We start from the raw sequence: 57671 nt of genomic DNA on the forward strand, positions 1-57671 counted from the left end.
CATTCATTTCCAAATTTGAATACGAATTCAGAGGGGGAGTTTAGGCTCTGCTAGATTCAGAATTGTAGTTTTTATGGGACTTTGAATACCTCTTACTTTTTACTTCTTACTATTTACCTCCTATTTATCACCTCTTACTTTTAACCTCTTCCATATCCCCTATTACTTCTTAATAATATCTTACTTCACAATCAGGATTTGCTTTTTTGAAGTTGTCAACGGCTCTGCTATTTAGGCGAGTATTGAAACAAGATAGCTTCTTCAAATTGCTCAGTCCTTCAATAGGCTTCAGAGAGCGTAGGTTGGTACTAGCTACATCAAGTTCAGCTAGCTTTATCAAGCTTTCCAATCCTTTCAGTGTTTTCAAGTTGGTTCCAGAAATATTTAGAATTTTCAGATTAGAGAGTCGTGAAATCGGATCTAGGTCTTCAATTCCAGAGTTGCTGATATCAAGTTCTTCCAAATTAGTTAGGCTCCTCAATGGAGAGAAATCAACTACAGGCACCTGCGATATTTTCAATTTCTCTAATAGCTTGAGTTCTGCAATCGGCGCAATATTAGCTATAGGAGCATCAAATATGAGCAGTGAACGAAGATTGACAAATGCTGTTAAAGCCTGAATTTCATTTACTGAAACTCGCTCCAGTGTCAGAGATGACTTTTGGGTCAATGCATGAAGCTGTTCTGTAGTTGGGTTTTCTGAAAGTGTAAACTGCTTGTGAAAGATCTCTTTCCACGATCCGTCTAGCGCTTCCCACCAAGAATTCAATTCATCAGTTCTGTAAATTATTGTCAGATTCGACTTATGGTTACTGATTTCAGGAACCTCTTCAGTGAATATTTCTGAATTATTGACGTTCAAATATGTCAAATTAGGAAGATACTTCACATCCAAAATACTTGTAATTGGGCTTCCATCAAGATCTAACCTGATTAAATTCTCATTGGATTTCAATGGTGAGATATCCTTCACTTGTGAGTTTCTACCTGTAATTTCTGTCAAGGTTTTTACTTCGCTGAGGGAAACGATTTCAGTGATAGGATTGTCAGAGAAATCAACCTTTGAAAGTTTCACAAATCTTGTGATAGGATTTAGAGATTCTATTCCTGATCCACTTAAATCCAATTCTTCCAATCCTATGGTGGCAGTAAGTGTTTCTACGCTAGGAGAATCAGAGGTAATGCTTGGGTTTGCTTTCTTCAAACTAGCCTTCCATGCTTCTGACAATCCAGCCCACCAGCTTTCCAGATCTTTCACGTGGTGAATCAACAAGACCTTGGGGTTTGTTCTGATAAAATTATCAGAAGCAATCACAGACAGTTTAGTCTCGTCTGCGAGCACCTTACTCAATTCTGTTTTGCCATTAAGTGCTGAGATATCAGCCACTTCTGTACCAGTGATATCCAGAACTTCCAGATTATTTAGGTCTTTCAAAGGAGAAAGATCCTGAATATTGGTTTCGGTCAAATTTAAATTCTTAAGAGAAACTAAATCTGCCAATTGGCTAAAGTTTACAATGTAATTTTTGCTCAGGTCCAGATCTTCCAATTTGGTAAGGTCCTTGATGTTTTCTGTATTATTGAATCCACTTTGAGCGATGTATAGGCTTTTTAGACTGTCGAATTGATTCAGTATGGCGAAACTCATAATCGGAGTTTCTTCAACCCGGAGGGAGCGTATAGATTTCAAATTCACCAATTCGCTAATATCCCGAATTTTCGTTCTTGAAATATCCAGATGCTTAAGGCGGTCTGAATACTTAATAAACTGGATATCAGAAGTTGGCGTATTTGACACATCTAGGTATTCCAAGAAGGTTACATTGGAAATGGGTCCTAGCTTAGTGATTTTGGTGTTGCTGAGGTTCACATACTTCAGGTTGCGCATCGCTTCCATAGGACTAAGATTCAGCAAGGAATCAGATCCGGAAATATCCAAAGAATCTACTTCGACGAACTTATACAGTTGTTCCAGGTTGATGGAATCGAAAGTGCTTAAAGCAAATCGGTCTCTGAAGTAAGCTTGCCAGTGCGGGTCAAGTACTCCCCACCACTCCGTCAATTCATCATCTCGGCTGACCTTGGTAGTGTATACGCTGGCAATTTTCAATTCCTGCGTTTTACTATTCAAATTAACTTCTACAAAACGAGGTTTTGTATTAGTGATTTTTTCGTTGTTAATACCTACAGCGGTAATGGTTCTATCAAGTGAGGCAGTGAAATACACATCCCCATTTTCCATTTGGTGAGGCTTGATATCTCTTATTTTGAATTTGAAGTTGACATCTTTATAAAAGAATTCAATGTCCTTCAAGTATGCCGTGACATTTTTATTGGTCACAACTTTTCTATCTAACAGAAGGTCATCTTCTACCTGCACTTCTCCATCACGGAAAATCTTCAAGTAGCTTTCGCGAATTACCACATCTTTATCTCTTGGCTGAGTTTCCTTAGAGCCAATGGTATTGAGTAGATATTCCAGGAAGCGAACCTGATCTTCTACTTTGGAGGAATATTCGTCTAATTCAGCCTTGGTATAGCCTTTAATAGTCTGAGCTATTCCAGAGAAGTGGAGACTGAACAACAATAAACCTAGATAAATGGTCTTAGTTCTGATCATAAATATATTTCTGAATAGTATCCTTATCGCCAGGGTTAAGCTTAACAAGGTTTGATATCAACCAGCCTGTATTGAAACCAGGGCGATTAAATTGGTTTACTTCAAAATACCAGCCATCTATTTGGAAGAAGTGAAATTTTACATCTGTTACGGTATCATAACGGAGGTTATTCTGTTTCATTTCGTACAAAAACAGGGTTAGGTAATCTGGTTTAAAACTGCTTTCAGTAAAGGATTCCGGTAATTTTGAGTCCTGGAATGCTCTACGTAGGTTCATAAACCCAAGTTCATGACTTAATGGGTGAAGAAAATCTTTTGAGTCGCCAACTGGTTTATTAAATAAATTCTTGAATGGAGCAAATGAAACCTCCTCTATGACCCATTCATACCCGAGACCTTCGGATTGAATTTTCAAAATTAGCGTTGCAGATTCTCTTTTTCCTTTATAAATAAAGTCTGCCTGCACCTCAGCGTACCAACCTTCGCGATGAAAATTAAGGTATTGAGGATAATTAGCAGAAAGCACAATATCACTAAACTGTTTTTTCAGTTCCGGATTTACTGAGGAGGTCTGATTATCAAAAAGTATTTGTAGAAACCCTCTTCTCAGTGACACACTATGGTAGGCAGAGTCAGTTGGATAATAGCGAACATTACCATCTGTAGGAGATTCCTCTCCATTAAATCTTCTGAAGAATTGGTTTAGTTGTTTGGTAGAGGCAGCGAACTTGCCATCATCTTTAATTGTCCCGGGGCTGCCTATGCCCTGCCCCGAGACAATTGAGATGCTTGCGATTAACATCGCAAAAATAAAGATTACTATTCTCATGCGGCAGTTTCTGTCACTCTCACGTCACCTAGCATGACGTCCCAGAATTCGATGGTTCTACCAGCGATTTGGGTTTGCTTCTTCTCAACGTAGATAGTGATGTCTTTCTTAGTAGTGTCTTTGTAGTTCATTCCAGTCTCAATAGAAGTTCCTTCAAAACGTTGGAACACGGTAACAACACCTACGTATCTTCCGTCAGGCTGTCTTTCCAGGTCAGAGATGTACTGAATATCGTACCAAGTGATGTTTACTCTATCGTAGTTCAAAGCCATCAAACGCTCGAAATAACGTCTTACTTTGTAATAAGCAATTTCGTTAGTGTTAATACTGGACACACCCATTTCAGCACCTGGAGAGAACAATTCTTCTGCACGGTCCATTACACGATTTGCCTCAGAGAATTGAGTCTCTTTGCTACCGATGATGCTGATATACTTACTTAGATCTTTAACTTTCTCAAGTGCAAGCGAATCAATAGCTTGCTTTCTAGCAGGGCTAATTGTTTCAGACTGAGCGAATACACTTACCGATGTAGCAAGGAATAAGCCCAGGAAAAGGATCATTTTATTTTTCATGTGTATATAATTTCTTTGTGATGGTCACATGGAATCTCTCATCAAGGATAATCATCTCTATTCTATGGATGACTATAACTCATGCTCGATTTCAAATGTTATTAATTTCTTTTATGGGGTCCTACGGAATCTCAAATTAAGGATAGTCATCTTTTTCATTGAATATTACTCATGCTGGATAACCTAGGTGATTTTTTCTGATGATCGATTACTTTCTTCTCAGCTCTAGTTCAGAGACTTTGCCATTAGCGTCCATGCGGATATCGCTGATGTAATTAAGATTCTTCTTGGTGTCTTTCAAGTACTCCAAGTATTTCTTAATTGTAGTAGGCTCATCGTAATCCTTGATACCATTTTCCTCGTGAATCACGATCAAAACTGGAGTTTCCTGATTTGAGAACATAGCAAGTGCTTCCTGAATCGTCTGATTTGCCATAGCTGCATTGCTAGCATTAGCTACGCTATTGAAATAATTCTCCAATTTACCAACAGCGACTTCTTCAGCTGAAGAAACAGGTGCAGGAGGAGGAGCTGGTTGTTGTACTTGCTCAACAGGTGCTGGTGGCGCAGGTTGTGCAGCTTTCTTTTTACTCTTACAAGCACCCATAGCCAACATGGCAACGACGGCTATCATAAGCGAGCGGTTAATCGAATTAGTGAATAGTTTTTGCTTCATTTTTGAGATTTGATTAAGTGATAAGGTTTTTTTTTAAATTTTATAGAGTGGGTCAATCCCCACTAGTTGATTTTGATACAAAGTAAATAAAATCATATGATTAAGTCACACATGCTCTTCCAAATCAAAAATGCTTTTTGTTAACAAATTTAAATGCCTTCTGAGCGGTTTATGCACCACGAGAGCGGTCAACCGATGGAATTTTTTAACAGCTATTTTTCAAATATCCATATATCAATAAGTGAACCAATGATTTCTTAAGTGTAACCATCAGGCAAAAAACCTTATCAAACTGCAAAAAATACCCTACATAGGGTATTTTTATTTTGATTTTAAGAACTGAACTTTGATCTATTGTTAAGTTTTAATCAAGGCATAAGCCGAAACAAAAAGGCCCTGAGTATCTCGGGGTCTTTTTATGTCCCATACACTGGCCCTATTTTCCGCAAAACTATCCTTCTTAGCTGGCAATTCTCAGTATATTCCATGAATTTTTTCTTCGGCAGTGCGCGAACAGCGATGCAAAATACCTTCTAGGAAAACGGGGAATTATCCAGCAGACAAGCTGTCAGTACTACGAATTTAAATAGTCTGCGAGCACCCATTCTTTTCTCCATAACAGTGGTTTAAATCCTCACAAATAAACAAAAGCAGAGATACCAAAAGGAATTGATTTGGCCAGCATAGCGATGGAGCGTATTGAACCTATAAAAATGTGAGACATAGGAGGAAAACCACAACTCGGAATTATTCTTTGCATTTTTTCTTTGAGCAGCAACACCCGAAATCTATCTAGATAATCCTGAATAATCTTAAATATGATTATCCGCAATGATGCCAGTCACCTTAGATTCTTTGCTTATCAGGTTGGAAGACCGATGACCAAAGACCGAAGTGGCCTCAATTCTTAAGTTTAATATATCTTACATTGTTTTGACGTCTTACTGGTAGAAAAGCGGATATTCATAATCTAAAATCATAAGAATTGAGAGTAAACCATGATCCTGCCTGCTTAAAACTTTGGAAGGACGTCGCTAAAAAAGCACGCTGTTTTTTAGGCTTACACGGATCATTCAATTCACCTACTATCGGCTACATCTAAGTTCATGAATAGTGGGAATTCCAAGAATCTTATTGTAAATGATATTCTTGAAAAACTCTCCTAAATTTCTAATGCTTTTAATAAATGAGAATAACCTGAAGCTATAACAATAAAAAGGCGAAACTATTAAGTTTCGCCCCCTCATGGCTCCTATTGTGTATTGGTTTTTACCCCAGGATTGGCCGGGGGTTATTCTAGAAATATCAACTCATTCTATCTTATCAATATAAAGACTCCGGCTCTTTCAACGACCTCTCCAGATCTAGTTTTAAATACAGCTTTATATACGTAATTACCATTAATGGCTTGCTTACCTCTAAATGTTCCATCCCAACCTATAGTTTCAAGACTGTTCGCCTCAAAAATAAGTTCTCCCCATGTAGTAAATACATAAAACTCCATGGATGAAATTCCTCTATACTTAGGAATAAAATATTGATTCTTACCTCCATCTGGCGTAAAGGCATTTGGGATAATTATCTGATAATCGTTGAAAATATCTATTACGCGTTGGTATTCAGAAGTACATCCATATTTATCTATAGTAGTCAGCTTAACCACAAACTGTCCCGGTTCAGTGTATTGGTGTGTTGGGTTTATAGAATTACTAGTATTTCCATCGCCAAATTCCCAATTCCAAATAATTACTTCTCCACTTGAGGCATCTACAAAATCAACATCTTCAAAAACCTGAACATCACCATTCACCAAAATATTGGTGTTACTGATTTCAATCTGATAATTAAATAAGGACTGAACTCTAGTTGTAGCGATGATAACTGCAATTTTTTCGATTTGAGTAAAACATGAATTACCCTTAAATGCGGCTTGAACTATATAAGACCCATTCACATTTACAGCCGACAATTGATCTACTCTGAGACTAACTCCCACAGGTGAGGTAACTATATAATCAAAGATATTTGGGTTATAACCTTCAATGAATTGGGTCAAATCCACAGATTGATCAGGATCACAAACGATAGATGGATTAGACACTCTCAATGTTGGTAATGGTGAAACCCTAACTTTAACTTCCTTTACCTCTGGAGGGCAAATACCCTGTCCAGCAACTTGGATAAAATACGAATAAGGGGCATTCCTAGCCGGTAGAGATGTGATACTTAGATTACCTTGATCTGTACTTTCATATTGCGCTCCAAATGAATCTGCTGAGGCATTGAGTAGTACAGGTTTCGTTAATGCCTTATCATAAAACCAATTGAAAATTACATTGGGACTATCTTGACTATATGAAGCTTGTATGACAGCAGTTTCTCCTTCACAGATGGTAACATCATCAGCTGTGATCACAGTGGTTTTCTCTGTTAATTGAACCGCTTTGTCGCTTATCTGACATCCATTACGATCAATCGCTACAACTTGATAAGAGTTAGCCAACAATCCTGAGAAGCTAAATACACCTGTCGGACTTTGAATATCCTGACTTACTTTTACTCCTTGTGAATTATTTAAGCTTATTGTGTAAGGCCCAGTACCTCCACCCAATATTCCTGATATTTCTCCATCAGGAGCATTACATGAAGAAGAAATCACTTTAAAATCATCAAAACCCAATGGTTTTGATGGACCTACAATGGTAATTGTCTGTCCAAAATTAGTTACACATCCTGTCGAATATCTTCCCTGAAGTGTATATGTGCCTGGTACCAACTTGTTGATTAGTCCATTTGGATACTTAGCAAATGCACCTGAGTTAAGACTGAACTCCAAATTAATTAAATCTGCTGAAGTGATCTGAATACTTCCACCGTCACCATAGCAAAGTTCATCCTTGCTTGTCGCCGTAAAAGTTGGGGCGTTCTTTACTGACACCAATACTTTATGTTCATCCCCTTCACAAATACCAGCTCCACTTACAGTAACCCATAGTGTTTGATTATTCCCTGCTGCCATACCAGCCAATTTTATCTCCCCGGAAGAAGTTATTTGAATATCAACTGCACCTCTTGTATCCCCGTTGCTGAGTTTGTTAGCTGGCAATATTGAGCCCCAATACCATGAATAAATTGCATTAACATTTTCAGGAATTACTTTAGGTTGAATAATTGCAATATCACCTACACAAATTGACAAATCATCAGCGATTATTTCAGAGGGTCCATCTACGATCTCTATTGGAGCAGAACCTTTTATCGAACATAAATTTGCATCTAGGATTGAGACTTCATAGGACCCGGAAGCTAAGTTATTAAAGCTAGTTGCTAATGTTGAAACCTTCTTGCTGCTGATTACATTTCCATTTTGAAGTAACTGCACCGTATATTCTGCAGTTCCACCCAACCACTTCACATTAATTTCTCCATTTTGGGATCCACAAGCGTTGTTTTTAAAGGTCAAATCTGTGATCTCTAATAAGGCTGGTTCTTTAATTTCAATAGTGTATTCCTGTGATGAGCATCCAATAGAATTTGACACCACAACCTTGTAAATTCCTTTCTGGAATTTCGTTGATTCAAGTGCGGTTTGAGTGATTGATGGACCATTGTTAATACTGAAAGTGAAATCAGACGAGCCGCCACTCTTTACAAAGATTTTCCCATCCTTTGCTCCAAAACATGAAATGTCAGATTTATCAATTTCAAGAACAGGACTTGCCTTCACTGTAAACTCGAATAGCAATTCCTGTGAAGTACATTCTATAAACAAGTAGTATTTATAAGTCCCTGCTGGTAGTCCCTGAATATCAAGCAACAATCGCGAATCAATTTCTTGCAAAGAATAACTAGCGGATGGAATAACTGGATCTGTACCCGCTGCAATAGGATTTTGTCTATTTGGACCTTTTGACCATACGTAGTTAGTAGTTGCTGCTCCAGATACTGAATTAATTGCTTCTAAGGTGATGGATTCACCCGCACAAAAATCAGCTGGTTTAACAATTGAATACAATGGATCTTTCAGAGCAGTTATTTCAAAATTAAAAACTTCGGAACAACCTAAAGAATCCTTTACAATCAAATAGTATTTACCAGGCGCTAGGTTTTCAGCCGTGTTTAAATTTCCTGTCACCAAAGTACCTGTAGGAGAATCTTTTCTCCACTCGACTTGATAAGCTCCCCATCCTCCTGTGATAGCAATGTTACTTATGATTCCGTTTGGAAGTCCACAAGAAGCATTGATTATCGAAGGATCAGGATTAATACTGATAGGTTTGGCTGGACCTTCTACAATCACTGTTGGTATTATCAGTTGACATGGTAATTGTCCACCAATATCACGAACATAAACTTTATAGCTTCCTGCCTTTAGGTTTTCAAACAGTGGATTACTTTGCCATGTAATATTATCAAGACTAAACTCGTAATTACCACTTCCTCCATTCAAATTTTTAACTGAAATACTTCCGGTAATATCTCCAAAGCATACAATTCCAGTGGCAACTGCTTCTCCCGTAATCCCAGCATTGACAGTTCCAATGGCCTTGACAGATATGGTGCATATCTGCGGATCGCTAAGTTGTAAATAATATGTGTGGTTCCCTGCCGAAAGATTATAAACCGAAAGCTCTCCCGTCGAAGGTGCAATCTGATACATTATTCCGGTTCCTGTAGGATTATAATTGCTCAAAACCTCCTTGGTAAGGGACGCATCTGTGAACCAACGCTTGGTAGGATTCACAGAACCTGAATTGAAATCGGGAGTAAATTTGATTACAGAACCTTCACAAGCCTCTGCTGCCATTTCTTTTGCAGTAATTGGCATAGCAGCTAGGTTTACAAGATCAAAAACGGCCGCAGGGGCTACACAGCCATTCGCATCTTTGGAGGTAATGGTATATTTACCTGGAGTTAATTTATTGACAACATATCTGTTATTTTCCTCAGCATACGAATAAGAAGAAAGGGGCTGACCATTAATTAAAACAGTGTATGCTTTTACTCCTCCAGAAATGATAAATACTAATTCCCCGTTATTTTCACCACAACTAGAATTGAGAAATGAAACCTTTTCAATTTTAAGCTCATCAGGTTGAATAATTTCAATTGTTTGAAGATCTCCACAAGTAGCATTACCATAAAAAGTTTTAATCTGATATGTTCCAGCTGTAAAGATTTGAGCCTCCAATTGATTTAAGGTTATTCTTGGCGCACCATCAATACTGAAAAGTAGTGTGGGATCTGATCCAGCAGAAACTTTAATTTTGCCTGTTTTCTCTCCAAAGCATAGGATGTCAGTTATACTAAATTCTGGGGAAGGAATATCCGTAACCGTTATGTCTGCTCTAGAACTTAAAGCGCAAATCTTATCATCTGTGATTTCAAGGTAATAGGAGTTTATCCCTACTGGCAAATTGTATGCTGTCAATTTCCCAGTGGTAGCATCAATATCAAACATCACACCTGTACCCGAAGGAGAATAGTTAGCTACAATGGCTTTGGTCAAGGCGGCATCAGCATACCAAGTTAATTTTGGCGTTACAGACCCTTTAATCACAAGTTCAGGAATCAGGATTGCTTCCTCACCTTTACAAATAGTAACCGCTAAATTTTTTGATTCTACAGAATTGGAATTATCATCTATCAATATAAAAGCTGAAGGTTGGGAAAGCTTACAGCCATTTGCATCAGTAATTACTATATCGTATTGACCCAGTTTTAATTTCTGAATAGTATACTTTTCATTGACTAGTGTAAAGTCAAAATCCGATAAAGGTAGATTATTTACAGTAATGATATAATCCTTAACACCTCCGCTCACACTGAACTTGATCATTCCATCGTCAAGTCCGCAAGCAGGAGATTTCTGATCAATTTTAGTAAAGATTAATTCTTCAGGTTGGGCAATAGTTAATTTTTCTGTAGTAGAGCAAGAAGTTCCATTCTCGGTTATTACAATGGTATAATCCCCCGCAGCAAATTCCAAAGCTTCCAATGCTGCCTGCTTAATTGTGGCGCCACCATTTACACTGTATAGGTATTTAGAATTTGAATTTGCAGTTACTTTAATTTTTCCGTTCGACTCTCCAAAACATAAAACATCTGATTTTTCTAACACAGGATTTGGAGAAATCGTCACTGTAACATCCGCTCTTGAAATAACCGTGCAGATCGCTTCATCAGTTATTTGCAGGAAGTAATCTTCAGCTCCCAAGCCGAGATTGTGGATGGAAAGCTGACCTGTTGCAGGGTCAATCTCATACATAATCCCAGTACCACCAGCAGTATAATTGGCAGTAACTGCTTGAGTCATGTCTGAATCAAGGAACCATGTAAACGTAGGTGTCACTGAACCTGTAATTGTGATTTCAGGTATGAAAATAGCAACCTCTCCCTCACAGAAAACCTTATCCAGATTTTTGGATTGAAGTGTGTTTGCACTATCGTCCACCAATGTAAACCCTCCTACAACTTTACATCCATTCGCATCTGTAACCCGAATATCGTATTGTCCCAAGGCAAGGTCAGAAACAGTATATACATTGTTATTTTCTGTTACCTGATAACCAGAAAGTGGTTTATTGTTTATTGTGATGTTGTAGTCTTCCGTTCCGCCCGCTATTTCGAATTGAATAGTACCGTCATTGACTCCACATGCAGGACTTTTTTGGTCAATTGCCTTGAAGATTAATTCTTCAGGATGGACAATTTTTACTACTTCAGTTGTAGAGCAGTCATTGCCCGTCTCGGTTATTACAATGGTATAATCCCCCGCAGCAAATTCTAAGGCTTCCAATGCTGCCTGCTTAATTGGGGCGGCACCATTTACGCTATATAAATAGTTAGCGTTTGAATTTGAAGTGACTTTAATTTTTCCGGTAGACTCTCCAAAACATAATATGTCAGTTGTTTCAAGTACTGGGTTTGGAGAAATTGTCACAGTAACATCCGCTCTTGAAGTGACCGTGCAGATCGCTTCATCAGTAATTTGCAGGAAGTAATCTTCATCTCCCAAGCCGAGGTTGTGGATGGAAAGCTGACCTGTTACCGGGTCAATCTCATACATAATCCCAGTACCACCAGCAATATAGTTGGCAGTAACTGGTTGAGTCATGTCTGAATCAAGGAACCAAGTGAATGTAGGTGTCACTGAACCTGTAATTGTGATTTCAGGTATGAAAATGGCAAGCTCTCCCTCGCAGAAAAACTTATCCAGATTTTTGGATTGAAGTGTGTTTGAACTATCGTCCACCAAAGTAAACCCTCCTACAACTTTACATCCATTCGCGTCTGTAACCCGAATATCGTATTGTCCCAAGGCAAGCTCAGAAACTGTAAACACCTGATCAGTTTTAACTGCTTTATAGTCTGCTAGTGGTTTATTGTTTATCGTGATGATGTAGTCTTCCGTTCCGCCCGCTATTTCGAATTGGATAGTACCGTCATTGACTCCACATGCAGGACTTTTCTGGTCAATTGCCTTGAAGATTAATTCTTCAGGTTGCGCAATTTTTACTACTTCAGTTGTAGAGCAGTCATTGCCCGTCTCGGTTATTACAATGGTATAATCCCCCGCAGCAAATTCTAAGGCTTCCAATGCTGCCTGCATAATTGAGGCGGCACCATTTACGCTATATAAATAGTTAGTATTTGAATTTGAAGTGACTTTAATTTTTCCGGTTGACTCTCCGAAACATAAAATGTCTGTTGTTTCAAGATCAGGGTTTGGAGAAATCGTCACTTTAACATCCGCTCTTGAAGTGACCGTGCAGATCGCTTCATCAGTAATTTGCAGGAAGTAATCTTCAGCTCCCAAGCCGAGGTTGTGGATGGAAAGCTGACCTGTTACCGGGTCAATCTCATACATTACTCCTGTTCCACCAGCAGTATAATTGGCAGTTACAGGTTGAGTCATGTCTGAATCAAGGAACCAAGTGAATGTAGGTGTCACTGACCCTGTAATCGTGATTTCAGGCACAAAAATGGCAACCTCTCCCTCACAGAAAACCTTATCCAGATTTTTGGATTGAAGTGTGTTTGAACTATCGTCCACCAATGTAAATCCTCCTACTACCTTACATCCATTCGCATCTGTAACCCGAATATCGTATTGTCCTAAGGCAAGCTCAGAAACAATAAACACATTGTTATTTTCTGTTACCTGATAACCAGAAAGTGGTTTATTGTTTATTGTGATGATGTAATCTTCTGTTCCGCCCGCTATTTCGAACTGAATAGTTCCGTCATTGACTCCACAAGCAGGGCTTTTTTGGTCAATTGCCTTGAAGATTAATTCTTCAGGTTGGGCAATTTTTACTGTCTCAGTTGTAGAGCAATCATTGCCCGTCTCAGTTATTACAATTGTATAATCCCCAGCAGAAAATTCTAAAGCTTCCAATGCTGCCTGCTTAATTGGGGCGGCACCATTTACGCTATATAAATAGTTAGCATTTGAATTTGAAGTGACTTTAATTTTGCCGGTAGACTCTCCGAAACATAAAATGTCTGTTGTTTCAAGAACAGGGTTTGGAGAAATCGTCACTGTAACATCCGCTCTTGAAGTGACCGTGCAGATTGCTTCATCAGTAATTTGCAGGAAGTAGTCTTCAGCTCCCAAGCCGAGATTGTGGATGGAAAGCTGACCTGTTACCGGATCAATCTCATACATTACTCCTGTTCCACCAGCAGTATAATTGGCAGTAACTGGTTGAGTCATGTCTGAATCAAGGAACCAAGTGAATGTAGGTGTCACTGAACCTGTAATCGTGATTTCAGGCACAAAAATGGCAACCTCTCCCTCACAGAAAACCTTATCCAGATTTTTGGATTGAAGTGTGTTGGAATTATCGTCCAATAATGTAAACTCTCCTACAACCTTACAACCATTCGCATCTGTAACCCGAATATCGTATTGTCCTAAGGCAAGCTCAGAAACAGTAAACACCTGATCAGTTTTAACTGCTTTATAGTCTGCTAGTGGTTTATTGTTTATCGTGATGATGTAGTCTTCCGTTCCGCCTACTATTTCGAACTGAATAGTTCCGTCATTGACTCCACAAGCAGGACTTTTTTGGTCAATTGCCTTGAAGATTAATTCTTCAGGTTGGGCAATTTTTACTACTTCAGTTGTAGAGCAATCATTGCCCGTCTCGGTTATTACAATGGTATAATCCCCCGCAGCAAATTCTAAGGCTTCCAATGCTGCCTGCTTAATTGGGGCGGCACCATTTACGCTATATAAATAATTAGAATTTGAATTTGCTGTTACTTTAATTTTTCCGGTTGACTCTCCGAAACATAAAATGTCTGTTGTTTCAAGAACAGGGTTTGGAGAAATCGTCACTGTAACATCCGCTCTTGAAGTGACCGTGCAGATTGCTTCATCAGTAATTTGCAGGAAGTAGTCTTCAGCTCCCAAGCCGAGATTGTGGATGGAAAGCTGACCTGTTACCGGATCAATCTCATACATTATTCCAGTACCTCCAGCAGTATAGTTGGCAGTAACTGGCTGAGTTAATTCTGAATCAAGGTACCATGTAAACGTAGGTGTAACTGAACCTGTAATCGTGATTTCAGGCACAAAAATGGCAACCTCTCCCTCACAGAAAACCTTAGCCAAGTCCTTAGATTCAACTGTATTGGATTTATCTTCCACCAATATAAACTGTCCTACAACTATGCATCCATTTGCATCGGTGATCTGAATATCGTATTGCCCAACTGCAAGATCAGACACAGTAAATACATTGGCATTTTCTGTTACCTGATAACCAGAAAGTGGCTGTTTGTTTATCGTAATACCATAGCCTTTCAATCCACCTCCAATTTCAAACTCAATAATTCCGTCATCAACTCCACATGCCGGATCTACTTTGTCAATTGCTTTGAAGATTAATTCTTCCGGTTGGTCAATAGTTATTTCCTCAGTTGTAGAGCAATCTGTTCCTGTCTCAGTTATCACAATAGAGTAATCCCCCACCGCAAAAGACAAGGCTTCTAATGCTGATTGGTTAATTGTAGCCGCACCATTTACACTGTACAGGTAATTAGCATTTGAATTTGAAGTAACTTTTAGCTTTCCTGTTGAATCTCCGAAGCATACAACATCCGTTTTCTCTATAACTGGATTCGGAGCAGCACTTACCGTTACATCCGCTTTTGAAGTAACCGTGCAAATCGCTTCATCAGTAATTTGCAGGAAGTAATCTTCAGCTCCCAAGCTGAGGTTGTGGATGGAAAGTTGACCTGTAGCCGGATCAATTTCATACATAACTCCAGTTCCACCAGCAGTATAGTTGGCAGTAACTGGTTGAGTCATGTCTGAATCAAGGAACCATGTAAACTTAGGTGTAACTGAACCTGTAATCGTAAGTTCAGGCACAAAAATGGCAACCTCACCTTCACAGATAAACTTATCCAGATCCTTAGATTCAACTGTATTGGATTTATCTTCCACCAATATAAACTGTCCAACAACTATGCATCCATTTGCATCGGTGATCTGAATATCGTATTGCCCAACAGCAAGATCAGAAACAGTAAATACATTGGCATTTTCTGTTACCTGATACCCTGAAAGTGGCTGTTTGTTTATCGTAATGCCATAGGCTTTCAATCCACCTCCAATTTCAAACTCAATAATTCCGTCATCAACTCCACATGCCGGATCTACTTTGTCAATTTCTTTGAAGATTAATTCTTCCGGTTGATCAATAGTTATTTCCTCAGTTGTAGAGCAATCTGTGCCTGTCTCAGTTATTACAATAGAATAATCCCCCACCGCAAATGATAAGGCTTCTAATGCTGATTGGTTAACTGGAGCTGCACCATTTACACTGTAAAGGAAATTAGCATTTGAATTAGCTGTAACTTTTATCTTTCCTGTTGACTCTCCGAAGCATACCACATCCGTTTTCTCTATAACTGGATTCGGAGCAGCGCTCACAACTACTGTTGCAGGTTTTCTTTCCCCCGAACAAACTATCTCAAGATAATAAGTATAGGTTCCTGCTGGAAGCCCCTGAATCTGCAATACACTTTCATCAGAAATAGTATAGGTAATAGCTGGGTTATTAGGATCTATACCCTGTGACAAAAGAATAGAGCCAGCTGCATCTTTATACCATATCAGCTCCGTTTGCGAAGCTCCAGAAACCGTTTGAACTGGAATTAGTGTAACTTCTTCCCCCTCACAGACTGCCACATTAGCAATCTCGAGATCAGGTAGCGGTTGTTGATTCACTACAAAAGGAAAATCTTGAACGCATCCTTTTGAATCTTTTACAACCAAAAAATAATTGCCTGCTGCCAATCCAGTAATTTCAGGAATCTGATTGCCCACTACAGTACCTGTATTGGGATCGTCTTTCTTCCATTCAATAGTATAGTTACCCCAACCACCAGTTACTACCACATTTTGGATGATTCCATTACTCTCATTGCAAGATGCTCCAATAATTGTCTGCTCGCCCTGTAAGGTAATTGGTGCAGGGGGTGCTTTCACTGAGACCAGGTCAGAGGTAACAGTACAGTTTGCTGAAGTAACGGTCACAGTATAATCTCCAGCAGATACACCTTTAAAAATACTTTCAGACTGAGTTGCTCCACCATTCAGGCTATACAAGAAATCTCCATCACCTCCAGTGGCAGAAGCTGTAATGTCCACTAAATCTCCGAAACAAATAATTTCGGTTGCGGTGATCGTCACCGTTAATGGAGGGAGTACGGTAATAGAAACTGCTTCAATAATAGGGCAATACAAGTCGCCTGAAACACGTACATAATATTCTTTGGCTGCTCCGGATGGGAGGCCCGAAATAACTAATTCTTCTCCAGTTATGGTGTAAGAAATATTTCCATTTTTGGGATCTGGCCCGTTGACTAGCTTTGTGGTTCCCAGTGCATCATAAAACCATGTAACAACACGTGGATTTCCACCAGTATTTATCTCAGGTATTAGGGTCACATTTTGACCTTCACATATTTCTTGATCTGCCAACACAATGTTAATAGACTGTTTGGGATCATTTGTGAGAATAAATGGATCAGATATCGTGCATCCATTTGCATCAGTCACTGTAAATAAATATGATCCCGGAGCAAGATCGGATTTGGTGTAAGTGCCTGTAGGAAGGTTTGAAACAGTTTCAATGACCCCACTACCCTTAGTTAGTGTCAGTTTATAAGGAGTCTTTCCTCCTTCAAAATCTATTGAATACGTACCATTAGGCAGATCACAAGATGGAGGCGTAATTACTTGATTTGTTAATACTATAGGATCAGGCTCTGTAATCTCAAATGTGAAAGTAGCTTCACAAGATGCTGAGGAATTCTGAGATGCTATTACAGTAACTGTAAAAATTCCAGCTGAAAAATTAGTGGCTTTAAGTTGGTTACCGGTAATAAAAGTAGTTCCATCGAGACTGTAGGACAAGTAGCTTTGATCTCCGATTATATTTGTAATTCGGCCTGTATTTTCACCATTACAGAGTACATCCTGAATTTCGAATGAAATAGCTGGCATGGGACTCACCGTCACAGGGACAGACACTTTACGCCCGGTACAACCGTCTACCAAAATGAATATTTGTTCGCTAGAAGATGCAGGCAAACCTTCAATCAAAAGACTGAAGTTAATTGGGTCTATTGTATAAGAAACTCCATTAATTGTACCATTTGTAATTGGGGAGCCGCTAACATTATCTTTATACCACTTAAGCTGAGTACTTTCTACAGACTCAACAGGGACACCGGTTGTTGGGTCAACATAGCTGGATTTTTTAGGCTCTAGAAAAACTGATTCTCCTTCACAAACAGGTTGCGGGGACTCAACCTCATAAACTGGTCTTGAGATAATTGGCGCAATGAATTCATTATCATAAATACATTCGTCATAGACAAATTTCTGTGATGCATTATCCCAATTGATAATTGCTTTTAACTTTTGGGAGCCGCTGACTAAATTGTCTGCAACCGAACTATCCAAAACAAGCGTTACTTCTTCACTTTGATCTGGACTAATATCCCCCAAACCTAATTGTGCTAAGGTTTTTACTAGGATAAATACATTATCCACATAAAACGAAATGGGTGTCTCTTTCGGAAGTAAAGCATTACCTGCATTCGTAATGGTAAATATCGATTCGATTTGGGGTCCCGAAGTATAGCAGATGAATCTAGCTTGATCCAACTCAATTTGGGCATCCATCAGAGGGTCTCCGGTGATTTTACACCCAGCATCGTTATATAGTGTCGTTTGTACTAAGAAACTATTAAAGGGTTGCTCATCACCTTCCAAACAACCAAAAGCATTAAACCTGGGAAAGAAAACAGAAGCTACTGTACCATGGTTCAGTTGAGGAACTGGGATGGTAAGATCATCATTCACATTGAAATTGAAGTAAGCATACTGATTCCAAACACTTCTAGAAGGAGCCCATGGATTACCATCAGATCTAAACACTGCAAGCTTAGCATAAGGCTCACCGAAATACCCGTCCTGAATATTCCCGACGAAACCATGTTGATTGGTAACGATTATATCTGCTTCTCCGTCCTGATTGACATCCGCTATTACTGCACCATCACCCGCAGTGGCTGCACCAACGGGAATTGAACTTTTTATAGTAGGACTGGCTCCGGAACCATCTATAATCCTCAGCGTGGATTCATCCCTGTAAACAAGTTCCTGCTTTCCATCCTGATCAAAATCAAACATGGTAATTAAAGTATAGCCAGACCTATCAGCAGTAATTAAAGGACCAGTCCATTTTGACTTCAAGGTAGTAGTCCCGTCATAATAGAACATCCAAAGTCTTAATGGAGATGTTAATCCGATTTCCGGAGTTCCATTTTTATCAATATCCCCAATAAAAGCGAGACCTGTTGCTCTTACATTACCTTTATCGACTCCAGCTCCTGCATCTAAAATAGATTGCCGGGCAATTAATATTCCTGAACCTCCATTTACTGTCCATACATAGACCAATCTGGAATCGGGCACATCAGTCCTGGCAGTAGTGATAATCACATCCAATACACCGTCCCTGTTGATGTCTGCTATGGATGTAAAGCCATCTCGAGCCGCTTGGCCGTTTACATTTGGAGCGTCAATTCTTCTAATTATATTAAAACTCCCGTCCAATTCATAAACAGATTTCCCTGCCACCAATTCCAGATTTCCCCCGGGAATCACATCGGCCGCAACAGATACCCCGATTGAACCGCCTCTCATCGACCCCCCACCCAAACTGGTAAGTTGTACCCCTTGTCCAAAAGCTCCCCCATCAGTTAGCTTTTTACCATTATCCGCTGGTTTTAAACTAAATATCTCATTGTAGATGTATACTTCAGGTATTCCATCGCCATTGAAATCGGCAATTCCTGGGGCAGCTCCAGATTTATATTGAACTCCCGTGGAACCATTAGGAACATTTTTACCATATTCTTCTTTAGAAATCCACACATAGTCATCTGCATCAGTGTTATTTAATCTATATGCAATCAGTCTACTTTTATATTTTGCATATCCAGGAGTAGTCTGAAGATGAGAAGTCGCAACAATAACCAGCGGTTCATTTGAGAGTTGGGGGATTTTAGCAATTAAAAAAGGGTTTGGTCCCTCAAAATGAAGGTCCGGAGTTCTTACAATACCAGTTCGTACAAGTTGGTCAGGGGGACCAGTTTGATAATTGTAAACATTAATATCCCGAGTAATATAAGTAACAGATCCATATTTACCTTCCTCAAGATAGTCCCATTCATACCAGCTGAAACCTAAACGTTCTTTGTTAGTTGGTTTAGCTAAAATCAATATTTCAGGTATACCATCCCCTGTCATGTCTCCAACCATAGGCGTAGCAAAGGTTACCACATCTGGTGCAGACTCTGCCGCTAGCCTAATGTTGAAATTATTAGTAAAATCACTTTCAAAGAAACAATCGGCACTAGGAAGGAAATCGTTCCAGACTCTATTTGGATTAAAAGTGTTCGAGGAATTAGTCTGAGCCGAAATGCTCTGGATTTGAATAAAAAATAAAAAAATGACAAAATGTTTGAGACGAAGGAAATTCATTTTTTGATTCTCAGAATTTTATTCAAAAGTAAGGCAATAATCATCAAAAACACCAATTATAGCTATCCGAAGTCAACATAGATCTGATAAATCACATTTCTTAAGGCTAATTTGCTAGCAAGAAATATGCTAAAACTTCGAAACTGACTGGAATTTTAAATACGTTACTACTATTTATCAATTCAATCCAAGATTATAATGATAATGAAGCAATATGATTAATATTTTGACCTTCTGAAAAAAATAAGGTTAATTCGTCTTGAAATCGCGAATGCATGGAAAAAACAAGTTTTTTGAGCGAGGTTAAACTCATCAATCTGCCCAAAATTGAAGACCCAAGAGGAAACCTATCTTTTTTGGAAGAATTTAGTCACGTCCCTTTCAAAATAAATAGAACCTATTGGATTTTTGATGTTCCAGGTGGACAGGTTAGAGGAGGGCATTCATTTCGACAGCAGGAAGAATTTATTATCGCTATCTCAGGGAGTTTTGATGTCGTGGTAGATGATGGGAAAGAAAAGAAAATCTATTCACTCAATAGATCCTACTATGGGCTTTTTATACCAGCAGGAATCTGGAGGCAAATGGAAAATTTTTCCACAAATTCCGTTGCTGTAGTAGTAAGTTCGACTACTTTTTCCTCTGAAGATTATATTCGTGATTATGAGGAATTTTTAAAATTCAAAAATTCGCAATGAAAAATTCAACAGTTTTTGATTGTTCCATCCTACCTTTGGCCAAAGTTCATAATAGGGCAGGTAATATTACTGTGGTTACTGGTAATGAAACTTTACCATTTCCTATACGGAGAATTTATTACCTCTATGATGTACCTGGGGGCGAAGAAAGAGGTGGACATGCCCACAGAGGCCTTCATCAGTTAATTGTAGCAGTATCAGGTAGTTTTGAAGTAATGCTGGATGATGGCAAAAACAAGAAAATCGTCAGACTAAACAGGCCTGATTATGGACTACTGGTGACACCTGGGATCTGGAGAGAATTGTTTGAATTTTCTTCTGGATCTGTTTGTCTTGTCTTGGCTTCTGAGGTGTACTCCGAAAGTGATTACATTCGAGATTATGATGAATTCAAATTAATTAAAAGTTAAAAATCTAATTTCCTTACCCGTCACTCTTCCATAGTGACGGTTTATATCTAAACCTATGATAAAATTTTTAGACCTTAAGGCTATTAATGATAGCTATGAACCTCAGCTGTCAAATGCTATAAAATCCGTTTTAGATTCAGGTTGGTATCTGCTAGGAAAAGAATTAGAGAACTTTGAATCAGAATATTCCGCATTCCTAGGCTGTAAACATACCATAGGCGTGGCCAACGGTTTGGATGCCTTGAGGTTAATATTTAAGGCATATTTAGAACTGGGTGAAATTCAGGAGGGAGATGAAGTTATTGTTCCGGCCCATACTTTTATTGCCTCCATTTTGGCAATTACAGATAACCGACTTGTACCTGTTTTGGTGGAACCTGATCCTAATAGCTTCAATCTTGATTCATCTAAAATTGAGGCTGCCATCACTCCAAAAACCAAAGCTATACTCGTGGTGCATTTATATGGACAAATTGGGATAAACCAGGAAATGGTGGATTTGTCTAAAAAATATCATTTGAAAATTGTAGAAGACAATGCTCAGGCTATAGGTGCCAAATGGAAAGGGAAAAATACTGGTAATCTGGGAGATGCATCAGGACACAGCTTTTATCCTGGTAAAAATCTTGGGGCTTTAGGTGACGGAGGTGCGGTAACAACCAATAATTTGGAACTGGCTACGGTAATCCGATCTTTGGCCAATTATGGATCCTTAGAAAAATATGTCCATGGCTATCAGGGATTAAATTCAAGGTTGGATGAAATACAGGCAGCTGTATTGAGAGTAAAATTAAGGAAACTAGAGGCAGATAATAATAAAAGAAGATTTATTGCAGCCTATTATTTAGAACATATAAAAAATTCATCAGTAATTCTTCCGTTTTTGCCTCAAGAGGCAAATGCAGCAAATTTTGAAGAGCATGTTTGGCATCTCTTTGTCATTAAATCAAAAAATAGGGATGTCTTACAGAGCTATTTAGAAAAAAATGGGATTCAGACTTTAATTCATTATCCTATACCACCACATAAGCAAGGAGCTTATAAGGACTTCAATGAAATGGGATATCCAATTACTGAAACCCTATCTAAAGAAGTATTAAGTCTTCCTATAAGTCCGGTTATGACTGAAGAAGAATATAAAAAAGTAGTTGCAACAATAAACAGCTATCCAGATTAATGGAATAGCTGTTTTATATTTTCTACTACCTTCTCTATATGTGAATTCTCAAGATTAGAACCACTTGGAAGACATAGGCCTAATCTAAAAATATTTGCAGAAACATCTCCACCAACAAAAGGGAAATTCTGAAATACGGGCTGTAGGTGCATCGGTTTCCATATAGGCCGGCTTTCTATGTTTTCTTCATCAAGAGCAAGTCGGATTTTTTCTCTATCAATAGTATTCTGACTTCCATCTATTAAAACGGTTGTTAACCAACGATTGGAATAATATCCCTCTGGTTCAGGCAAAAATTTGATTTCTGAGATCTCTTTTAAATTTTCCTTATACAAATCATAATTTCTTCTACGAGCCGAAACTCTCAAAGGCAACACTTCCACTTGGCCAATTCCTATTGCAGCAGACACGTTGCTTAATCGATAGTTATAACCTATTTCTTTGTGTTCATAATGAGGGGCATCTTCCCTTGCCTGAGTAGCAAGAAATTTTGCTTTTTGGACGAATTCAGGATTTTTACTAGTTAGCGCTCCGCCCCCACTGGTAGTAATTATTTTATTTCCATTAAATGAGAAAACACCCATCTCTCCAAAACTCCCACAAAATTGATTGTTAAGTGTTGACCCCAACGCTTCAGCTGAATCCTCAATTACTGGAATACCATATTTTCCTGCAATTTTGTTGATTTCAGGCATATTAGCAGGCATTCCATACAAGTGGACAGGGATTATAGCTTTAGGCATTTTAGCTTTTCCAGAGTACGATTCTGAGGCGCCGGTTTTGAACTGCCCTTTTAAGCAATTCTCAATTGCTTCCTCTAAAAATCTAGGGCACATATTCCACGTCTCTTCCTCACTATCTACGAATACGGGTATTGCACCCAGATAACGAATTGGATTAGCGGAAGCTGCAAAAGTAAGAGACTGACAAATCACATAATCACCAGGTCCCACTCCTGATAAAATTAAAGCCAAATGAAGCGCAGCTGTCCCAGAAGTTAGCGCTGCAACTGGTTGATTATTTGCGAAAAGAGACAAACTCTCTTCGAATCTGGAAATATGTGGTCCTACTGGAGCTACCCAATTTGTATCGAAAGCTTCTTTTACATATTTAAATTCATTCTCTCCAAGGTGAGGAGAAGAAAGCCATATTTTTGGCTTTTGATCTTTCATAGATAATTACCTTTGAATTTTTCTACTGTTACTGTTTTAGAAGAAGAGGCTCCTTCTCTTTTGAAAACCTTTAAAATTGTCAACAAAAAAATTTTGAAGTCCAATAAAAAACTGAGATTGTCCACATAGTGTACGTCCATCTCGAATCTTTTCTTCCATTCTAATAAGTTTCTACCATTAACTTGTGATAATCCAGTGATGCCGGGCCTCACCAGATGTCTTCTATGCTGTTCAGTAGAATAAAGATCAAGGTATTCCATTAATAAAGGCCTCGGTCCTATTAAACTCATATTTCCTACTAAAACATTAATAAGCTGTGGGATTTCATCTAAAGATGTTTGTCTTAAAAACTTCCCAAATCCAGTTGTTCTTTGATGATCTGGTAATAACACACCTTTAGAATCCAGATGGTCATTCATTGTTTTAAACTTAATTACTTTGAAAACTGCAGCATTTTTTCCTGGCCGTTCTTGAAAGAAAAATGGCTTACCATCATTTTGAATCCATAGCACTATTGTAATTACTAAAAAAATAGGCAAGGTAATCACCAGACTAACAAATGCCAATATGAGATCCAATAATCTTTTAATAAAAATCCTGTAAATCATGCTTTAATAAAGAGTTTTTCTTCAATAAATTTTAGGTATTTGGCTGATAAGATTTCCCGGTCAAAATTATCTTTTACAAATTCATAGCCATTATTCCCTTCTCTTTCTATCCTTTCCGGATCGTTTAAATAGCTATGGATGACTTCTTTATAGTGTAATAAATTCTCAGGCTCAACGTAAGAACCAGCCTTTGATTCTTCGATCAAATCTCTACTGACACCATCAATAGCCATCAGAACAGGTTTTTTGCATGACATGTAGTCAAAGGTCTTATTTGAATAGATCGTTTTAAACGCATCAACTTTTTTCAAAATACTTGCACCCATATCTGAGGCCAAAATGTATTGAAAGACTTCATTTTTAGGCACTGGATCTAGAAATATTACATTTTCAATCTGACGCCGTTCTTTCTCTTCTATTAAAAATGGCTTTCTCATTCCCGAACCTATTAAAACAAACAGGACATTGGTATCCTTCAATTGCTCTGAAGCATCTAAAACCTGTATTAAATGGTTGGCTACTCCGTGTGCCCCAACATAAAGAATTACAAATTTGTTATCCCAACCTAGCTTTTGTCTAAAGCCATTTGCATCAAATGATCTCGTCAATTCTTCCGAAATTCGAAAATCTGCACCGTTCGGAATAAAAATTATCTTATTTGGATCTACTCCTTTTTCATGAATTAGATTTTTTCTGAATGCAGGAGTAAGCACATTAATCAAATGAGCCTTTTTGTAAATGAACCGCTCAAGGTTATATGCTAGTTTTATTAATAATTTACTTTTTAATACTCCTGTATCAATTGCTGATTCTGGCCATAAGTCACGTACTTCAAAAATTAAAGGAATTCGCTTAATTCTACTTATAAAATATCCGCTTATAGCTATAAATAAAGGTGGTGAAGTAACAAGCACAAAATCATACTTCTCTCTAGCCAAAAATAATCCTGCAAATAGAGATGAAAACATAAATGAAAAATATGCCCACAACCTACCTAAAAAGCTTGAATTATAAGATTCCGAAACGTGAGTACGAATAACGTTAATCTCACCTTGCTTTTTACGTTTGTAAATCTTCCCCTTATAGTCATCGTGTTTTTCATTACCATTGTAATGAATCATACCTGCAATCACAGTCACCTTATTCCCATCTCTAACCCAACTGGCAGCCATTTCATTGAAGCGGGAACCTCCATGATCATTATCTTCCAAAAAATATTGATGTATCAGTAATATATTCATTCGTGTTTGTAAGCGAAAGTTGTTTTGACTTTTCGAGTATTTAATGGAATAGAAAGTCTTTTTATCTCAGAAAACTCCCCATAAAATTCACTGAAAAAACCTTTATCAAATTTTTCATTTTTACTATAATCTACACAATCTGAAACGATTTGAAATTGGTCGAAATCATCAGAATTCCATATTTGATAAGCTTTCACATTATCTGGAACATTTAAAATTTCATCGCTAACAGTCCACTTATTAGATCCTTTAAATTTTACTATTTTTCTTAAGTGGACGCAATTTCCAAAAAGAAATCTGAATGCCGAAATTTTACCTTGAAATTCCCATGATTCTTCTGTTTCAATGATTGAAGCTTGCAAACATTGTGTCCAAAAAAACCAAATAAACCTACTCCCCTTGAGCATTTGACTTTTATGTTCTAAGCTTACGGTATTATGCCCTATTGTTCCTTCAAAATTTTCTTTTAACTCCGCATCACAATTATACTTGTAGGTTCCTGAATCTAAAAGAATATTCTTCCCATTCACCCAAATATCGACATGAAGATTATCTGCTTGTTGAGGTCTGTCTTTGTGACTGCCACACCTGATGAAGGTAAGGCTTTCTTGATCTCTTATTACATAATACCCTCCTACCGTAAATGAATAATCCCCATCTCTCCTTTGCAATGATTCAAAATTGACATCTTTGTTTTCGTGTTTAATTCCCCACCAATTCGATTCTTCCAACGCAATATCCTCATACAAGTAAGAACCAGTCAATAATTTGTGCAATGCATTCAGCTGTGGTCTGTAATCCCGAAAGTGCTGTTCGGAAAGTTGGAAAAAGAGAGCTCCATCATTTGCTCCATAGTTTGGCAGAAAACCACTTTTCTCATCCTGACATGTATACAAAAACTTCAACGACTCATATGCTCTACTGTAAACTGTTGAGCTAAAAGGTTTTTTATGTAATTCAGATAAGGTCAATCCCAATGACAGCAGCTGTACAACCACTCTATGGTAATTTGTGCTAAACTGTAAAAATGTGCCATCCTCATAAATCTGATAAGCTATTTCTTCTTCAAACCACTTTCTTCCCTGAGCAGCCCAAATCTTTGTTTCTGGAATGAATGGGAACAAAAGCTCACTTAAAGTAAGGAATAAGGTTTCAGTGATTGCGTGATTATTCCTGACAGCAATCCGTGAAAAATCAATGTGATGAAATACATGATGCAAAGACCAATAAATGACTGGCTGAACCTTTTTCCAAAAAGCTTCATCAAAATGTGAAGAGTTGCGGTAAAAATTTAAAACGAAAGACCAGTTGAATATACGTAAGGAAATCTCCTGACTACATCTCCAGTTTGGACCGCAGTTAATAGGATTGCTATCAATCCAACTTTCAATTTCATTTTTTACCCACTCGGAATGATCTTCACCAAAACTTTGGTCATACCTGATCACATCATGCAAATAAGTAAATCTTGATTTCTCCCAAACGTATTTTATATCACCTAATTCTGGATCAAAATCAGGTATTTCACTCCAATGTATTTGATTTGAGAAAACCTTTTTCGTCAACGGATGTGTAATCCAGTCATAATTTTCTCCTAAATCCAATTCCTGATGAAAGAAGAATCGAAAATTTCCTCTTTGGATTTTATCAAATCGCGCTTTAAGTGCAAGATCGGGAGTTACGTTGGTTGTAATATCCTCTCGCTGATCGAAAATAAAATCTTTACAGCTTACTTTCCAGTCATTCCATGAAATGAAATATTTTAAAGGAACATCTGTAGGATGTCTCCTTTTAAGAGCTCCTGTCCGTTTTTCAATTTCATGAAAAACCCGATAATAAACATATCGGGGCCCCATATTTTGAATAAACTGTAGGAAAATTGGGATTTTTTTTAATTTTTGAATCATTCCGATACTTGTTCCCATTGTCCAGTTTTCAAGCTCCTTAGGGCAGCTAAAGAAGCTTTACTAACATTAAATAGTTCATCTGATGGAATTGGTGGTTGTCCCCCCTGTTGGATAAATTTAAAGTAGGTTTCAAATTGGTTTTTATGTCCTTTATCTAATTTGGTCTTCAAGTTTTTAAATCCTTTGACTCCAAATCCTGAAGTTTCTCGGTAATTATCCATTATCATGGTTTGTTCATTCCAATAAACCTCGAGTCTTTCTTTACTGTAGGCTTTTGATCCATTTGAAAAATAATTTATCACAGAATTACTTCCATTTTCATGTTTAACCAATAGTGTGGCATTATCAGTGTTTTCCTCAGGATTAAGCCCCATAGCATTCATGCACACTGCTTTGATTTTTGAACCTGTAAGAAAAACTGCCAAATCCAAATAATGGCAAGCTTCGCCTATTATTCTACCACCACCAACTTTCATATCGTGAACCCATACATTTGGCGGAATAAACCCTGCGTTCATAGTAGCAATCAATTGTATAGGAGTACCGGCATTGCCCAATGCTTTTTTCATAGCCATGGTATGCGGTGAAAAACGTCTGTTGAACCCTACCATCAATGATGATTGACTTTGCTCTGAAAATTCCTTTTCAATTTGATCCAACTCTTTTAGCGTAAGCGCTAGTGGTTTTTCTACAAATACATGTTTTCCAGATTTAATTCCTTCACTTACAAATTGTGCGTGGGAATTATGCCTGGTTGTAATGACTAGTGTATCTACTTCTTTATCCTGTAATATGGCATTATAATCTGTAGTAGAATTTTCAATTGCGTGCTTCTTCGCAAGTTGGGTGCCAGACAAGCCACCAGAGGATGCGATGTATTTGGTTCTCACTTCCAAATTCTTAATTGCCGGCAACAGAGTCATTTTAGTAAAATTACCTGCTCCGATTATCCCCATAACTCCTTTCGATATTGGGAATTTGGGAGTGTTGACGGCTAATGTCCTTTGTGACTTTAACTGTTTTTCGCCTGCTTTTTCAGGATAAAGTAAAATACTTGCAATTGACTTAGAGCTTCCTATCTGACCATAAATCTCCAGAAAATTTTCTAAAGGTATTTGTTCTGTAATCAGTTCCTTTACTTTCAATTTCCCTGTTTTAAGGGAAAATAAAATAGACTCAAAATTTCTTTTTTCTGTCCACCGAACGAAAGGCAAAGGGTAATCCATACCTTTTTGTTCATAATCTTCATCATATCTACCTGGCCCGTAAGAGCAAGAAACTTGAAAAGTCAATTCCTTTTCATAAAAATCAGCTCGACTTATATCCAGTCCTATAACCCCAACTAAAATTATTCGCCCCCTTTTTCTAGACATTTTTGCAGCCTGAGAGATCACTTCGTTGGATTTGGTGGAAGCGGTAATTATTACACCATCAGCTCCTATTCCATCAGTGTGTAGCATCACAGTTTGGACAGGATCTCCAGAATCTTTGGGATTGATCGCAATAATTCCAAATGATGCGGCTAGTTGACATTTTGATTCATCTACATCAATTCCTATAACTTGACATCCATTTGCAATCAACATTTGAGCGGTCAACAAACCAATCAAACCGAGCCCTGTCACAACGATGGTTTCACCGAAGCTAGGATTGCAAAGTCTGATTCCCTGAAGTCCAATGGATCCTATGACTGTGAATACAGCCTCTTCATTGCTTACCTCAGCTGGTATTTTGGCTACAAGATTTTTTGGTACAGAAACATATTCAGCATGAGGCCCATTAGATACTACCCTATCTCCTATTTGAAAACCACTTACGCCTTCACCTACTTCTTCTACCACTCCTACATTACAATACCCTAATGGAAGTGGCTGTTCTAACTTACTGAAAACCGTCTCTAAAGTGGGGATCAAACCTTCCGCTTTAATTTTATCCAAAACCATTTTAACCTTATCCGGCTGTTGACGGGCTTTCTGGATTAAATTGGCTTTACCAAATTCCACCAACATTCTTTCTGTGCCCAATGAGACAAGAGAGTGAGTGGTGCGAATCAATAAATTGCCGCGGGAAGAAACTGGAGCTGGAATCTCCTCTAAAATAGTTTCCCCAGTTTTAAATGATTGAATGATTTGTTTCATAATGATTATAATTTCTTTTCAATGGCCATAAGGAATCTCTCAGGGTAAAATCATTCCAGTGTGTGACTTTTTAGTCATGCCTATCTGCCTCAGGCATGCTCGATTACATACTACTTATGGTATTCTGAATTTTGAGTCTTTAACTTATCTTCTATTTCTAAGCAAAGTTTGGTTGATTTTAAAGTTTTTAAATCATCACCCGAACTTCCCTGATGGATTTTCTTCCCTATTTCCTTGTACATTTTTCGTAGATATGCCAGCTTATCAGTTTTATAGGTTCGGATAATTTTCTCATTGGATTCACTTTGATAAAGTAACGAATCCTTAACAAATGCTCTTCTACCCGGAACCGAAAATTCCACATATTCTCTCATCCCAATGCGGTTTGAACCGGTATCTGAAAGGGTGATAATTCCAGATGCACCATTAACCAGCTTAATTTGAATCACTAAATCTTCTTTGGTGAGCTGGTCCACTTGAAAGCCACTCCAATCACAATAATCATTTAAATAAAGAAAATGATCTATCCAATGACAACCATTAGAAATAATCCTACTGCCAGAAACAGGCCAATTATACCAATGATATTTATCCAAAGGGATTTCAAATACGGTAGCTTTAAAATGTATTGGATCTCCGTGCTGAACTTTTAAGTCTTCTCTTAAAAACTCATTGTAAATCTGATACCTCTTTTGAAAACATTGGAAAAATGGAGTTTTCATTTCACCAGCTACCTTTACAAATTGCTGATAATCTTCCCAAGTAGTAGCAATAGGTTTTTCTATAACGGGAATCACACCTTTCTCTAATGCTGAAATGGCTAATTGTGCATGAGTATGATGAAAACCTGCAATTAACCAGACAGGGAATTTAGAGTCTTCATCATCCGAATAGGGAGAGGTAGAAACGCTAGATAATTTAGAATTAATAAATAAAGAAGGGTCAACCTCGTGGACACGCGCCAATTCTACATAAGGCCGAAGATAAGGTAAGGTAATAGTTCTTGCATAATTCCCGTATCCAAACAATACTGCCTCCTTTGCACTTTTGGTTTTTTGAATTTTCTCAAGCTCGAATGATTTTTCAACAGTAAAGACCTGATCTACAGGTGTAAATTCCAAGGACTGTACCTGCTTAATCAGATTACTTAAAACCTCGTGACTTGGCGAAAATCGATCTCCTGAAAAAACTGGAAATACTTGATCAAACGCCTGCAAAAGCTCTTCGTCAAGCAACCCAAAAGGAAAAGTAGCCCATCCATCTTTCCTTATGGAATTTCCAAGAGTGGGAATAATCCAGTTTTTTGAAACTGATATTTTTGATTGATATTTTTGAGATGCGGGGTGGAAAAACCAATATTCTTTTCCATCCAATTCACCTAAGCCCACTACCATCCATTTGTCATTTCTGATTTTTTCAGCAAATGAGCGGGATAGTGACTTTCTGAGGACATCATTAAATTTGTAAACCTGAAAATAATTCCAAAGTTTAGTCAATTTACTTCCGGAATAACTTATCCCACTATTCCCGCTAGGTTTTAAAACTGCATAAGAATTAACCTGAAGCATCACTTCCAAATCCGAGCAATAGGGATCTGGAACATTGGAGATGAGTGTATTTTGAAAACCTACGTTCATTTATTAATTACTTCTAGAAGCTTTAAAATTTCATTTTCAATTTTAAGCTTTGTGGTTGGTAGAGATGTATCTATAGAAGTCTCAATCGCCTCAGCAATTGAATCAATATTCCATGGATCAAATGTATATGAGGGTTCAATTACCTCATGAACGAAAGGCAGATCTGAGGCGATTACCTTCATACCATATTGAGCTGCTTCTATTAATCCCAACCCAAAACTTTCTTGAGTTGATGGAAATAACAAATATCCGCCTTTGGAATAAATTGATTTCAGCTGATCAGAAGTGCACCAACCAAGATTTTTTACTGAAACTCCTTCACTTTGCAATGTTTCAACTTTTTTTATAAGCTCTGGATATTGTGCACTTATCGTCAGATTAAGAGAAATCATCGGATTTTTCAAATATGCTTTTTTAAAGGCTTCCAACAAATTGTTGTGCATCTTATTTGGGTGACCATCACTGATATAATAATATTCGTGAAGAGATCTTTTTTCAGAGTCAGGATAAGAAAATGTGTTGAAAAAAGGAATCACAATGATTTTATCAGGATTGATTTTCCAATGTTTCTCCATCTCCCTTTTCATAAATGGCGTCTGAACGCACCAGAAATCAGTGTTTTTCTTAAGAAATCGAACAATAATTGATTTTACTTTATACCCAATTGCAACTTTAAAAGGAAAATCTGGACCTGTATAGAATAATACAGAGTTATGGAGATAAGTGAAAACTTTAGCTTTTAGTCTGATTGCGGGAGGAACATTTCCAAAACACAAAATTGACGTGAACTTGTTAAAGTTATTTTTATAAAATTCATGCCTTTCGATAAGGCTATTTGGAATGAATTTTACCTGATTTGGAGGCAAAAAATCATATGAATTTTTCACTCGTTGATCAAGTAAAAAAAAAGTATCTGGATGTTTCTCAAAAAGTTGAGGGACCAGATAATCCAAGAGAACTTTTCCTCCGCTATTGTTTATAAATACAGCATCTAGTAAAATCATCTTTACTTATCTAAAGATTTGTACACTGCTTCATACTGACTTGCTATTGAGGATAATGAAAACCTTTCGATATTTTTCAATCCTTTTTCTACAAGCACTTCATAAAATTCTTGATCTTCGACAAGTTTACAGATAGCATCTCTAATTTGCTCTACATCTAGCGGATTTACTAAAAAACTAGATTCATCCCCTCCAATTTCTGGCATAGAACTACAATTAGATGTAATCACTGGTCTCCCAATAGCCTGTGATTCAATAATTGGCATTCCAAAACCTTCGTATTCGGAAGCAAAATACAACATATCGGACTCCTCATATGCTTCTAACAGTTGATCAAAACTCAAATCAACTCTTTGTTCATAATCTATTTTATAAGAACTCAATTTCTCCAAAATCCTTTTATCGAAAAATTTATTTATCAATAGAAGTTTAACGTCCAAACCTTTACAGGCCTCAATCAGCCTTAAAACATTTTTATTGTCCCCACTCCCTACTTGCAGAATAACAGGTTTGGAATTGGATTTTCTATCTTTAAAATGAAACCCTGGTAATAAGGGATTGTGAATTACGATTACTTTATCAGGATCCATATTCACCTCCTGAAGAAGTTCACTTTTAGTATGATCTGATATAACAGTGACTAGGTCAGAAATTTTACACGGATCAGTTAACCAGATTTTTTTATACAATTTCTTCTTAAATCCGGAAAGACTGTATTTATAATATCCAATATCATGAATAGTTAACAAATTTGTCTTGTTTCTAAACCCGTACGCCAAGAAATGAACATCCCCAGTAATGTGATTTATTTTTCCGGAATTTTTATTTGCATATAATACAGAGCTTAACCTTCCAAGATCAGCTGGCAAATTATAATTGTTCACCTCTACCTTCTTACTCAGCTCTCCCCTTATAGCCCCAAAAAGCTGTTCAAATGTATAATTTCCAGGGCGTGGTTCTCTATTAAAATGATGAACAATCATTAAGATTTAATTAAAATTTTCTAGTAATAATTTTGCTCGACAATCAAGGCTATGTTCTTTTTGAGCTCTTATAAATCCCGCATTTCTTATTTGATCTCTTTTGGATTCGTTATTAAGATAGAATAAGATTTTATCAGCAAGGTCTTCGGCAGATTCAAAAAAATCAGCCTCTACCCCTTCCTGGAAATACTTTACAGATTCATGGTTTTTTTCATGAATGAGAAAACCACCTGCCCCAGGTATATGAAAAGTCCTAGAGGTGATCAAATCGCCTGAAGAAGCACCCCCTACCCGCTCAGATAAAATCCCTAGGTTAATCTTGGAACCATTTATAGCTGCTGCATAAAGATCTCCGAAAATACCTTGATCTTGAATTTTAGATTTAAGTATTGATTTGCTGGATTTTTCCCATTGTGTACCCCAAATTTTGAAATTTACAGAGGGCATTTTTTCAACAATTTGAGCTAAAATAGCTTCTTTTTTAGGTGAAAAAGTACCTATAAAACTCACATCACAGAAGAATGACTTTGGTATATTTTCAAATGATACAGGTCGATGAATTTCAGGGTCAAATCCATGAGGTATAAAAACAACTTTTTCTACACCTAATTGTTTTATATAGTCATCTTTACCAAAGGACTTTGTGGTAAATATTTTATCATATAATCTCATTGAATCTTTTAATAAATTTCCATGAGTATGAATACTTACATCTGGGTAAAAATTAAAAATGGGAATATTTTTATTTTTTATAAATTCAAGTGTCTTTGGATAAATAAATGCTCCTTTATATACAAACACATAGTCCGGAGTAATTTTGTTAAACGCATCAATGATCGCCTCATTATAATCATTGATATAAAGCTTCCTAGCTAATTTACTAATGATTTTTGCTTTAAGTGTAACAGGAGAAAGTGGGATATAATAAAATTCATCAACTACTTCTATCAATACACCTTGTCTCGCCATAGCTTTAAATAAGCCTCCTGCATTACTTCCTCGCCAAATCGGCCCTATACAAAGTGTTTTCATTAGTTCTTTTAAAGAAGATATTAAAAATAAACAATACTAAATAGATTGCTAGATAGGTTATAAGAATCTGAAGATCAGCCCCGATTCCAAGAAAGCCAGTAAATAGCAAATACACTCCCAAAAAGGTGCCCAGTAAATTGAATTTATTGTCATAGAAACCACTTGCATTCCAAAGTAATTTTATAAAAACACCAATTAGAAAACAGCCTATTAATAACCCAACCCAGCCAAAATCAAGAAAAAGATTGCCGGGAATAGTCATATTTATTGAGTTATTGTACCAATCTTCTGTTTCGGTTGCAGCACCTATTTCGACAGCAAACCACACGCCTAATGCTATGGCAGGTTTTTCTGGCCAAAAAACCCTAGGAATAAATGCTGCTATAAGTGGTGAAGAAGCTAAGCCCTTGTAGAAGCCGTTAGATTCAGTTAAACCTACAACGGCAGAGACTTGGGCGATATTAGAAGAACGCTCAAAAGGTGATAACTTTTCCTCTTCATCCATCTCATAGACGAACTTATTTGAAGAAGTATCATTGAATTCAGTAAGCCTGCTTATCCCTACGGACAAATTGGATCTTTGTTCACCAAACATCGCAAAAAACGATAAGAACAAGAAAACCAAGAATAAAACAGGAATAAACTTAACTGAGAAAAAAGATTTTAATGAATTTGAACCTATAAAATAACTTAAAATAAAAACCAAAATAGGTAGAATAATTTCCATTCTTAAATAGGAAAACAAAATGGCATTAAAAGCGGTCATTACCGTTAAAATCAAAGCCAAAACATATAAAAATCCAAAATTGTATCTACCTGCAAACTTTCCAAGGATGAAAATACAAATGATAGGTATTACATCAATAATAGTTTGTAAGGAACCTGGAAGGACAAAGAATATCCAAAATGTTTTGAAAGCAAATAAAAGCCCAATTACGAATATTCTATATAAATTTTGCCTGCTCAACTTAACAGCAAAATCTATTTTAGGAAATTTAAAGTTAAAACGTAGTCCATACCCAAAGGCAATGGCCTGATTTCCAAAAGCTAATATTAATGATGAAATTGAAAAAAATTCTTCTATTGCGTAGCTATAGGACATAATCCCATCACCATAAACAAACTCATATATAACCTTAATATTAGCTCCAATAGTAATTAATAAACCTATATAATAGAAGCTAATGAAGGAAAATCGTCTATTTTTATAAAGAGTGGTAGAAATTTCAATTATAAGAAAAAGAATAAGCGAAATAGATGCTCCAAATTCTGGGAGAACCAAAAAAAACACATAATGAATGAGAATCCATATTAAATGACGCATATAAAATAATTCTTATTCACTATTATTCTTGATTTAATTTATGAGTTAGCTGGTAACCGAGCAAAGCAATATTAGCTTAATAGACTTTCGATAAATTTATCTAAAACTAACAGGTAGCAATTTTCAGTTATTTAACTCCTTTATCATTAAACAACACAAGGAGGATTAGATAGTATGGTGAACTTTTTCATTTTTATGTAAGATCTTAAAAACTTCCTTTCAAAAAGGGCTGCCATTCCGTTCCATGTTTTGGTGCAGATAGCTTTTTAGGAGAAATCAGATTTTTTTCGATAACTACCATATATGGATAAAAATGAATGGAATGTATTGCCGATTGAAACTCAGTTACTTTACTGTCAAGAAGAGAATCGGGTCGATTGATACTATTCAGATCATTAACCAAGGATGCAGCATATGAGGCAAATTTATTAAAATTACCATGAACATCTTCGCAGATATATACTCCACCGGGACGCAGGTGACCTAACATCTCTTCTAAAGTAATCCTCTGTTGCTCCGTCGTATGTCCACCATCATCTATGAGAATATCGATCCCTTCAACTTGCTTTTTGAAACTGTTCCAAAATGTCCTATCCCCTTGATCTCCTATAAAGACTGAAACGTTATCAGCTTCATAAGCTCTGCAGGCTTCTTCAATATCCACTCCATATATATGAGCTTTTTCACCAAAATAGGATTTCCACATTTGAAGGCTTCCTCCGCTATAGATCCCTATTTCCAAAATATCTGCTTTTTTGCCGATGTATTTTGAAAGGTGTCGATGATAAATTTCAAAATAATGCTCCCATTTCCACAAGCCAGGACCAGTATGATGATTTCTAAAATAATCCAAAAGCGGATTACTTAGCTCACCTTCGGCTATCTTAGAAGCATCAGAATCCTTAAACTCTTTTGAAAAAAGAAACCCTTCACATATAGAAGGTAAGGTCATCAAAGCCTGCTTAAATACGCGCGGATGTTTCGCCATTGTTTTTAAAACGGTAGCGAAATCATTGAAATTTTGGTTCATATTACTATAATATTACCTCAGAACACTTTATAATTTGCTCTTGGTGATTTTTAAAAGCCAAAGAAAAGGATAATTTATCCAGCATCCCAAAAACTAAAGCCTTAAATCAAATATCTTTTTTAAATAACCACATTTCCTTCTATATCTGAAAATTTCAAATCCCCTACAAATTGAATTATACCTTTTAACTCTCAAGGAAATGCATTGGAAAGATTAGTTTTTTAGGTAATTTTGGCCTGTTGAATTTTCAATTTCGCCCGCAAAAGTCAATGTATTTAATTTTAAGAGTATGCTAGACAGTCCTAAAAGACTTTTTATTAGGGGTTTAAATTCTTTTCTTAATTATAAAAGAGTGACTTTTTTCTTCTTTTTTCTCCATTTCTCTTTATTTCGGATATTCAAGCCCTCAAAAAAAGTTGTTTTATTCAATAAATTGCATCCGATCTATAGTGATTTTTTTTTAAATTTTAAAACTTCGAAAGTTACTTGGTTCTATTTTGATCCAAATTGGCGAAATTCTCTTTTAGGAAAATTTGCCTTGAAAAATTGTCATATACTTCATCTAGATCATTCAGCTTTTAAAGAGGAATATTTAAAATTTGGAAAAAAGACCGTAATAGAATGTGAGGGACTAGCGAAGAATTCTTTATTTGAAGACCCTAGAGTCAGTGCTTTACTATTTGAAAGCAAATATTCAGGACGTGTACAGCTTAATAAGCCTAAATCTTTTTTGGTTTATCCTGCAGTGAAAAATTACAGCACCTTCAAACCGAGTGAAAAAAATAAGTTATTTACTATTATTTCGGTTGGATATGGTTCATATCTGAAGGGTTTTGATGTTTCTTTTGAGGTATTTAAAAGATTAAAAAAAGAGGGTTTCAAGGTTAAGTTGATAATCGCCGGCACGTTAGGGCACAATTTCGAAGATTATCCAGAAGCAGATAGAATTGCCTATCAAAAATCCTGTGATATAATAGATGAGATGCTAGAATATTCAAAAACCAATAATGACCTAATTATAAAGCCATTCCGAAAACATGATATGATAGCAAAATTGTATCCTCAGGCCGATGTATTGCTCCACCCTTGTAGAATGGAAACATTTGGCTTTACTATTCTTGAAGCACTGTCATTTGGGATACCTGTTGTCTCCGTAAAACTTAAAGCAATACCAGAAATGGTAAAACACGGAGTAAATGGTTACCTGATTAACTCTTTTAATTGGGATGGAGTAAGTCCCATAGATGAGGATGCAATGAATACTCCCGAATGGTTTGATATTACCGTGAATGAATCTGTAAAATTTATAAAACAGGTAGATGGATTAAAACGGTTTGAGCTAGATCCACAGTTCACCTATTCAAACCGAATGAAAAATCTTGAAAGTATTTATTTCTCATAATTTAGTCTAGCCAACAAATAGCCAATAAAATAAATTACTGTGTTTTGGTGGCTTTTGTGAATCCAATCATTTCAAATACCAATCATAAAAATCAATAATTAATGCTCTTCAATTCGATTGATTTTGCAATCTTTTTACCAATCGTATTTATCCTTTATTGGTTTGCATCCAAGGGTATTACAAAGTATCAAAACTTTTTAATTCTAGTCTCTAGCTATGTGTTTTATGGTTGGTGGGATTGGAGATTTCTTTTTTTAATATTTTTCTCTTCATTATTGGATTATTTTATAGGTGTTGCCCTATTTAAGCAACAGGATGAACGAAAAAGAAAAGTCCTTTTATGGGTGAGCATATGCGTTAATTTGGGCTTTCTGGGGTTCTTCAAGTATTTTAATTTCTTCATTGAAAATTTCAATACTGCTTTTACTTTCTTTGGAAATCCAATCAGCAATTCCTCCTTGAACATTATCCTTCCTGTGGGGATTAGTTTTTATACGTTTCAGACTTTAAGTTATTCAATCGATGTATATAAAAGAAAAATTAAACCCACTACAGATTTTGTTGCCTTTTCAGCGTTCGTAAGTTTTTTCCCTCAATTAGTTGCTGGACCTATAGAGAGAGCGTCCAATTTACTACCTCAATTTGAGAATAAAAGAACATTTGAATACAGCAAAGCTGTAGATGGATTACGCCAAATACTTTGGGGACTATTCAAAAAAGTAGTCATCGCAGATAATTGTGCAGAATCCGTAAACTATATTTTTAATAATTCTGATAGTCTTTCTGGATCTACACTATTCCTAGGAGGGGTATTATTTGCTTTTCAGATTTATGGGGACTTTTCTGGATATTCAGATATTGCGATAGGAACATCCAGACTCTTTGGATTTAATCTTATGCGAAATTTTGCATTTCCTTATTTCTCTAGAGATATAGCGGAATTTTGGAGAAGATGGCATATATCTTTATCCACATGGTTTAGAGACTATCTCTACATCCCTTTAGGAGGAAGTAAAGGTGGAATGATCAAGAAAATACGAAACACCTTTATAATTTTTGTTGTAAGCGGATTTTGGCATGGAGCCAATTGGACTTTTGTATTTTGGGGTTTTTTAAATGCATTGTATTTTCTTCCTCTTTTGCTTTCCAAAAGAAATAGAGTGAATATGGACATAGTGGCTAAAGGCAGAGTATTACCTTCAATGACTGAGTTTGGTAAAATGGGTTTAACTTTTGGGTTAACAGTATTAGCCTGGATCTTTTTCAGAGCTGATAATATCACCCATGCATTTACTTATTTATCTGATTTGTTCTCTAGTTCCTTTTTTAACATCCCAGAGCATTTTCCTAAAACCACTTTGGGCTTATTAATTATATTCATTATAGTTGAATGGATAGGCAGAGAAGAGGAATTCGCATTGGCATCCATAGGGTTTAATTGGCCTAGAAAATTAAGGCTTGTTTTCTATTATTCGATAATTTTAGCATTATTTGTCTTTTCAGGTGAACAACAACAGTTTATTTATTTTCAATTTTAGTATGAACGCATTCATAAAAAAAGTTTTACTGTTTCTTATAGTGGGAAGTTTTCCTTTATGGTTTTTGCTATTAGGGTATTTTATTTTTGACCCCTTTATGGTTTTACGGAGTTATGATGATTTTTCTTATTCTTATGTTTTACCCAATCGGGATTATATCTCTACAGAAATATATCTTAGGAACTATCCTACCCAACATTACAATTCCTATATATTCGGAAGTTCTAGGACACTAGCCTTTAGACCTGACACTTGGGAAAATAATTTAATTGGAAATAACAACCCATACATATTTGATGCTTCGGGTGAATCTATTTACGGAATCAATAAAAAAATAAAATTTATAGATGATTTAGGCGAAAAAATTGATAATGCTCTGATAATACTATGTGAAGATGTCTCATTTCAGAGGGATGAAAATCACGAAGGGCATTTATACATAAAGCATCCTGAAACATCCGGTGAGAACAAATTAAGTTTTCATATGAATTTTATAAAAGCTTATTATAACCCAACATTTCTTTTAAGCTTTTATGATTATAAACTTACAGGAAATTTCAAACCTTATATGTCGGAGTTTCTTGAGAGCCGAAAAATGGCTTTTGATAAGATCAATAATAAAATGATCATAGAAGATCAGGAAGAAGAACTATTAAGAGATCCGGAATCGTATTTTAAGAATAGGGAATCAATTTTCTATCCTAGGACATCAAATGATAAAATAGACTCTTTGCCGCAAATCAATGCAAAACATCAAAAATTATTGGAAGAAATAGTTGTAATTCTAGAAAAACAAAACACTAACTATTACGTGGTAATAGGACCTTTATATAATCAAGTTAAATTTCATCCTAAAGATCTAGCGCTATTAAAAGAATATTTTGGAGACAGATTATATGATTTTTCCGGAATTAATTCTTTTACAGAAGATAAAACTAATTATTATGAATCCAGTCATTATAGACCTATCGTGGGCGACAGCATAATGAATTACCTATATAAAAAATAAACTTGTCTTGTGACGCTAAAAGTTACATTACGGATTTACTAGTAAAGCTACCTTTAAGCAAAAAATTTTGTCAGAGAATTTTTTTATAACGTTGATTAATTTGGAGGATAGATGGGGAGGTGAATCATTAAAATCAAACCTATCGAAAGGTGAGATTTACATTCCTATTCATTAGAAATTGGAGCAGCAGTTGGATGATCAGGCCGGGGAACTTTACAAGGTATATGGCCATGCCACGGTGCGTGAATCACGACATAAAAACACCTTGCGATACAAGACTTAAAAATCTCACTTCAGAACCATCATCACTGGAGAGTGGAATTACGAGGGTTCATCCGAATTCGCTTTTAGAACACGAGCTCCATACGTTTCTATTTGAACACGCAGAAATAGTATTTCTAAAAACAAGTAGAAATCAGGCCCGTACAGCCCCGCTCATGCGTGGCGGGTGCAAAACCAACGGCTAAGGACTGAATACAAAGATCCAAAACCGCAAAAGTTGGAAAAATATATCGAATTTTGCACAACTTACGTGCTGTTCTGTTCCTCCATGGTTATATAACTCAATATTGCCACTCACATAAGGACAGAAGCATTTTTAAAACTGAAAAAATTACAGTAGACCCATATTTAATTAATCTGGAAATTAAAAAATCTAATTAAAATAATTTCTTTTTCCTTTCAGAAAGCTCTATTTGGATAAGGGATTTCATATCTAATCTCCAACAATCCAATTTCTCCAACATATTCAATCTTCTATACTCTTGTTTTGGTAATTCAAAATTATCCAATTCTTTGGGCAAGGCACCTTTAAAAGGCACTGCTCTTAAATAATCAGAACGCTTAAAGAGACCGATATATCGGGTATCTACTTTCCAAGAAAGCCATTTATGTTTAAACCATTTTTGATAATCAAATTCATGACTATGTCCCCAGGTTGATATCTTTCTAAATACTTCATCATTCGTTAATACCCAACACAAGTGCAAACATAATCCTTCTAGCATAAAGGAATTTTCGGATTCATTAACTAACCTTTTGGAACAGAAGTGGATGCCTGGGTAATTCACATTCACGGCAAAATTAGGACAAGCGGTGACTGTTTGCTTTGACTTCCCGTTATGCTTTCTAGCCTGCATTACAAATCCAGTATTCTTCCAAAATTTCAACCAAGGACAGGTATAAGCAGGATAATTTGGATTTTGCCTTATTCCTTGCAAGTTTTTGTTAAAATCCTCCTCCAAGTAAAATTCATCAGCATCCTGAATAATCAAATAATCAATACCGTCTAATCTTGCCTGTTGAAGAGCTTGCTCTCGCTGGGACTCCTCACTTTCCCATATTCCTTCTAAGAAATGAATTTTGTCTGCAAAGGGGAAAGTGGATATTTTGTCGGAATCAAAATCCGAGATGAAATTTTCTCTTGCATGAGTATTATATTTATTCCAAGGGACGGGGCTGTGACTTAAATAAATTTTATCCACAAGTCCTCCTGTGTTGGCCAACATTCTTTCCAAAGTACTATTTCCGTAAAATGCCAATGTCAAAATACCAAATTTCATTTTGCCTTTTTAAAGATTTGAAAACATAATTTTCTTCTAAATAAAAAATCAGAAAGTTCTGGAGATCTATCTATTTTTTGAAGTCCTCGCTGGTCCATATAGATTCCAATTTCTTTTTCTGAAACTACATAAACTGCGTCCACATCCGGTTCAAATAAATCTATTTGAAAGCAAATTGGATTTGTATTAATATAAAAACCGGGAATCTCTCCCATCAATGCTCTGCATTTTTGAGGAATTAGATACTTGTTGTAAAGTGTAGCCCTTAAAGCACCCAAAATATTTCCTTTCTGTAACAATTCTCGTCCGCTAGACAAATTTCGTGAGACCTGCTGACTAGACATAAACCCATGGTCTAAATAATTAGGAGCTAATACAATGATTTTTCCACCAGGTTTTAACATACGTATGCATTCATCCAGGAATTTCTGCGGAAAAACTGTATGTTCAATAACAAAGACAGAAAAAATCAAATCAAATTGTTCGTCCTTATAAGGATAGGAATAAGGATCATTGATTACTGAAAAATCAGCTTCTTGATACTTTCTTTGATTATTAGCAATAATATTAGGGGAAAAGTCTATTCCAGAATATTTAGGAATTAACTCAGGGAAAATTTTTAATATTGGGCTTTCTCCACAACCTATTTCCAAAATTTTTGGAGATACTTTGGCTAATTCTACTATTTTTTGACAGGGTAAAAAGCTTTCATCTTTCCAACGAAATTCGCCATTTGAGATATCATCATAATAAACCGTATTATTGGTATAATAATCACCCATTTTTTGGGACAGCTCATTAAGTTTTTTGGAGTTCTTAGGTTCGATTGAAGACACCCAATCAATTGTATATTTTTTAATCATAAATCAACATTAAATAACTTGGCCCAACATGCTAAGGAGACTGTTCTCCAAAGTCTTTCCGAAATTTCCAAGCTATCTTTTTTACCTCTATAAAACTCGATATCTTTTGCAATGACATTTGCATCCGCCCAAGTAGGAGAACCAACCATATCATGTACCCAATCTATCTCTATGTGCAACATTTCATGAATTGGAGTGTAAAACCCCAACTTATCCTTTCTATTAATTACTTTATCTGGAAGAAAAGGCTTTCCTGCCTTTCTGATCAGATCTTTAGAAAACCCATTTTTAACAAAACTTTCTGCCGTAAAGGTAGAAACCAATTCTAGAAGTCTGTGGTCAAGAAAAGGCATCCTACCTTCTATTGATCTCGCCATTCCGTTTCTATCATCATAATGAACTAAGTGAGGAATATGTACTCCCAAAATTGATTCCCTCAAACTATCCTCCCAATTATTTGCGAGTGCTAATCTACTCGACATTTCAAATTTTCCAGCTGCCTCTCTTAAGGCATCTGAAAGAAAAAACCTCCGGTTTTCCCTAGAATTCATTCTCATTTTTCTTTCTACTTCAGGGAAAAATGCTCCTAACCCAATCCTTAGCATTTCTTGGAGTTCAAAATTAGATTTGCTTAATTCGGGCAAAGTGTAACTAAAGTTTAATCTACCTAATTCGTGAGAAAATAATTGCTTTATATTATGAGCATAACCCCTGAAAACCTCGTCAGCACCCTGGCCACCTAATACCACTTTTATACCAACCTCTTTAGCCATATCCATTAAAAAACCATGGGCAATAATGGAAGGATCACCAAATGGTTCTTCTTGAATATATATTGTTCTTTCTAAACTCTCTGAGATTCTTACTTGGTTGAGATCTTTAGCATATAAATTCATCTTCGAGCCCCATTTATCAGCAACTTCTTTGACAAAAGGACTTTCATCCCATCTTGATCCGGGAGTTTGAGCAGTGAAAACAGAAATTGGATTGTCTTCAGAGGTGCAGGAAGCTAATATCCCCACCACCAAACTTGAATCTAAACCCCCGCTTAAACTTGCCCCGATAGGTACATCAGAGATTGTTTGCGAATTTACAGCCTCATAAAGGCATTCTTGGAGACTTGTAATTTCCTTTGGTCCAACAGAAATTTTTTCAGACCTAGGTATGACAGGTATCTCCCAATATTTTGATGAAGTTATTTCTCTCTGTCCCTCTTCGATCCATGCATAGCTACCTGGGAGTAATTGATATACTTCTGCAAAAAATGTCTGATTCCCTAAATGTCCATAATTTCCTAAAGCCAGATATTCTGCAACCATCAAATGATTCGCAGCATTAGATTGATTGGCCAAAAGTAAAGGTTTGATTTCGCTCGCTATAGCAATGTCTCCACTTGGATAAAACCTATAATACAAGGGTTTTTGTCCATATCTGTCACGCGATATAAACAATTTTTTTTCTGCTTTATCCCATATAGCTATTGCCCACATACCTACCAGGTGTTGTAGCATATCTATCCCAAATTTCTCAAATAGAGACAAAATTGTTTCGGTATCAGAATGCCCGTGCCAATTTTTATTTGGGAAAAATTTATTCCTCAGTTCTATATGGTTATAAATTTCTCCATTAAATATGATGAGAAACCTGCCATTTTCTGAAATCATCGGTTGGTTACCTGCTTCAGTCAAATCTTGAATAGATAACCTTTGGTGAATCAATCCAACATGATCATCCTGCCAGTTCCCTTTGGAGTCAGGGCCCCTATGATTGAGCAAATGATGCGCTCGCTCAATGAAAGATTCTTTCGTTTGGAGGTTCTGGGTTAAAATGGCCGCAATTCCACACATTTTATTTTTGAATTAGGTTATGTTTCAAATATCTTGATTTGGAAATGAATCCTGAGATAAGAGTATTGATTTTTGATTTAAAAGATATTGGATAGGTCTCATTTTTAACGTTTGACCGCAGTCCCAAATCTATGTAAGATTGAAGACAAACTTTAATACTATAATGCTTTTCAGCCAGTTTCCTTGCCTGAAATGGGGTGTTACTATTTAGATTACTTAATGCATTTTCCAGTTGTTTTTGAGCATATGCAATATCTCCCACTGGATATAGGTATACTATATCATCTGCAGCAGAATCTTCAATCAAATCCTCGACACCACTGACTTGTGAGCTGACTACCATACAACCAGAAGCCAACGCTTCCATAACGGATATGGACATTCCTTCAAAGTTAGAGGTCTGCAACAACACTTTTGTAGATGATAATTTTTCCCTTAAGGTTTCGAAAGAAGACCATCCATGAAAAAACATATTGTTTTCGAGTTTCAAAAAAGAAGTTTGCTCTTTTAAAGATGATAATGGCTCACCATCTCCGTAAATATTCATTTCCCAATCGTCAGTAACTTTTTTTAATTCGAATCCTATTTTAGGAATATCGGAAACTCGCTTAGATTCTTCCTCGATTCTCCCTACCCAAGAAATAATATTTTCTGATTTAGAACCAATACTAAAATTCTCCATAGGGATCCCACATGGGATAACTTCGTGAGGAATAGAATCATTTTCTTGTACTTGCTTATTTTTAATTCTCTTAGAGACAGAAGCAATGGATGATAAGTGACTCTTATACTTTTGAATAAGATCAAAGTATGCTTGATCATCACTGTGAATGACTCCTATAACTTTGTATTTATCAGATAATTGACAACAGGCTCTAAGACAGGCCTCATCATCAGAAGGCACTAAAATAGATCCAGGAGTAACGTGCTTTTGAATGAGATTTCGATAAACAGAAACTCTAAAATCCAATGTGCCTAATTCAAATCCATAATCTACACTAGCGGTGTACACATTCTTTGTAGTATTCAGAAAAGAAACCATACTTGGCCTATTACCGCCAGAGATAAACGGTTTTTCAGGAAACACGGTTATAAATGAAGAATCAGAAATGGTCTTCAATGACTCTACAAAAATATCCTTCAACCAAGATGTAATGCCTCCCCGGTGATAAGGATGGCAAACGAATGCTATCATGAATGACTAATTAAGCTATTACTTAAAAATCGATCAAATGATGTTTGATCCGATACAGGGAACAAGCATTTATCGACACAAAAAAAACGTTCGAAATTATTATTTATGAAACCACTTAGAGCCTCTTCAATTTTATCCTCTGAATCATTAATGACATTAGGATGTCCCCATTCTTCAAAAAGAGACTGAAAAGCACCTGTATCGTTACCAACAATTAATATAGGTTTGTTATAGGCACAAGCCTCATAAAATTTGGAGGGAATAACCTTTCTTCCCGGCTTATTCCATGCAAGAATTAAAATAATATCTGCGGCACTATAACATTCATGCAATTGCTTTTTATCGAGTTGTCCCAACATGGTTAGCGGAATATTCATTTTCGAAAGAATCTGCGCAATCTGTGCTATTCCAGCATATTCCAATTCGATCAACTTGTGAAAGTTAGTCAATGGATTAGCGAGAATTGCTGGATTCATCGCATCAAAATGAATATTACCTGCATAAATTATTTTTGCAGGTGAATTATTAACTGAAGACAAATTACCGAGAGCATGAGGTAATTCAGGAATGCAATGTCTAAAATACACTATCTCTTTTTGTATATGATTTTTATCCTCAGTAGCCCATTCAGGTGAAACATGTATAATTTGATCAGCCTTGGCTAACTTTTTTTTGAGCCAATTCATCCCAACAGTTAAATTGATGTCATCTAGACCTTCTGATAATGAATCTTGTAAATCGACCCACCATGTTGTATTGAGTTTTTTCCGCAAATAACTACCCAACCAGATCGATCCTCGAGGTGTGAAAAATGAAATGATCAAATTGTAATCTCCTTCAAGAAAAGTGTGGATAGTTTTTCTGTTTTTATAAAAACTATACCCAATTATATCACCCCAAATTATCATTATAAAAAAAACATATAATTTGTTTAGAATTTTGTTTTTGTAATATTTGGCAATAGGAATTTCTAAAGTTCTATGATTCCAATCATCAATTTGTACATCATTATTTTTAGTGACTATATATTCAATCTGGAAACCTTCTCTTGAAAAAAAATCTTCATATTGACTTATCCTTCTAACTAATGCAGTGGATTGAACATTGTTATTTTCAGAATTATGATATGCTAGAAATAATACTTTTTTCATTATCTACTATATAAAATATAATAAATTATCATTGATCAAAAAAACTCAGAATTTTATTTTCAAATAAAGTTGGGGATAGATTAAAATTGTTATTCGTTTGACGTCCTTCACCAATAATAAAATCATAATTAAAATTTAATTTCCGAGAAAGATTCTTGTAATGCCATGGGGTCAAATCAGTGCTTGGGAATATTTCCAATAGTTTCAAAGAATGGCCAGATCTGAAAATGATATTAGTCAACCCTGCTCCATGTATACCAATTATTTCTGAAGCCCCTGAAAATAGTTCAATCTGTTCTTTTAAAGACATATTCGAAGGATCTACTAACAAAAAACCATGATTAATCGCTATTCTTTTTATATCCTCGAGATTTAAAATTGCACGACCATGGGTAATTGGTCGGACGATTAACAGTTTTTGATTCTTTTCACATTTACGTAGATAATCAATTGAATTAATTACACTAAAAATCCCATCAGAAACAAAGGTGTCTTTACATACAGTTAAATTTTTTATATGATAAAATTCTCCTGGATTTTGAATAATAATTTTTCTATCTATAAAATCACTTAAATCTAAAAATTGTTGAACAAATTTAATATACGGAAAAAAAAACGGGACTATTATTGGTATGTGTTTTGGAACTTTATGCTTATCAAGAAGAAATAACTGATTTAAGGTATCTATGAAAAAATGATAATAATTTTGCCATGCATATCTTATACTTATTGCCTCATCTAGGAATATATTGGTCTTTTTCCCTATAAAATAATTAAAAATAGAAGGTCTTTTCTTTTTCCCATCCCATGGATCTTCAACCAATGGAAATGAATATTTAAATAATTGAAAATGATTTAGAATAACCCATCCATTTTGCGGCTCTACTGTTACATTTTTTAGATTATAAACATAAGTAGTTAAAATATGACACAGAAACTTATAGTGAGCTGGGTTGTCTTTCTTTATTTCTGAAATATTTAATTCTGGGAAAAAAACATCAAATTGATCCTCATGAATTATTTTTTCAACATTGGTGATTTTCGGACCTTCTTCTACTAGCCTCCAAAATTTATTATCAATATGTGGCGTTACAATTCTGGCATTAAAACGCTGTATTAGGGTGTAATTAGACATCAGAAACTATAATTTTTCTGAGACATTTGAGTATACCACATCTTAAAATTAATAATTCTCCACGTGTCAAATGAGAATTGGATCTTATTGTCTTGGGTGTCTTTAATCAGCTTATGTACATTATCGTCATTCAACAATTCAAAGGGGTTTTCGCTGCTCATAATTTTATCGAAGAACCAATCCTTTCCATCTTCTTTTAACCATCTTTCTTCTGCAGATACAAAACCCATTTTGTCTCTTCTATCCAAAATTGCATCCGGAACGATTCCTCTAAAACTTTTTCTTAAAATATATTTCCTTTCTCCATTTCTCAACACCATACGTTCAGGAAGACCTAATGTAAATTCCATTAACCGGTAATCCATAAAGGGGGTGCGACTTTCAACTGAAAATGCCATGCTGTTTCTGTCCTCATATCGTAATAAGGAAGGTAAAGGAGAAGTATGAATTTGACTTAATAAATGCTGCTGAAGAGATTCTGACTTGAAATTATGACCATTTAATTTACCCTGATTTATCCAGTCAGGATTTTCTTCTTTTCCAGGTCGCCATTTATTCGGAAGTATTTGTTTAACATTTTCTGGTAATGGACTTTGTATTGCACCTAATAAAAAACCAATAGGATAATTACCATTTACTTCCTTGTAGCTTTTAGCCTCATCTACCAATTGACCAAACTTTCCCCCTCGAAAAAGTCCAGTATAAAAAGGAAGATCATTGCCTCCATATCCTGCAAGCTGTTCATCAGCACCTTGTCCATCAATCATAACGGTAAGGCCTGCTTTAGCCGCTCCTTCAAAAACACACCATTGACTGAATTGACTGGTACTTCCGAAAGGATAGTCCATATGCCAAACAAGCTTCCCCAAATCGTGTTTTAACTTTTCAAATGACGGGTAAACTTTATGGCTCTTGGAACCGGTTTTTTCATTTATTATTTCAGCAAAGGCGGTTTCATCATATCTCTTGTCAAGGTTACAACTGGTAACTGTCTCAAGAATTTTATTCTCATTTCCGCTTTCATCTAAAATTTCCCGCATGAGACAGACTATAGTACTGCTATCCAGCCCTCCGCTCAACGCACTTCCTACGGGAACATCACTTCTCAAGCGCAGTTTTGTAGCATCTTTTAGGATAGATCTTAAATTTTCTTCGGCTTGATCCATTGTTCCTTCCCAAGGCTTTGGATCAAAAACATACCATTGTTTATGAGTTACAGAATTATCCGACAGGTTGACGGTTAAAATTTGACCGGGATCTACTTGATAAATTCCTTTTTCAAATGTGTCAGTTTCATGGTCTAAGAACCCATATCTTAAATAATCAAAAGCAATTTGTTCGTTAAGCTTGAATTGATATTCAGGCAAGATTCTGAGTTGCTTGATTTCTGAAGCAAATGCAATATATCCCGAACAGTCAGTATAATAAAGAGGCTTAACTCCAAATCTATCTCTCACCACAAATAGTTTCCCTAAATTGGAATCTAACAGGAGAAATGCAAACATCCCATTAAACCTTTGCAGACATCCTTCGCCCCACTCGTGCCAAGCTTGCAGAATAACTTCTGAATCTGACTGCGTCTTAAAGACCCTGCCCAATTTCAGTAATTCCTCTCTTACTTCTAGGTAATTATATATTTCTCCGTTATAGCAAAGTGATAGATTATTGAAGATCATAGGTTGATGCCCAGCTGGACTTAAGTCCAAAATAGATAATCTCCTATGACCGAAGGCAACCTGATAATTCTTATCTGAAAGAAATTCTAACCCATGGAACAACCTACTTTCTTCGTCGGTATCTTCGTCTGCAAATATTTCAGGTATTTCTCCCTTTTGCCAAAGTAAAAACCCAGAATCATTTGGGCCCCTATGTTTAATTATTTGGGTTGCCTCCTTTAATGGAAGTATAATAGTATTTGTTTTTTTAACTACGCCAAAAATTCCGCACATATTAAATTTTAATTGCCTGTTTAATAATAACAGCCCGATGGCTTCCAAATATTTTACCCAGTACCCTCAACAATAATCCACCTTCTATTTGGAGATTGGGATCAAGGGATTTACTGAATTGTAAAAGTTTCTTCGATTCTAAAGGAAGTGATTTACGATATAGCGTCCATAATTCAAATGTATAAGAAGCCATAGCAGATGCATATTCCTGATTCCAGTTTGCTGATGATTCTAATTCTTTCTTAAAAAATTTACGGAGATTTAAAATTTGAATTATTTTCTCTGGATTTCCTTTTACTATCCCTACCCTATCTGACTGGTGTTCTCTAATTAAAGCGCGAGCACCTGAATTACCAGAAATTTTCAATCCCTTATGAATAGCTCTAAATAATAAATCAACATCTTGATTAATGATAAGCTCTTCCCTAAATCCTTCTATTTTTTTTAAAGAACTTTTTTTCCAAAGAATTGTACCTGGATGAACAAACCAACCTGCTAAAAGATTTTTTAGAATTTCGGATTCCTTGTTCATTTCATACATTGGATAAACCGAATGTCTAGGAATTATAAGTTTTTCTTCAAAATCTTCATCTCCTTCAAAAAAATCCCAAGGTCCATAAACAGCATCTAATTCTTCATTCTGCTGAAGAAATTTCAGTTTGGATTTGAAAAAATTTATCTCTACCAAATCATCTGAATCAATAAAAATCACATAAGATCCAGATGCGTTTTTTAAACCTAGATTTCTTGCAGTTGGAGCTCCTTGGTTGTTCTGTTTAAAATATTTAACTCCAGGAAACTCATTATTCATTAATTCGTCAGTTCCATCTGTAGAACCATCGTCAACAACCAAAATCTCTAAATCGTTTTCTCTACATGCCAAAATAGAAGTTAAGGTCTGAGAGAGTAATTTTTTACGGTTGTAAGTGGGAATTATAACACTAACTGAAATTTCAGAAATCATTCTATTTTTTTTGATTGAACTTTTCCAAAATTTTTCTGGCATTGTCCTGATATGATCCAACCTTCAATACCATTTGCCTTGTTCCACTAGGCTTGTCCAAATCTGAAGAGAAAAGTTTTTGTAAAGCAATTTTCAGATCACTTACACTCCCTGGCTGAACTAAGGACAAATCAGAAGAATTCACGAAAATCTCGGAATGCCCTCCTACGTCTGAGGCAATAACTCTCAAATTAGTGGCTGCAGCCTCGAGTAATGCATTTGCCATACCTTCATTGTAACTAGCCAGAACAAAGGCGTCGCAAGCTCTGTATAAGTCTGCTAAATCATCATGAAAAACCTGACCTACTACGTTCACGAAATTTTCAATTCCCCTCAATGAAGATTCAGTTTTCAAATTTAGCGCATCAGAAGTAGATCGATTTACCGCAACACAAATAAGTTCCCAATTTGAAATCTCATCTTTCACTTCTGCTAAAGCATCCAAAAGCAATAACCACCCCTTTAAAGCAACTGGAGTGGCTACACATAGAATATATTTTTTATCTGCTTTTAGATCAAATTTGTCTCTTAATTGTTGCTTTTCAAGACCGTCAACAACTGGTCTGAATTTATTTAAGTCTACGCCATTATAAACCACATGAACAGGTTGCTGTTCTGAAGGCAACAGTAGCATGTTTGCATCTATGCCCAGTTGCTTGCTATTAGCAAATAACAAATCTGATTTTAAGAAAACAGTTCTAATGTTATCCAATAAACTAGGGTTTTCCTCAGGCCAAGCATGAACATCATCTCCTCTGGCTATTGAGGCCAATTTAATACCAGTTAATTCTTTTACTTTAGTCCCAATAAATGCAAAATCAGTTAAAAAATGTGCGTAAATCCAATCTGCGTCCTTCAACACAGGTGTTTTTTTAATATATCTGGAAAAGGATTTTGCCAAACGATCATAATAATTGTCAGGAAATAATCTATTAGGCATCTTAATAAAGGTGGCTACCGGATGAATCGTAATTCCTTCGACCATTCTGAAACAATTATTATATGCATTATATCCATCATGCCAATAACTATGGTATTTATGGAGACCGCCTGAAGGAAACCAATTATAATCTTGAACAACATGACATTCACAACCTAATTCTTGAAGTGCTTTTACTTGTTGATGAATAAAAATCCCATTCATCGTCGCATTTTTTCGAGGATAATTAGGTGAAAGAATTATAATTTTCAATTTAACTTTTTAAACGAATTTAAGGCTACAAAACAAAATGCCAGCGAAGGATCTAGTCCTTCCTCACTGTGGAATTTTTTATTTATATAGTCTATATCAACAATTTCATATTCTTTAAGAGAGTCTAGCTGCTTTAAGAAAAACTCACGAGTGGCTTCATCTTCAATTAACATTTTCCGAAGAGGAGAATTAAATCCTGTTTTTTCTCTGTAAGCAAGCTCCTTACCAAAATATTTTTCAACCAATATCCTTAAAGGAAGTTTACCCCATTGATCATCCCTTTTAAATTTTTGCGGAACAGAAAAACTAAATTCCACAAAACGATGATCTAAGAAAGGTACTCTAGCTTCTAAGCCTTGATTCATTGTCATCCTATCCACTTTAGTCAACATTTCATCAACCAAACTAGTTTTTAAATCCAAATATAACATTCGGTTTAAAAGTTCTGTCCCAGAATATTCGTTCCATATTTCCCTTACTCTGTTCTTGTAGCGGGATGTATCCACTTGGGATCTTATTGAAGGAAGTAGAAATTCAAGGCATTCTTTTTCAGCCTGTATTTGATAGCGTTCTTGATATAATTCGGGTTCTGAAATTTTTAGATATTTAGAAGCCTCTTTTAAAGACTTTCGACCTAAAGTTTTTCCTAAGCCAGCGAGAAGAAATATTCTGGCTTTTTTTGGTATTCCTTTCAAAACCGGTGGATCATAAAAAGGTAAATGTCTATTATATCCACCCATTAATTCATCTGCTCCATCACCGCTCAGGACTACTTTAACTTGAGTTTTAGCCAAAGAACTTATTCGCGAAAGAGACAAGGAACTACTTATGCCAAAAGGTTGATCAATATTTGAAAAGTGCAGATCAAAGGAATTAAAAAAATCTGTGTCAATGTTGAAAGATTGATGAGATGCCCCAATTTTCAAAGCTGTATTTGCAGCTATAATAGACTCATCTTCGGGTTCGCCTGGAAACGCAGCCGAAAATGAATGGATTCCTTTTTGAATATCTCCAGAATAATGAGTTATTAATGTTGAGTCAATCCCCGCAGATAAGAAAGTTCCGACTGGAACGTCCGCAATCAAGTGGTCTGCTACAATTTCCTTCAATAATGCCTCTGCTGATTCAGACACCTCAATAGATGAAGAAAATTTTAAATTAGGTTGAATTGATAATTCCCAATATTTATGGACAGAAAAATCGCCCTGATTAAATATCCCATAGTGGCCTGGGGCCAATGCTTTTATTTGTGAGTACCAAGTGTTGGGCTCAGGAACGCTACCCAATAAGAAATACTCATAAATGGATGTAGGGTCTGTAGATACCTGAAAAAAATCTGCTTTGACAAGTGGCGCTACCTCTGAGGCGAAACCAAATTGGCCCTCGGCCTGGCTATAATAGAGCGGCTTGATTCCAATTCTGTCTCGGGCAATAAACAATTGTTTCTTTCTATCATCCCAAAGGGAGAAAGAAAACATTCCGATCAACTTATTTAGAACCAAAGCCAAATCCCCATTCATCTCTTCATATAAATGAAGAATTACTTCACTATCAGAGGATGAACAAAATATATGTCCTTTATTTATTAAGTCAGTCCTTATTTGTTGATAGTTATAGATTTCTCCATTACAAATTAGGGCAATGGTTTTATCCTCATTAAATAAAGGTTGGCTTCCTGATTCACTTAAATCAATAATTGATAATCTAGTATGAACTAAAGCTACATATTCATTTTCAAAGACACCAGACCCATCAGGCCCTCTGTGTTTTAATGAATTAACTAAATTATCAATTATGGATTTTGTATTTAACGTCTGAGAGGTTTTTACGAATCCAGCTATTCCACACATTTAAGTAATATTTTTGTTACGGTCGCGTACCATATTCTTTTTTATAAGAATCTGTAGCTTTCTTTAATAGGTAAAAAATTACGTATTTAAAAAATTTAAATTTTAAAGAGTTCTTAGATAAAATATAACGAAGAACTATAATCCAGTTTTGATAGGAATTTTCACCATAAACATACTTCATAGTATGAAGATGATTTTTTTCCACATTAGCTCCTGATGTCGTGTTATAAAATGAAGTTGACAGAACCCGATATAAACAAAGTACATCTACTATTCCTGTACATGAATAGTTATCCAAGAGTCGGAGATTCATTTGAAAATCTTCAAAAGGGATTGATTCATCATAACCGCCAATTGAATTAACACAATCAGTCCTATACAGAACAGAAGGAGCACTAATGAAATAATTATTTATTAGTGCATTCTTAATTCTACCTGAAGGCAAATCTGAATTGTTGATCCACCCATTATGTGAGAAATGGCTGGGTCTACTTAATATTTTACTATTTTCATCTATATAACTAAAATTTCCATAAATAAAAGAAACCGATTCAGGCAAATTTTCAAAAACGTGAACTTGCTTGGAAATCTTATCCGCTAACAAAATATCATCACATGAAATAAATTGATAATACTTTCCATGACTCAAAGTTAAAGCTTTGTTTAAAGCACCACATACTCCAAGGTTTGTTGCTTCTGGAAAAAAAACTACATTCTCCATTCCAGAAGTAGCTACCCATTTTTTTATTTTTTCTTGTGATCCATCTTTTGAAGCATTATCTATAATAATCAGTTGAATATTAGAATGTGTTTGAGTTCTTATACTTTCTAACGTTTCAAGGACATAATCTTTCTGATTATAACACAACGCTACAATGGTAACTAATATGGAATTGTTTTCCATTTTTAAATTAAATATTAGGAAAAAAAATATTTGAACTATTTTTGGAAGTCGATTTCATATGAAATATTTGGCCGAAGTACTCCAGGCAGCGTTTCCGTATTAGATCCCATCGATTCATTAGCGATATCAAATCCAACAACTTCAGACTCTTTAAACAAAACATATCTTTGATTTTCCCCGAAAATTATATTGAACTTATATTGCCCAGCATTTAAAATATAGGGAGACAGATGGCCTTTAACTTTGTAAAGTCCTCTTTTACTATCTCTGTCTTTTGAGATCAAAGCTGCATGATGGAATATTTTCACTTCTTCAGAATTCACCAATTCAAAGGTGACATCTAAATTTATTCCAACCTTTTCATTATAAAAAGTACATTCAAAAGCAACTCCTGAAGAAACTGAAATATAATCGCCAGTTAATGCTTCTACTTTAAATTCAAGGATTTTAATATTAGCATTACCTAGTATATCTTCTGAATCAAGAGAAAAATTAACAAACTGATTAAGGTTAGAATTTTGTTGGTAGAAATTTACTGCATCATGTGTAGTACCTTCAAATGCATACTGTCCGTTATGAAGCACGATGCCTTGAGTACATAGACTTTTCACAGATGCCATATTATGGCTAACAAAAAGAATAGTTCTACCTTCATTTCTACTCACGTCTCCCATTTTTCCGAGACATTTTTTCTGAAATTCAGCATCGCCTACGGCCAATACTTCATCCATTATTAAGATTTCGGAATCTAAATGGGCAGCAACAGCAAAAGCTAGTCTTACATACATACCACTGCTATATCTTTTTACCGGAGTATCGACATATTTAGCAATACCTGCAAAATCAACAATTTCGTCAAATTTCCTTTTAATTTCGGCCTTGGTCATTCCCAATATGGCACCATTTAAAAATATATTTTCTTTGCCAGTCAATTCAGGATGGAACCCTGTTCCAACTTCAAGTAAAGAAGCGACCCTTCCTTTGACATTGATACCACCCTTTGTTGGTAAGGTAACACGTGAAAGAATTTTCAAAAGAGTACTTTTTCCAGCACCATTCCTTCCAATTATCCCTAAAACATCACCTTGAGCGACTTCGAAATTAATATCTTTCAAAGCCCATGCATAATCGCTACCGTCATTAACAGATCTATCATTCTCTGAACCAATTTGAGAAAATGGATCTTCTTTTCCTCTCATTTTGGCCCACCACCTATTGATATCATGACTTATAGTACCGGTACCAATTTCTCCAAGTCTGTATAACTTGGAAACATTTTCAACTTTAATTACAGGACGCATATTCAATTAGACTGTATCGACGAAAGATTTTTCAATTCTATTAAAGGTTATAGCTCCTACGATTAATAGAATCAATGTAAATACACAACTATAAGAGAGCCAAAACCAATCTAAAACTCCTGATCCCAAATAAGCATATTTAAAACTTTCAACAATACTAGTTAGGGGATTAAGCCAAATATACATTTGGTATTTATCAGAAATAGAACTCATTGGATAAATTACTGGAGTTGCATACATAAGTAACTGGACTCCAAAAGCGATTAAAAAAGTAAGATCACGATATTTTGTTGTTAGCGCACTGGATATTAATCCAAAACCAAGACCCAGACCACCCATTAACAATAATAATAATGGAGTTAATAATATATATATGTTAGGATAGACATCTTTTCCTAAAAAATAGTAAACTAATAACGTAATTACAAATAGGCCAAACTGAATTCCAAACTTTAATAAATTGCTAATTACTTTACTTAATGGAAGGACTAATCTTGGAAAATATACCTTACCAAAAATCGGGGCATTCTCAGTAAAAGTTTTTGATGTCTGAATTAAGGTTTCGTTAAAATAATTCCATATCGTAATTCCTGATAAATAAAACAAAATTTGTGGAACGCCGTCAGTGCTAATACCTGCTAGATTACCAAAAATAAACATAAAGGTTATCGTGGTAAGTATCGGCTGAATGAAAAACCAAAGTGGCCCTAGAATAGTTTGCTTATAAACGGTAACAATGTCACGCTTAACAAAAAGCATAAGAAGATCCCGATATTTCCAGACCTGGGAAAACCCAACATTTAAAGGATCATTATTAGCTTCAATTCGAAAATCCCAATCAAGGTTTTCTTTTTTTTCTTCAATCATAACATGTTAATAGTAAATGTCAATAGTTAAAAAATATCTAATAGGTATAGAACATTTTTATTTAAATGTTCTTTAAAAAATTCAAAACAGAAATATTCCCATGGTCTTCGGCATATTCGAGTAAAGACTTTCCTGAATAATCGCAGTGATCTATTTTAGATCCATGTTTTATCAAATATTCCATAGATCGAAAATCATTACTTGTCACAGCTTGAGTCATAGCATACATCAATACGCTAGTACCATTGTTATTAACACTGTTAAGATTAGCTTTTACATCGACTAAAAATTTAACTACATCGATAGAATTGTGATAGGTTGCCACAATTAGAGCATCCCATCCTTGAGAATTCTTTTCTGAAAAAGAAAAGCCTTCTTCATGTCTTTCCTGTATAAAGGCCAAATTGTTGTCTTTCGCGGCATCTAGAATCTCATTCAGTCGATCTGCATATACATAGACATCATAATCAATAGTAGAATAAGTCCTCTTACTATTTGAAATTTGCGCAAATTGACCAGGCTTTACAATAGATCTATTTTCCGATATCACAGAATGACTGACTGTGAAGTCGTCGATTTTAACTAATTGAAAAGGGCGAAAAGAAAAAGCTCTAATTTGATTATGAACTTGATATGCAGATTGTCGAAAATCTATTTTAATATTGGAAAAGTCAAGAGACTTTCTTGAAAAGTAAGTAGATCCTACTGACTCTTGTGGTTTGAACGTGAAGTTATTTGAAAGAATATTTTTAATGCTACTCTTAAA

Annotated in this window: 37 protein-coding genes (1 of these 37 running past the window's edge); 7 read left to right on the forward strand and 30 right to left on the reverse strand. The window is 35.9% G+C overall.

The features are described from left to right. Window positions 1–169: 169 nt before the first annotated feature. The 5 genes from BVH02_RS01835 to BVH02_RS01855 form a co-directional block, all read right to left on the reverse strand. Complete coding sequence (locus BVH02_RS01835; RefSeq protein WP_086498275.1) at window positions 170–2620, reverse strand: leucine-rich repeat domain-containing protein; 2451 nt, start codon at window positions 2618–2620, stop codon at window positions 170–172. Further along, window positions 2607–3449, reverse strand: coding sequence for a hypothetical protein (locus BVH02_RS01840; protein WP_086498276.1), 843 nt, complete (start codon window positions 3447–3449; stop codon window positions 2607–2609). The genes BVH02_RS01835 and BVH02_RS01840 overlap by 14 nt, the downstream gene beginning before the upstream one ends. Beyond that, on the reverse strand, window positions 3446–4024 hold the full coding sequence (locus tag BVH02_RS01845; RefSeq protein WP_086498278.1) for a hypothetical protein: 579 nt from the start codon (window positions 4022–4024) through the stop codon (window positions 3446–3448). The genes BVH02_RS01840 and BVH02_RS01845 overlap by 4 nt, the downstream gene beginning before the upstream one ends. A 208-nt stretch (window positions 4025–4232) precedes the next feature. Continuing rightward, complete coding sequence (locus BVH02_RS01850) at window positions 4233–4700, reverse strand: nucleoid-structuring protein H-NS (protein WP_086498280.1); 468 nt, start codon at window positions 4698–4700, stop codon at window positions 4233–4235. Window positions 4701–6015: 1315 nt separating this feature from the next. After that, a complete protein-coding gene (locus tag BVH02_RS01855) occupies window positions 6016–19776 on the reverse strand; it encodes a PKD domain-containing protein (protein WP_086498282.1) in 13761 nt (4586 codons plus the stop codon). 275 nt (window positions 19777–20051) lie between these two features. Here BVH02_RS01855 and BVH02_RS01860 point away from each other — a divergent pair, with 275 nt between their 5' ends. The 3 genes from BVH02_RS01860 to BVH02_RS01870 are packed head-to-tail and all read left to right on the forward strand — an operon-like array spanning window position 20052 to window position 22061. Then, on the forward strand, window positions 20052–20474 hold the full coding sequence (locus tag BVH02_RS01860; RefSeq protein WP_086498285.1) for a sugar 3,4-ketoisomerase: 423 nt from the start codon (window positions 20052–20054) through the stop codon (window positions 20472–20474). Continuing rightward, the gene (locus tag BVH02_RS01865; RefSeq protein ID WP_086498287.1) at window positions 20471–20884 is read left to right on the forward strand and encodes a sugar 3,4-ketoisomerase; all 414 of its coding nucleotides are present in this window, start codon (window positions 20471–20473) and stop codon (window positions 20882–20884) included. The genes BVH02_RS01860 and BVH02_RS01865 overlap by 4 nt, the downstream gene beginning before the upstream one ends. Window positions 20885–20939: 55 nt before the next feature. Continuing rightward, window positions 20940–22061 carry a DegT/DnrJ/EryC1/StrS family aminotransferase gene (locus BVH02_RS01870; protein ID WP_086498288.1) on the forward strand — a complete coding sequence of 374 codons (1122 nt, stop codon included), beginning with the start codon at window positions 20940–20942 and terminating at the stop codon, window positions 22059–22061. Here BVH02_RS01870 and BVH02_RS01875 read toward each other — a convergent pair. The 10 genes from BVH02_RS01875 to BVH02_RS21610 all read right to left on the reverse strand — a co-directional run bounded on the left by BVH02_RS01875 (window position 22058) and on the right by BVH02_RS21610 (window position 34510). Continuing rightward, a complete protein-coding gene (locus BVH02_RS01875; protein WP_086498290.1) occupies window positions 22058–23233 on the reverse strand; it encodes a DegT/DnrJ/EryC1/StrS family aminotransferase in 1176 nt (391 codons plus the stop codon). The genes BVH02_RS01870 and BVH02_RS01875 overlap by 4 nt on opposite strands. Next, window positions 23230–23841, reverse strand: a complete 612-nt coding sequence (locus tag BVH02_RS01880; protein ID WP_280530877.1) for a sugar transferase — start codon at window positions 23839–23841, stop codon at window positions 23230–23232. The genes BVH02_RS01875 and BVH02_RS01880 overlap by 4 nt, the downstream gene beginning before the upstream one ends. Beyond that, complete coding sequence (locus BVH02_RS01885; RefSeq protein ID WP_086498292.1) at window positions 23838–25082, reverse strand: glycosyltransferase family 4 protein; 1245 nt, start codon at window positions 25080–25082, stop codon at window positions 23838–23840. Before BVH02_RS01885 ends, BVH02_RS01880 begins: the two co-directional genes overlap by 4 nt. Then, entirely contained in the window at window positions 25079–27007 is a 1929-nt protein-coding gene (locus BVH02_RS01890) for a heparinase II/III domain-containing protein (protein ID WP_086498294.1), read from the reverse strand. The genes BVH02_RS01885 and BVH02_RS01890 overlap by 4 nt, the downstream gene beginning before the upstream one ends. Continuing rightward, the gene (locus BVH02_RS01895; RefSeq protein ID WP_086498296.1) at window positions 26986–29127 is read right to left on the reverse strand and encodes a bi-domain-containing oxidoreductase; all 2142 of its coding nucleotides are present in this window, start codon (window positions 29125–29127) and stop codon (window positions 26986–26988) included. Before BVH02_RS01895 ends, BVH02_RS01890 begins: the two co-directional genes overlap by 22 nt. 110 nt (window positions 29128–29237) lie before the next feature. Beyond that, window positions 29238–30764 (reverse strand): Gfo/Idh/MocA family oxidoreductase, encoded by a 1527-nt coding sequence (locus BVH02_RS01900; RefSeq protein ID WP_086498298.1) that lies wholly within the window; start codon window positions 30762–30764, stop codon window positions 29238–29240. Then, window positions 30761–31768, reverse strand: coding sequence for a glycosyltransferase (locus tag BVH02_RS01905; RefSeq protein ID WP_086498300.1), 1008 nt, complete (start codon window positions 31766–31768; stop codon window positions 30761–30763). The genes BVH02_RS01900 and BVH02_RS01905 overlap by 4 nt, the downstream gene beginning before the upstream one ends. Window positions 31769–31770: 2 nt before the next feature. After that, complete coding sequence (locus BVH02_RS01910) at window positions 31771–32751, reverse strand: glycosyltransferase (protein ID WP_086498301.1); 981 nt, start codon at window positions 32749–32751, stop codon at window positions 31771–31773. Between the two features lie 6 nt (window positions 32752–32757). Further along, window positions 32758–33783 carry a CgeB family protein gene (locus tag BVH02_RS01915; RefSeq protein ID WP_086498303.1) on the reverse strand — a complete coding sequence of 342 codons (1026 nt, stop codon included), beginning with the start codon at window positions 33781–33783 and terminating at the stop codon, window positions 32758–32760. Beyond that, on the reverse strand, window positions 33743–34510 hold the full coding sequence (locus BVH02_RS21610) for a hypothetical protein (protein ID WP_205635695.1): 768 nt from the start codon (window positions 34508–34510) through the stop codon (window positions 33743–33745). Before BVH02_RS21610 ends, BVH02_RS01915 begins: the two co-directional genes overlap by 41 nt. A 19-nt stretch (window positions 34511–34529) precedes the next feature. Between BVH02_RS21610 and BVH02_RS21615 the strand changes: the two genes are divergently transcribed. Continuing rightward, window positions 34530–34820, forward strand: a complete 291-nt coding sequence (locus tag BVH02_RS21615; protein WP_205635696.1) for a hypothetical protein — start codon at window positions 34530–34532, stop codon at window positions 34818–34820. Window positions 34821–35312: 492 nt separating this feature from the next. Here BVH02_RS21615 and BVH02_RS01925 read toward each other — a convergent pair whose 3' ends face one another. Further along, window positions 35313–36137 carry a class I SAM-dependent methyltransferase gene (locus tag BVH02_RS01925; protein WP_086498306.1) on the reverse strand — a complete coding sequence of 275 codons (825 nt, stop codon included), beginning with the start codon at window positions 36135–36137 and terminating at the stop codon, window positions 35313–35315. 538 nt (window positions 36138–36675) lie between these two features. Between BVH02_RS01925 and BVH02_RS01930 the strand changes: the two genes are divergently transcribed. From BVH02_RS01930 to BVH02_RS01940, 3 genes are all read left to right on the forward strand, one after another. Continuing rightward, window positions 36676–37539: a glycosyltransferase gene (locus tag BVH02_RS01930; RefSeq protein ID WP_158093845.1), complete on the forward strand. Its 864-nt coding sequence runs from the start codon at window positions 36676–36678 to the stop codon at window positions 37537–37539. Window positions 37540–37640: 101 nt separating this feature from the next. Next, a complete protein-coding gene (locus tag BVH02_RS01935; RefSeq protein ID WP_086498308.1) occupies window positions 37641–39077 on the forward strand; it encodes an MBOAT family O-acyltransferase in 1437 nt (478 codons plus the stop codon). A 1-nt stretch (window position 39078) separates the two neighbouring features. Beyond that, window positions 39079–40086, forward strand: a complete 1008-nt coding sequence (locus BVH02_RS01940; protein WP_086498310.1) for a hypothetical protein — start codon at window positions 39079–39081, stop codon at window positions 40084–40086. A 659-nt stretch (window positions 40087–40745) separates the two neighbouring features. On the opposite strand, the gene BVH02_RS01945 is transcribed toward BVH02_RS01940, so the two are convergent. From BVH02_RS01945 to BVH02_RS02010, 14 genes are all read right to left on the reverse strand, one after another. After that, window positions 40746–41648: a hypothetical protein gene (locus tag BVH02_RS01945; RefSeq protein WP_086498312.1), complete on the reverse strand. Its 903-nt coding sequence runs from the start codon at window positions 41646–41648 to the stop codon at window positions 40746–40748. After that, window positions 41645–42511 carry a class I SAM-dependent methyltransferase gene (locus BVH02_RS01950; RefSeq protein ID WP_086498313.1) on the reverse strand — a complete coding sequence of 289 codons (867 nt, stop codon included), beginning with the start codon at window positions 42509–42511 and terminating at the stop codon, window positions 41645–41647. The genes BVH02_RS01945 and BVH02_RS01950 overlap by 4 nt, the downstream gene beginning before the upstream one ends. Beyond that, window positions 42508–44358: an asparagine synthase (glutamine-hydrolyzing) gene (asnB, locus tag BVH02_RS01955; protein WP_086498315.1), complete on the reverse strand. Its 1851-nt coding sequence runs from the start codon at window positions 44356–44358 to the stop codon at window positions 42508–42510. The genes BVH02_RS01950 and asnB (BVH02_RS01955) overlap by 4 nt, the downstream gene beginning before the upstream one ends. 1 nt (window position 44359) lies before the next feature. Further along, window positions 44360–45445 carry a glycosyltransferase family 4 protein gene (locus tag BVH02_RS01960; protein ID WP_158093846.1) on the reverse strand — a complete coding sequence of 362 codons (1086 nt, stop codon included), beginning with the start codon at window positions 45443–45445 and terminating at the stop codon, window positions 44360–44362. A 104-nt stretch (window positions 45446–45549) separates the two neighbouring features. Next, window positions 45550–46704: a glycosyltransferase family protein gene (locus tag BVH02_RS01965; protein ID WP_086498319.1), complete on the reverse strand. Its 1155-nt coding sequence runs from the start codon at window positions 46702–46704 to the stop codon at window positions 45550–45552. 28 nt (window positions 46705–46732) lie between these two features. Continuing rightward, complete coding sequence (locus tag BVH02_RS01970) at window positions 46733–47839, reverse strand: glycosyltransferase family 61 protein (RefSeq protein ID WP_086498321.1); 1107 nt, start codon at window positions 47837–47839, stop codon at window positions 46733–46735. Continuing rightward, window positions 47839–49788, reverse strand: coding sequence for an asparagine synthase (glutamine-hydrolyzing) (asnB, locus tag BVH02_RS01975; protein ID WP_086498323.1), 1950 nt, complete (start codon window positions 49786–49788; stop codon window positions 47839–47841). The genes BVH02_RS01970 and asnB (BVH02_RS01975) overlap by 1 nt, the downstream gene beginning before the upstream one ends. A gap of 1 nt (window position 49789) precedes the next feature. Beyond that, a complete protein-coding gene (locus BVH02_RS01980; protein ID WP_086498325.1) occupies window positions 49790–50794 on the reverse strand; it encodes a glycosyltransferase family 2 protein in 1005 nt (334 codons plus the stop codon). Next, window positions 50754–51983: a glycosyltransferase gene (locus BVH02_RS01985; RefSeq protein WP_086498327.1), complete on the reverse strand. Its 1230-nt coding sequence runs from the start codon at window positions 51981–51983 to the stop codon at window positions 50754–50756. The genes BVH02_RS01980 and BVH02_RS01985 overlap by 41 nt, the downstream gene beginning before the upstream one ends. Beyond that, complete coding sequence (asnB, locus tag BVH02_RS01990) at window positions 51980–53833, reverse strand: asparagine synthase (glutamine-hydrolyzing) (protein ID WP_086498329.1); 1854 nt, start codon at window positions 53831–53833, stop codon at window positions 51980–51982. The genes BVH02_RS01985 and asnB (BVH02_RS01990) overlap by 4 nt, the downstream gene beginning before the upstream one ends. 16 nt (window positions 53834–53849) lie before the next feature. Further along, entirely contained in the window at window positions 53850–54737 is an 888-nt protein-coding gene (locus tag BVH02_RS01995; protein WP_086498331.1) for a glycosyltransferase, read from the reverse strand. A 35-nt stretch (window positions 54738–54772) separates the two neighbouring features. After that, complete coding sequence (locus BVH02_RS02000) at window positions 54773–56038, reverse strand: ABC transporter ATP-binding protein (RefSeq protein WP_086498333.1); 1266 nt, start codon at window positions 56036–56038, stop codon at window positions 54773–54775. 6 nt (window positions 56039–56044) lie between these two features. Further along, window positions 56045–56905 carry an ABC transporter permease gene (locus BVH02_RS02005; RefSeq protein ID WP_086498335.1) on the reverse strand — a complete coding sequence of 287 codons (861 nt, stop codon included), beginning with the start codon at window positions 56903–56905 and terminating at the stop codon, window positions 56045–56047. 61 nt (window positions 56906–56966) lie between these two features. Next, window positions 56967–57671: the 3' portion of an ankyrin repeat domain-containing protein gene (locus tag BVH02_RS02010; protein ID WP_086498337.1), read on the reverse strand. 489 nt of this gene lie beyond the right edge of the window; the window shows 705 of its 1194 coding nt (coding positions 490–1194); its start codon lies off the right edge, out of view; the stop codon is at window positions 56967–56969.

It is taken from the genome of Algoriphagus ratkowskyi (assembly GCF_002150505.1).
Taxonomy (GTDB): Bacteria; Bacteroidota; Bacteroidia; order Cytophagales; family Cyclobacteriaceae; genus Algoriphagus; species Algoriphagus ratkowskyi.

Bases quoted from the DNA above. Each gene is read 5' to 3' on its own strand.
- BVH02_RS01835 (WP_086498275.1), bottom strand. From the start codon at position 2,620: ATGATCAGAACTAAGACCATTTATCTAGGTTTATTGTTGTTCAGTCTC.
- BVH02_RS01840 (WP_086498276.1), bottom strand. From the start codon at position 3,449: ATGAGAATAGTAATCTTTATTTTTGCGATGTTAATCGCAAGCATCTCA.
- BVH02_RS01845 (WP_086498278.1), bottom strand. From the start codon at position 4,024: ATGAAAAATAAAATGATCCTTTTCCTGGGCTTATTCCTTGCTACATCG.
- BVH02_RS01850 (WP_086498280.1), bottom strand. From the start codon at position 4,700: ATGAAGCAAAAACTATTCACTAATTCGATTAACCGCTCGCTTATGATA.
- BVH02_RS01855 (WP_086498282.1), bottom strand. From the start codon at position 19,776: ATGAATTTCCTTCGTCTCAAACATTTTGTCATTTTTTTATTTTTTATT.
- BVH02_RS01860 (WP_086498285.1), top strand. From the start codon at position 20,052: ATGGAAAAAACAAGTTTTTTGAGCGAGGTTAAACTCATCAATCTGCCC.
- BVH02_RS01865 (WP_086498287.1), top strand. From the start codon at position 20,471: ATGAAAAATTCAACAGTTTTTGATTGTTCCATCCTACCTTTGGCCAAA.
- BVH02_RS01870 (WP_086498288.1), top strand. From the start codon at position 20,940: ATGATAAAATTTTTAGACCTTAAGGCTATTAATGATAGCTATGAACCT.
- BVH02_RS01875 (WP_086498290.1), bottom strand. From the start codon at position 23,233: ATGAAAGATCAAAAGCCAAAAATATGGCTTTCTTCTCCTCACCTTGGA.
- BVH02_RS01880 (WP_280530877.1), bottom strand. From the start codon at position 23,841: ATGATTTACAGGATTTTTATTAAAAGATTATTGGATCTCATATTGGCA.
- BVH02_RS01885 (WP_086498292.1), bottom strand. From the start codon at position 25,082: ATGAATATATTACTGATACATCAATATTTTTTGGAAGATAATGATCAT.
- BVH02_RS01890 (WP_086498294.1), bottom strand. From the start codon at position 27,007: ATGGGAACAAGTATCGGAATGATTCAAAAATTAAAAAAAATCCCAATT.
- BVH02_RS01895 (WP_086498296.1), bottom strand. From the start codon at position 29,127: ATGAAACAAATCATTCAATCATTTAAAACTGGGGAAACTATTTTAGAG.
- BVH02_RS01900 (WP_086498298.1), bottom strand. From the start codon at position 30,764: ATGAACGTAGGTTTTCAAAATACACTCATCTCCAATGTTCCAGATCCC.
- BVH02_RS01905 (WP_086498300.1), bottom strand. From the start codon at position 31,768: ATGATTTTACTAGATGCTGTATTTATAAACAATAGCGGAGGAAAAGTT.
- BVH02_RS01910 (WP_086498301.1), bottom strand. From the start codon at position 32,751: ATGATTGTTCATCATTTTAATAGAGAACCACGCCCTGGAAATTATACA.
- BVH02_RS01915 (WP_086498303.1), bottom strand. From the start codon at position 33,783: ATGAAAACACTTTGTATAGGGCCGATTTGGCGAGGAAGTAATGCAGGA.
- BVH02_RS21610 (WP_205635695.1), bottom strand. From the start codon at position 34,510: ATGGAAATTATTCTACCTATTTTGGTTTTTATTTTAAGTTATTTTATA.
- BVH02_RS21615 (WP_205635696.1), top strand. From the start codon at position 34,530: ATGGCATTAAAAGCGGTCATTACCGTTAAAATCAAAGCCAAAACATAT.
- BVH02_RS01925 (WP_086498306.1), bottom strand. From the start codon at position 36,137: ATGAACCAAAATTTCAATGATTTCGCTACCGTTTTAAAAACAATGGCG.
- BVH02_RS01935 (WP_086498308.1), top strand. From the start codon at position 37,641: ATGCTCTTCAATTCGATTGATTTTGCAATCTTTTTACCAATCGTATTT.
- BVH02_RS01940 (WP_086498310.1), top strand. From the start codon at position 39,079: ATGAACGCATTCATAAAAAAAGTTTTACTGTTTCTTATAGTGGGAAGT.
- BVH02_RS01945 (WP_086498312.1), bottom strand. From the start codon at position 41,648: ATGAAATTTGGTATTTTGACATTGGCATTTTACGGAAATAGTACTTTG.
- BVH02_RS01950 (WP_086498313.1), bottom strand. From the start codon at position 42,511: ATGATTAAAAAATATACAATTGATTGGGTGTCTTCAATCGAACCTAAG.
- asnB (WP_086498315.1), bottom strand. From the start codon at position 44,358: ATGTGTGGAATTGCGGCCATTTTAACCCAGAACCTCCAAACGAAAGAA.
- BVH02_RS01965 (WP_086498319.1), bottom strand. From the start codon at position 46,704: ATGAAAAAAGTATTATTTCTAGCATATCATAATTCTGAAAATAACAAT.
- BVH02_RS01970 (WP_086498321.1), bottom strand. From the start codon at position 47,839: ATGTCTAATTACACCCTAATACAGCGTTTTAATGCCAGAATTGTAACG.
- asnB (WP_086498323.1), bottom strand. From the start codon at position 49,788: ATGTGCGGAATTTTTGGCGTAGTTAAAAAAACAAATACTATTATACTT.
- BVH02_RS01980 (WP_086498325.1), bottom strand. From the start codon at position 50,794: ATGCCAGAAAAATTTTGGAAAAGTTCAATCAAAAAAAATAGAATGATT.
- asnB (WP_086498329.1), bottom strand. From the start codon at position 53,833: ATGTGTGGAATAGCTGGATTCGTAAAAACCTCTCAGACGTTAAATACA.
- BVH02_RS01995 (WP_086498331.1), bottom strand. From the start codon at position 54,737: ATGGAAAACAATTCCATATTAGTTACCATTGTAGCGTTGTGTTATAAT.
- BVH02_RS02000 (WP_086498333.1), bottom strand. From the start codon at position 56,038: ATGCGTCCTGTAATTAAAGTTGAAAATGTTTCCAAGTTATACAGACTT.
- BVH02_RS02005 (WP_086498335.1), bottom strand. From the start codon at position 56,905: ATGATTGAAGAAAAAAAAGAAAACCTTGATTGGGATTTTCGAATTGAA.